This is a genomic window from Pseudomonas sp. BJa3, assembly GCF_026343815.1.
GTDB lineage: Bacteria > Pseudomonadota > Gammaproteobacteria > Pseudomonadales > Pseudomonadaceae > Aquipseudomonas > Aquipseudomonas soli.
In genome coordinates, this window is sequence record NZ_JAOXMC010000026.1 from 1 (window position 1) to 57,671 (window position 57,671).

A 57,671-nucleotide genomic window follows, 5' to 3' on the forward strand; every position below is an offset into this window, starting at 1 on the left:
GTCACCTCCCTCCGCAAGACCTGCGTTCGGCCTCCTGAAGTCGCAATTTGTGTCGCCTGAACTATCGCGCACTTAGAAGCAAAAGCAGAGCAGAGCAAGAGCAAGAGCAAGAGCAAGAGCAAGAGCAAGAGCAAGAGCAAGAGCAAAACTTGGAGAATTATCGATTGAAAATAAGACAATACACCGACGCACCGAAATACAACCTGAATTCGCATGCAACTTCAAACCGACACTAACTACCACTCGCGAATCAACAAGAACATCAAACTTAAGTCAAGACAACAACTCCCCCTCAACCCGATCCCTCCCCCCCTGCTTGGCCGCATATACACCAGCATCCGCCCGCAACAACAATGCATCCGCCCCCTCCCCAGCGCGCCACCCCGCTACCCCGAAACTCGCGGTGACCCGCCCGACGCCTTCCACCGGCACACTGCGCACCCCCCGCCACAACTCCTGTGCCAGCACCCGCGCCTGCTCGGCACTGCTCCCGGGACACAACACCATGAACTCCTCCCCACCCAATCGGCAGAACACATCGGTCCGCCGCAGCCGATGCGCGATCCGCTGGCACAAGCTGCGCAGCACATGATCCCCGACCGCGTGCCCGAACTGATCGTTGATACGCTTGAAATGGTCGATGTCCAGCATGATCACCGCCAGGTCCAGACCTTCGCGCTGCGCCCGATCCAGCTCGTTGCGCAACCGCTCCTGGAAATAGCGCCGGTTGTAAATGCCGGTCAGGGCGTCGGTCACCGACAATGCGCGCAACTCTTCCTCGACCCGCTTGAGATCCGAGATATCCGTCAGGTAGCCATGCCAAAGCGTGCTGCCGTGCTCGCCGATCTCCGGCGTCGCCTCCCCGCGCACCCAGCGCAGCCCCGCTTGCGGCAGGCACACCCGGTATTCCTCCCGCCATGGCGTCAGGTGCTCGGCGGAATAGCGCACCGAACGCCGTACCCGCTCCAGGTCGTCCGGGTGAATTCGCTCGAACACCGCCGTGGCATCCTCGCGCAACACCGCCAGGTCCACTTCATAGATCTCGTGCAGCCCCTGGCTGGCGTAGGGGAAACAGGAATGTCCATCAGCATCCAGGCGATACTGGTAGATTCCGCCAGGTACCTCGGCACTGAGTTTCTCCAGCAAGCGGTCGCGGGCCGCCAGGGCCTCGTGTACCCGACGCCGCTCGGTGACATCGATGCAGATTGCCAGGTAACCCACCCACAACCCCTGCTCATCCAGCACCGCCGTCACCAGCATGTTGGCCAGCAGATGGCTGCCGTCCTTGCGCACCAGTGTCCAGTCCGCTGGCTGTGCACCACCTTCCTGCGCAGTCTCGGCAAACATCGCCTGGCCGGCGCCGACCTCGCGACCAAAACGCTGACTCAGGGCATGGGCGCGCTGGTGCAGCTCATCAGCCAGTACCAGGTCCTCCAGACGCAGCTGGCCCAGGGCTTCACTGGCCGAATAGCCCAGCATGCGTTCGGCACCCGCATTGAAAGTGCCGATCACCCCGCGCAAGCTGGTGGCGATAATCGCAACCTGAGTCGCAGCATCAAGCACGCTGCGCAACTGATTGTGAGTCTCGCGCAACGACTGCTCGCTGACACGTAGCTCGGCAGTACGCCGTGCGACCAGGCCCAGGGCACGTTGGCGCTGGCTGAACAGGCTGTAGAGCAACAGCGCCAGCAATACGCTCAACAGGCCGCCGAGCAATGCCACCACCGGTACCGCCGACGACTGGTTGGCCAATAGAAAGTCCTGGCTTGGGCGAATGTCGAGCTGGTAGTGATGGTCAGCCAGGTGCAGCAGGTGACTGCTGGCAAGGCCCATGCGCGCAGGCGGCCCGCCAGAATCGAACAGCACCTCGTGACCACCCTCGTTGGACAGGTCGAGAATGCGCACCACCAGGTTGTCGTCGGCTACGGTGGGCAGGCTCTCGGCAATCAACTGGTGCAGGCTCAGCAAGGCCATCACATAACCTCGGGGCAACCCATTCGCAGACGCCTCATCGCCAAAGACGGGAGCGACCATCAGCAGGCCACGGGTGTAGGTCGGCTGGACATTGATCATGTCCAGCGGCGCGGACACCGCCATGCTGCCGCGTGCCTGGGCCCGGGCAAGTGGCGCGGCGCGCGGCGCCTGCCCGCCCAGGTCGAAACCATAGGGCTGGGCCTCATGGCTTGCCGCCTGGGTATACAGGATCGGGTAATAGTGATCGCGCATCGCAGCCGGCTGTAATCGGCCCTGGGCGTCCAGGTCACGGATCTGGTAAGGCTGACCCAGCAAGGCGCTGGAGCGCTGCTCGAACGCGGTACGCTGCCCCGACGCTACCCGCGGTGCCCAGGAGTAGGCCTGGGTGCGATGCAGCAATGGGCGTGCGTAACCATCGAACGCGTAGGGCGTGACTTCACTGGAGTATGTGATAAAGCGGCGCAGGCCATCCAGGCGCAGCTCCTGCTCCTCGAATCGTTCAACGATACGGCTGTAGCGCTCACTGGCCAACAGCTCGAAACGCTGGCGCAGTTGCTGCTTGAAGAAGGTCTGCGTGGCAATGGCCAGCGCGGCCGTGAGCAGCGCCCCGGCGACCAGCGCCGCCAGGGCCACGCCCCAGGCCGACAGCTCGTCACCGAACAGGCCAAGCGGCTTCGCAGGTACGCCTGGGTTCGACATAGAGGACTCTCAGCAACGTCAGCGTCCTGCGTATTGTCCCGCCCTGTCCTGCTTTATAGCCGCTGGCCAGTGGCCACGCCATGTACCTCGTCGGCTCAGCGCAAACGCAGCTGCCAGGCGCGATGGATGCGGTTGTTGCGAGCGAAGTCAGGATCCAGGGTCTGGGCGCTGATTTCCTCCACCGCATACCGCGTCGCCAGGTGCTCGTCGAGCTGGAACTTGCGGAAGTTGTTGGAGAAGTACAGCACACCACCCGGCGCCAGGCGCGCCATGGCCAGGTCGAGCAGCTGCACATGGTCGCGCTGCACGTCGAACACCCCTTCCATGCGCTTGGAGTTGGAGAAGGTCGGCGGGTCGATGAAGATCAGGTCGTAGCTGTCCTGGGCGTTCTCCAACCAGGCCATGACGTCGCCCTGCTCCAGGCGGTTGCGCTCGGAGAAACCGTTGAGCGACAGGTTGCGCCGTGCCCAGTCCAGGTAAGTCTTCGACAGGTCGACGCTGGTGGTGCTGCGCGCGCCACCCTTGGCTGCGTGCACGCTGGCCGTGGCGGTGTAGCAGAACAGGTTGAGGAAGCGCTTGCCCGCCGCCTCGCGCTGGATACGCAGGCGCATCGGGCGATGGTCGAGGAACAGGCCGGTGTCCAGGTAGTCGGTGAGGTTGACCAGCAGCTTGACGCCGCCTTCGCTGACTTCCTGGAAGCGTCCTTCGGTGGCCTGGCGTTCGTACTGGCGAGTGCCGGTCTGGCGTTCCCGGCGCTTGAGCACCACGCGCTGCGGATCGACGCCCAGGGCTTGGGGAATCGCGCTGAGCGCGTCGAGCAGGCGCGCCTGGGCCTTGTCCGGATCGATCGAGCGGGGCGCGGCGTATTCCTGCACGTGTACCCAGTCGTGATACAGGTCGACTGCCAGCGCGTACTCGGGCATGTCGGCATCGTACACGCGGTAGCAATCGACTTTCTCGCGACGGGCCCACTTGCCCAGCTGCTTGAAGTTCTTCTGCAGGCGATTGGCGAACATCTGCGCGCCTTCCGACAGGCGCGCCGGCTCGCTGGCCACCGCTGCCTGGCGGCGCGGCTCGTCCTCGCCCGCCTCGGGCTGGGCCTGGCGACGATCGCCGGTGACGAACTGGTCCGGCTGGACCTTGAACAGCAGCAACTTGCACGGCAATGCGCCGTTCCAGAAAGCGTATTGCTTGTGGCTGCGGATGCCCATGCGCTTGCCCAGCTCCGGCGCACCGGTGAACACCGCCGCGTCCCAGCCCATACACGCCTGGCGCAGGCGCTCGCCGAGGTTCTGGTAGAGGTACAGCAGGCTGGCTTCATCACCCAGGCGCTCGCCATAGGGCGGGTTGCTGATCACCAAGCCCTTCTGGTTCTGGTCCGGGCGCGGTTCGAAGCTCGCTACCTCGCCCTGGTAGATCTTCACCCAGTCGCCCAGGCCTGCGCGCTCGACGTTGTTGCGCCCCGGCTGGATCAGCCGCGGGTCGGCCTCGTAGCCACGAATCCACAGCGGTGGCTTGGCCAGGCCCACCTGGGCACGGGCCTGGGCCTCGTCGTGCAGCTTGCGCCACAGCGCCGGCACATGCCCGAGCCAGGCCGTGAAGCCCCAGCGCTCGCGCTTGAGGTTGGGGGCGATGTCGGCGGCGATCATCGCCGCCTCGACCAGGAAGGTGCCCACACCGCACATCGGGTCAGCCAGGGCGCCGCCCTCGGCTGCAATACGTGGCCAGCCCGAACGGATCAGCACCGCCGCTGCCAGGTTTTCCTTCAATGGCGCCGCGCCCTGCTGCAGGCGATAACCGCGCTGGTGCAGGCTGTGGCCGGACAGGTCGAGGGACAGGATGGCCTCGCCACGATCCAGGCGCAGGTGTACGCGCACATCCGGGTCGACCTTCTCCACCGACGGGCGCAGGCCTTCGCGGTTGCGCAGCTTGTCGACGATGGCGTCCTTCACTTTCAGGGCGCCGAAGTGGGTGTTGTCGATACCCGAACCATGGCCGCTGAACTCCACCGCCAGCGTACCGTCGGCCGCCAGGTGATCAGCCCAATCGAGGGCATGCACACCGTCATAGAGGTCATCGGCGTTCTTCATGGAAAAACGCTTGAGCACCAGCAGCACCCGGTTGGCCAGGCGCGACCACAGGCACAGGCGATAGGCGGTTTCCATATCGGCGTCGCCGCGAATGGCCGAGGTGTGTTCACGCACCTCGCTCAGGCCCAATTGGCGGGCCTCCTCGGCGAGCAGGCCTTCAAGACCCTTGGGGCAGGTGAGATAAAGTTCGAAACGGTCCGACATGTGCAATCCAGAGCCTTTGGCTAGGTAGATGGCAAACCGACGCATCGGCTGCCGCTGTTTGCCCGGGCACCTTTCCAGCAGGCGCCCGGGTGGCCTTGCGAAGCGCTCGCAAGACCTGGCCGCCCGGCAGACCAACGCCTCGCGCAGAAGCGAAAGAGGCTTTGATCGTCGGGCAGTGTGAAAATTTCGTGGACCCAGGATTCAGATGTGACCCTTCGTCGCATTACCAATTATTACTGTCATCAGCGAGCAACGCTGGCCATTTGACGTCAACGCTGACTAAACCCTGATCATAGCGGGCTCAACGGCAAACAAGGTTGAGTCGCATTTATTTACTTATCCCCTCACCCTCGGAAAGGTTACGTCCTTATGACAAATCGATCATTCACACTGTGACTCGCATTCGTTAGAACTGATCTCAGGCCGCACCGCAACGGGGCGGCACTTTCAGCCCGCGACGCCGGCAGCGGGCGCAAACCGGCAGAACGATTCTGCCCGGCCTCGGAGAGGCCGACGGGACATTACAGTCAACAAGTGAGGGCAACACCCTATGAGAAGACTTAAGCGTGATCCGTTGGAAAGAGCATATTCACGTGGCTACCAGTATGGAGTCACCGGCAAATCCCGCGAACTTTGCCCCTTCAATCTACCCTCTGTACGCCAAGCCTGGATCAACGGCTGGCGCGAAGGTCGCGGCGATAACTGGGATGGCATGACCGGCACCGCTGGCATTCATAGACTCAACGAAAATCACGCCGTTGGCTGAACGAGGACACTGAATTCGAGTCACCATGCGCGCCCTATCCGGGCGGCGGGCTGCGGCCCAGGGGGTCCCTTGAGGGACCCCTTTTTTATGCTTCGAATCTTTCAACCATCGCTGCTGGCGCGGGCTTTTACTCAGTCATTGGCGCGGCATCGCCGCAATCGCATCCACCGCTTCACGAATCAACGCCGGGCCTTTGTAGATGAAGCCCGAATAGATTTGCACCAGGCTAGCCCCAGCGGCGATCTTCTCAGCCGCGTGACGCCCCTCGGTAATGCCGCCAGCGGCGATGATCGGCAGCTTGCCGCCCAGCTCGCCCGCCAGCACCTTCACCGTGTGCGTGCTCTTTTGCAGCACCGGGGCGCCCGACAGGCCGCCCGCCTCGCCCCCGAACGGCAGCCCTTCGACACCTTCGCGGCCCAGGGTGGTGTTGGTGGCGATCACCGCATCCATGCCCGACTCGCGCAGCGCCGCGGCAACCAGCGCGGTCTCTTCGTCGCTCATGTCCGGTGCGATCTTGATCGCCACCGGCACGCGCTTGCCGTTGGCCGTGGCCAGCTGTTCACGTCGTTCGGCCAGGGCATCGAGCAGTTGCTTGAGCGAGTCGCCGAACTGCAGCGAACGCAGGCCCGGGGTATTCGGCGAGCTGACGTTGACGGTGATGTAGCTGGCGTCGTTGTAGACCTTTTCCAGGCAGATCAGGTAGTCGTCCTGGGCCCGCTCGACCGGAGTGTCGAAGTTCTTGCCGATGTTGATGCCCAGTACCCCGGTGTATTTCGAGGCGCGCACACGTGCCAGCAAGTGGTCCACACCCAGGTTGTTGAAGCCCATGCGGTTGATGATGGCCGTGGCTTCAGGCAGGCGGAACAGCCGTGGCTTGGGGTTGCCCGGCTGCGGGCGCGGCGTCACGGTGCCGATCTCGACGAAACCGAAACCCAGCTGGGCGAAACCGTCGATGGCTGCGCCGTTCTTGTCCAGGCCTGCGGCCAGGCCGACCGGGTTGGCGAAGTTCAAGCCCATCACCGTCACCGGCAACGCCGCCGGCTGCTTGCACAGCAGACCGTTGAGCCCGAGGCGGCCACCGGCGCCGATCAGGTCCAGCGAGAGGTCGTGGGAGGTTTCCGGGGAGAGCTTGAACAGCAGCTGGCGGGCCAGGGTATACATGGGCGGGCGGACTCGCGGTGTGTGAGGGGGCGATTATAGCCAGCGCGCCGCCAGGGCGACAGGCCCATGGCACATGGGTTGCTATGTCAGTTGCAGGCAGCCCATTGCGAACGCTCGAGGAACTCCGTGAACACAGCCCTCCCGACAACGCCCCTGGCCTGGGTCAACGGCAGCGACGCGCCGGAAAAACCCAGCCTGGACATCGGTTTCATGGCCCTCACCGACTCCGCCTCGGTAGTGGTCGCCGCCACCCAGGGTTTCGCCCAGCCATTTGGCCTGACTCTCAACCTGCGCCGCCAGGCCTCCTGGGCCGGACTGCGCGACAAGCTGGTCAGCGGCGAGCTCGACGCCGCCCACTGCCTCTATGGCCTGGTGTACGCGGTGTACCTCGGTATCGGCGGCGTGCCCGCCAGCCCCCTGGCCGTGCTTATGGGCCTGAACCAGAACGCCCAGGCCATCAACCTCTCTCCCGCACTGCAGCGCAAGGGCGTGACCAACCCCGAGGCACTGGCGCGGCTGGTGCACCAGCAAGGCGCACGGCTGACCTTCGCCCAGACCTTTCCCACCGGCACCCATGCCCTGTGGCTGTACTACTGGCTGGCCAGCCAGGGTATCCACCCATTGCGTGACGTCAGCAGCGTCGTGGTGCCCCCGGCACAGATGGCCGCCCACCTGCAGGCCGGGCGTATCGACGGCTTCTGCGTCGGCGAACCCTGGTCGGCGGAAGCGCTCGCCAAGGGCCAGGGCTTCACCCTGGCCACCAGCCAGTCGATCTGGCCCGATCACCCCGAAAAGGTCCTGGCCTGCGCGCGCGGTTTCGTCGAGCAGTACCCCAACAGCGCCCGCGCGCTTATCCAGTCGGTACTCGCCGCCGCGCGTTTCATCGAGCAGAGCCAGGAAAACCGCCGCAGTACCGCGCAACTGCTCAGCGGCAGCGCCTACCTTGACACCCCCGTCGACAGCATCGAGCCGCGCCTGCTCGGCGACTACCAGGATGGCCTCGGCCATCGCTGGCACGACCCCCATGGCCTGCGCCTGTTCGACCAGGGCCGGGCCAACCTGCCCTACCTGTCCGACGGCATGTGGTTCATGACCCAGTTCCGCCGCTGGGGCCTGCTGCGTGACGACCCGGACTACCTCGGGGTCGCCCGCCAGGTGCAACAGCTGGCCCTCTACCGCGAGGCCGCCTCGGCACTGGGCGTGCCCTGCGCCGACCTGCCCATGCGCAGCAGCCTGCTGCTCGACGGCCGCCGCTGGGACGGCAGCGACCCCCATGGCTATGCGCGCAGCTTCCCCCTGCACGCCCTGGACGCGGCGCCTGATGTCCGCGCCAGTCACTGAGGGGGGGCGAACATGCTGCGTATTCTGCTGATCGACGACACCGAAAAGAAAGTCGGTCGTCTCAAGGCGGCCCTGATCGAGGCCGGCTTCGAAGTGATCGAGGCCGGCAACCTGAGCATCGACCTGCCCGCCTGTGTCGAAACGGTGCACCCGGACGTGGTGCTGATCGATACCGAGTCACCTGGCCGCGATGTGATGGAACAGGTAGTGCTGGTCAGCCGCGATCGCCCCCGCCCGATCGTGCTGTTCACCGACGAGCACGACCCCGACGTGATGCGCCAGGCGATCCAGGCTGGAGTCAGCGCCTACATCGTCGAGGGGATCCAGGCCACGCGCCTGCAGCCGATCCTCGACGTGGCCATGGCCCGCTTCGAAAGCGACCAGGCGCTGAAGGCGCAATTGCTGGCCCGCGACCAGCAACTGGCCGAGCGCAAGCGCATCGAACAAGCCAAGGGCCTGCTGATGAAAATGAAGGACTGCAACGAGGAAGCGGCCTACACCCTGATGCGCCGCCAGGCCATGAGCCGCCAGCAGAAGCTGATCCAGGTAGCGGAACAGATCATCGCCATGTCGGAGCTGCTGGGGTAGGCAAGACCTTGGCCCGCCTCTTGCTCATGCAACCCCGGGTAGCCAACGGCGGTTGCCCCCCAGACCCCGACAAAGACGTCGCTTCCCCGCCACTCATCCGTGGACCGGGCAGCGGCGTCTTTTCGTTTCCACCCTGTGTTGTGCGCCCCACGAGGTGTCCGATGAATACGAGCTTCTGGAAATCCGGGCATGTGCCCACCCTGTTCGCCGCCTTCCTGTATTTCGACCTGAGCTTCATGGTCTGGTACCTGCTCGGGCCGATGGCGGTGCAGATTGCCGCCGACCTGCAACTGACCGCACAGCAACGCGGCCTGATGGTGGCCACGCCGATCCTGGCCGGTGCGCTGCTGCGCTTTGCCATGGGCGTACTGGTCGATCGCCTGTCGCCCAAGACCGCCGGGCTGATCGGCCAGGTGGCGGTGATCGTCGCCCTGGCCTGTGCCTGGCAGCTGGGCGTGCACAGCTACGAACAAGCCTTGCTGCTGGGTGTGTTCCTTGGCTTTGCCGGCGCCTCGTTCGCCGTATCCCTGCCGCTGGCCTCGCAGTGGTACCCGCCGCAACACCAGGGCAAGGCCATGGGCATCGCCGGTGCCGGCAACTCCGGCACGGTGTTCGCCGCGTTGCTGGCGCCGGCGCTGGCCGCCGCCTTCGGCTGGAACAATGTGTTCGGCTTTGCCCTGCTGCCGCTGCTGCTGACCCTGGTGCTGTTCGCCTGGCTGGCCCGCAATGCCCCGCAACGGCCCAAGCCCAAGGCCACCGCCGACTACCTCAAGGCCCTCGGCGACCGCGACAGCTGGTGGTTCATGTTCTTCTACAGTGTCACCTTCGGCGGCTTCATCGGCCTGGCCAGCGCCCTGCCTGGCTATTTCAGCGACCAGTATGGCCTGAGCCCGGTGACTGCCGGCTACTACACCGCCGCCTGCGTGTTCGCCGGCAGCCTCATGCGCCCGCTCGGCGGCGCCCTGGCCGACCGCTTCGGTGGCATCCGCACCTTGCTGGCAATGTACAGCGTGGCCGCCGTATGCATCGCGGCGGTGGGCTTCAACCTGCCCAGCGCGACGGCGGCCCTGGCGCTGTTCGTCAGCGCGATGCTCGGTCTGGGCGCTGGCAATGGCGCGGTATTCCAGTTGGTGCCACAGCGCTTCCGCCAGGAAATCGGCGTGATGACCGGGCTGATCGGCATGGCCGGCGGTATCGGTGGCTTCCTGCTCGCCGCAGGCCTGGGCAGCATCAAGCAACATACCGGCGACTATCAACTGGGCCTGTGGCTGTTCGCCAGCCTCGGCCTGCTGGCCTGGTTCGGCCTGCATGGCGTCAAGCAGCGCTGGCGCACAACCTGGGGATCGGCCGCAGTCACCGCGGCCCGAGTCTGAGGGCACGCGATGAGCCTGCAATTGAGCTTCGCTCATGCCAGTGCCACCGGGCCACGCCCGGATAACCAGGACGCCCTGCGCCTGGTCACCCCGGTGCCGGAACTCGCGGCCAGCAAAGGCTACCTGTGCGCGCTGGCCGATGGCGTCAGCCAGTGCGCCGACGGCGGCCTGGCAGCGCGCGCCAGCCTGCAGGCCCTGGCCCTGGACTACTACGCCACGCCCGCCACCTGGAGCGTGGCGCAGGCCATCGACCGCCTGCTGGTGGCGCAAAACCGCTGGTTGCGCGCCCAGGGCAATGGCCAGCCGCTGCTCACCACCCTCAGCGCCTTGGTACTGCGTGGGCGACGCTTCACCCTCGCGCATATCGGTGACTGCCGGGTATATCGCTGGCAAAACGGGCAATTGCAATGCATGAGCGAAGACCATGTGTGGGAACAGCCCGGCATGCAACATGTGCTCAAGCGGGCCCTGGGCCTGGACCAGCAGTTGCTGGTGGACTACCTGGAAGGCGACCTTCTTGAAGGCGAGTGCTTCGTGCTACTCAGCGATGGCGTGTGGGCCTGCCTGGGCGACGCGCACATCCAGTCGATCCTGCGCGAACAACCTGACCTGCAGCAAGCCGCCGACACCCTCGTGGCCAGCGCGCATCATCGTGGCAGCCAGGACAACGCCAGTGCCCTGCTGGTGCGGGTCGACCGGCTGGGCGCGACCAACCTCGGCGACACCCTGGCGCAGCTCCAGCAGTGGCCCCTGCCCGGCGCGCTGCGTGACGACCAATTGATCGACGGTTGGCAAGTCGACAGTTTGCTCGCCCAGAGCCGGCAGTCGCTGCTCTATCGCGTTTGTGATCCACAAGGTCAGGCTTGGTTGCTCAAGACCTTGCCGCAGACCCGTCAGGACCCAGGGGCGGCCCAAGCCCTGCTATTGGAAGAGTGGTTCCTGCGCCGGGTCGCCGGCCGGCACTTCCCCGAAGTACACCCGGCCCGCCATCGACAGCACCTGTATTACCTGATGCGCGAATACCCAGGCACGACCCTTGCCGACCTGTTCAAGGCGGGCGGTCCCCTACCGCTGGCGCAATGGCTGGAGATAGCCCGCCAATTGCTGCAGGCCGTCGGCGCGCTGCATCGACGTAACCTGCTGCACCGCGACATCAAACCGGAAAACCTGCATTACGGCAGCGATGGCCAACTGCGCCTGCTGGACTTCGGGCTGGCGTACTGCCCAGGGCTTTCCGAGGACCCGCCCCATACCTTGCCGGGCACCCCCACGTTCCTTGCCCCGGAAGCCTTCGACGGCCTGCCCCCCCGGCCGCGCCAGGACCTCTATGCGGTGGGCGTGACACTTTACCACCTGCTTACCGGCCACTACCCCTACGGCGAGGTCGAGGCGTTCCAACGGCCACGCTTCGGGGCACCCGTGAACCCCGCGCGCTACCGCCCAGATATACCGGAATGGTTGCAGCGCAACCTGTTGCAGGCGGTGGCGCCAGACCCGGCGCAGCGGTTCGAGACCGCTGAACAATGGTTGCTGCTGCTGGAGCGAGGAGATCGTCAGGAGCTGGACGAGCGGCCACGGCCGCTGCTGGAGCGTGAGCCGTTGAAGGTATGGCGAGCGCTAGGGCTGCTGTCGATGTTGCTGAACATGCTGTTACTGCTGGTGCTGCTCAAACGCTGAACACGACCTAGAAATCGCGGACAAAGAAAAACCCGGCCAAGGCCGGGTTTTCCGTGAAGCATCAAACCAATTACTTGGCCTGGGCTTCTACCTGAGCTTCTACGCGACGGTTCACGGCGCGGCCAGCTTCGGTGGCGTTGTCGGCGACCGGACGGGTCTCACCGTAGCCAACCGAATCAACACGGCTCGATTCAACACCGTACTGCTGGGTCAGGACCTGCTTGACAGCATTGGCACGACGCTCGGACAGCTTCTGGTTGTAAGCGTCTGGGCCGACGGAGTCAGTGTGACCTTCCACGGTGGTGGTGGTCTGTGGGTACTGCTTCATGAAGTCAGCCAGGTTCTTGATGTCGCCGTAGCTGTTTGGCTTGACGACCGACTTGTCGAAGTCGAACTTGACGTCCAGCTCAACGCGAACGACTTCGGCAACAGCCGGGCAGCCATCAGCGTCAACGGTAACGTTGGCTGGGGTGTCAGGGCACTTGTCGACGTTGTCGCAGACGCCGTCGTTGTCGCTGTCGGAGCAGACTTCGGCAACTGGAGCCGGCGCAGGAGCGGCTTTCTGGCCACCGCTGCCACCGAAGTTCAGACCCAGACCAACGGTCGGACCCCACTCGGTGTTGCCGTTATCGATGTTGTACATGGCTTCGACGCCGGCACGGGCGAAGAACATGTCGGTGATGTACCACTTGGCGCCAGCGCCAACGTTGGCGAAGGTGGAGTGGTCACGGCCGCTACGGGTAGCCTGGCCCAGGCTCTCGTGAGCGAAACCGGCGGAAACGTACGGACGCAGCGCGTCGCCTACGGTACCGAAGTGGTAGGTAGCGTCGAGCTTGGTCTTGGAGCCTTTGATGTCTTTGTTGAAGACTTCACCACGAGCGTTGTGAGTCTCGTTGTAGCCCAGGTCCAGGGAGACGTCGTCGGTCAGGAAGTAGCCGAGACGAACGCCAGGGTTGGTGCCGTCGTTCTTGAAGTTACGCTCGCTGTCGTAGAACTGCTTGGTAACGTTACCTTCGATTTCGACCGCGCCTTGGCCTTGAGCCAGAGCGCCGAGCGAAGTCACGGCTACGAGAGAGCCAATGGCCAAGCCCAAGGTGTTTTTCAATTTCATCCGTTAAATCCCCATCTGGTGATAGTTAAGCAGTCCCACCAACATCCGGGGGACAACTCGACGGCAAGTCTAGCAGAACTTGCCGGTTGGTTAGAGGTATTTGCAGACCACTAAGTTTCAGCCACGCCTGCAAATTTCTCTCTAAGCTTGTCGAGCGCACGCTTGTAACGCATTTTCGTGGCGCTCAGGCCCATGTGCATGATGTCAGCGATCTCCTGGAACTCCAGTTCCGCGACAAAACGCAGCACCAGGATTTCCCGATCGATCGGGTTCACATGCACCAGCCATTTATCCAGCCCGCCTTTTTCTTCCGGCTTTGGTGCCTTGTCCTCGGACGCCTCTTCCACAGGGTCCAGGCTCAACGCATCCATCAGCCGACGCTTGCGACGCTCCTTGCGGTACTGGGTGATACATTCGTTGTACGTGATGCTGTATAGCCAGGTCTTGAACTTGGACTTGCCCTCGAAATTCTTCAACCCGTACAGCACCTTGAGCATCACCTCCTGACAGACATCGTCGGCATCCCGATCGTTCCCCAGGTAACGCGCACAAACGTTGAACAGCGTGCGCTGGTAGCGCCGCATGAGCTCCTCATAGGCGCGGGTGACGTGAAACAGCTCCTCATGCGAACGCGCCACCAACTCCTCGTCGGTGAGCTCGCGGGGGTCATAGCGCATGGGCGGCGAATGAACTTTATTCAAAACGGATCTGGCCGACAGTCAGGTCAATGTCGCCGCTCGGCCCCGTGGGCCGATTTTTGCGGCGGCATACATTAACAGCTTTTGTTCGGTTAGCGGCTATTCACGCGCTGCTCGAGCAGCTCGCGATTAGACAACGACACCAGTTCGCCATCATCGGTCAGCAGGGTCGTCTTGACCGTGCCGATCTCCTCGATGTGCCCTTCGACCTCGCCAATGCGCACGTGCTGGCCGACCTGATAGAGCTCACGCACATAGATGCCGGCCAGGATCTGCCCGGCAATTTCACGGCTGCCCAGGCCCATCGCCAGGGCAATTGCCAGACCAACGGTAATCAGCCCGATGACGATCACGTGGTTGAGCAGGTCGGTCTTGACCTCCAGCTGGCTGATGGCCACCGAAATACTGATGATGATCACCAGGCCCTGGACGATACGCCCGACGCCAGCGGCGTATTCCAGGCCGATGCCCTCGGCGGCGCCGCGCACAAGGCCGTTGGCCAGTTGCGCCAATAGCACGCCGGCCAGCATCACCAGCGCCGCTCCGAATACCTTGGGCAGGTACAGCGCCAGCATATCCAGAGTCGCAGAGACCCGCTCCAGGCCCAGCGATTCAGCCGCCGAAACCAGGAATATCAGCAGCACGAACCAATAGACGATCTTGCCGATCAGCGTCGAAATCGGTACCTGGATACCAATCCGGGCGAGCATCTTGGTCAGGCCGGTACCGCTCATCAGGCGGTCCAGGCCGAACTTGGCCAGCACCTTCGACAGCAAGGTGTCAAGCAGCTTGGCCACGACGAAACCAAGCAGCACCACGACCAGCGCGCCGAACAGGTTGGGGATGAAGTTCGCCACCTTGGTCCAAAGGGCAGTCATGGCGGTGACCAGGCTCTGGGTCCAGAGATCGAGTTCCATATTCAATCGGCCTTATCTGCAGGGCTGCCTGCGGCAGGGTTGCGGGTAGAGTTGCGGCGCACCGGCGCGACATGCGCCGAGCCATTGTTCACGGCGATCAGCAGCGCCTGGCTCCAACGGCCAAGCAGGCTGAACAGATCGCCCGCGCCAACCTGGCGGTTGGCGGTCTTGAGCACGCGCCCCAGGCACGCGGCGTCGTCACGGTCCTGGCCGGACGGCGACGCCTTGAGCAGGTCGCGCAGGGATTCTTCAAACGGATCGTGCATGGGCACCTCGCGCAATGTCAGTCAAAGACGTGGGTGCCGGGCGGTGGGTCACACAGCGATGTGGCACGAATGTTTCAAAATGAGTGCCCGAGCCCATCGCGGGGCAAGCCCGCTCCCACGAAACCACGCTGAGACCGTGGGAGCGGGCTTGCCCCGCGACAGGACACATCACACCCACCGCAAACGCCGGAACAGCAGCCATTGCCCTGCCGCCAGCCCCAGCACGATCAAGCTGGCGAACAGGAATCCATAGGGGCTGTCGGAGCCCGGAATTCCGCCAACATTGATCCCGAGCAATCCGGTGATAAAGCTCATGGGCAAGAAGATGCAGGTGATGATGCCAAACCGGTACATAGTCCGGTTCATCCGTTCGCTGCGGCGCCGATCCTCGCTTTCCAGCACCAGGGCGGCTCTCTCGCGGGCCAGCTCCAACTCTTCGAGGTAGCGGATCAGGCTGTTGTTCAGCTCGTTCCAGTAGTCCCCGTCGGCATCGGCGAACCAGCTGCATTTATTGCGCGAAAGCTGGGCATAGATATCGCGCTGGGGAGCGAGGAAACGGCGCAGGCCGGCGGCACGACGGCGGATCTGCTGCAGGCTGCCCTGGGCCGGGGAATACCGTTCGTCGGATTCTGCCTTTTCCTCTTCCAGATCGACCGCTTCGGACAGGTCGCTGACCAGTGCCTGGACCTTTTCGGTCAGCAGTTCGCCCATCAGCAACAACAGTTCGGAGGCCGTTTTCGGCCCCCTGCCCTCGTCCAGTTGCTGAAGCACCTCGTCGCTGGCGCGCAGCGGTCGCAAACGCAGCGAGATGACCCGCCGCCCTTCGGCGAAGATACGCACCGACACCATGTCCTCGGGTTCGGCACCCGGGTTGAGGTTGACACCGCGCAAGAACAGCAGCATCTGCTCGCCGGCCATCTGCAACAAGCGCGGGCGGGTATTTTCTTCAAGCAGCAGGTCGCAGGCGAACTCGCTCAGACCGCTGTCGTGCAGCAGCCAGGTGCGGGTCTGCGGATGGCTGCGATCCCAATGCAGCCACAGGCTCTCCTGCGACTGCAACTGCAGGTCGTCCAGCTCGGTGCGGGCGATCGAACGCGCGCCACCCTTGCCATCGAGCACCAGGGCATGCACCAGGCCCCATTGCGCGTTGTCTTCCTCGAACATCAAAGCTCCATGGGTGTGCGGCGGATCACTCGGGCATCTTCAGCGGGCTTGGCGAGACCAGCACGCCGTTGTTGTCGGCGTACACGTATTCGCCCGGGCGGAAGGTCACGCCGGCAAAGGTCACCGCGACGTTGAGGTCGCCAATGCCGCGTTTGTCGGTTTTCATTGGGTGGCTGGCCAGGGCCTGGATACCGACATCGGTCTGCGCCAGCACGTCCACGTCACGCACGCAGCCATAGATAAGCAGGCCTTCCCAGCCATTCTTCGCGGCCTTCTCGGCAAGCATGTCGCCCAGCAGCGCCCGGCGCAGCGAGCCGCCGCCATCAACCACAAGCACCTTGCCCTTGCCATCAAGCTCGACCTGCTCCTTGACCAGGGAGTTGTCTTCGAAGCACTTGATGGTGACGATCTGGCCGCCGAACGAGTCGTGGCCGCCAAAGTTGCTGAACATGGGTTCGAGCACCTGGACCAGGTCCGGGTAGGCGTCGCACAGGTCGGGCGTTACGTAATGCTGCATGGGAAACTCCTGTCAGTCACAACGAAGCGGATGTCGAGCAAGGCTACACCTTAGGAGGGCTGGCAGTCATCCGGGACCGAGCAGTCAGTTGAACGTCACCGCACCGGCTTCATCGTCGGCAAGCCGGCGATGGAGCCAGATACAGCAACTACGTTTTCAACTGGCAGCCACAGCCTCCTCCATCACCACCGTCGAGGCGTGCACCGGCACCAGGGGATCGCGCAACCAGCTCTCCACCAACGGCCATACCTGCGCCTGCGCCGGCTTACTGACCAGCATGTCGACATGCCCGAAGGCCTCGAAGCCCTCCTCACGCCCCAGGCGCAGGAACTGCTTGCTGTCACCACCCCACTGGCCGAAAAGCTTGCGGCAAGCCCAGACCGGATCCTGGAAATCCCCTGCACCGGCCACCGCCAGCAGTGGCACCTCGACCTCGGCCAGGCCCGCCCACCAGTCGCGGTCCTTGTCGCCAAAGCGCCCGAACAGACCATTCCAGCGCAGGCTCTCCAAAGCCAGGCCTATGGGTTCGTCTTCCGGGCCACGCTTGAGGCGCGAACCGGAAATCTGCGCGAACCGCTTGAGCAGCATCCGCGCGCCCCACTCGACGGGTGGCACTTTCAGTGGCCAGTAAACCCGGCTGACCTGGGTCCCGAACAACGCCACGCTGGCGACAAGGCCCGGGGCCAGGTAACCGCTGCCCAGCGCCGCCGCCAACGTCGTACCACCCAACGAGTGGCCAATCCAGCGTGGGGCCTGCCCAGCCTTTTCATGAACGAAGGCGCCGATCACCGGAAGGTCGTAGCGCGCATAATCGGCCACCCGATTCTGCCGCCAATCGCGGTTGCGCGGCGACAAGCCGTGGCCGCGCATCTCCGGGATCCACACATCGAAGCCAGCACGCGCCAGATAAGCGCCCAGGCCTATGCCCTTGGGCGAATACCAGAAACGCCGGTTGGAGAAGCTGCCGTGCAGGAGAATGACCGGCACACCTTGGACACCGTGCTGATCAGCCAGGCCCAGACGGGTGACGGCCAGCTCGACGCTATGGTCGGGACTGTTGCCAGCCTTGATCCGGTAGACGTCTTCACTAAGGTCGCCGCGGCGCTCGGCACTGAGCAACGCGACGGGAAATTGGGTGGAGCTGCTTTGCATGGGTTCACAGATTCAGTGGACATGAAACGTGGGAGCGGGCTTGCCCCGCGAGAGCGTCAGAGCAGACTACAGATGTGTCTTCGCTGACGCTATCGCGGGGCAAGCCCGCTCCCACGCATTAACATCAGGGCGCAAGCACCCTGCTCACAGCATCAGGCCGCGCCCTGGCCCTCGGCCAGGAAGAACCAGGTCTCGAGCACCGAGTCCGGGTTCAGCGACACGCTTTCAATGCCCTGTTCCATCAGCCACTTGGCCAGGTCCGGGTGGTCCGACGGGCCCTGGCCACAAATGCCGATGTACTTGCCGGCCTTGTTACACGCGGCGATGGCGTTGGCCAGCAGTTTCTTCACGGCCGGATTTCGCTCATCGAACAGGTGAGCGATGATCCCCGAGTCTCGGTCCAGGCCCAGCGTGAGCTGGGTCAGGTCGTTGGAACCGATGGAGAAGCCATCGAAGTACTCGAGGAACTCTTCGGCCAGGATGGCGTTGGACGGCAACTCGCACATCATGATCACGCGAAGGCCGTTGTCACCGCGGGCCAGGCCGTTTTCGGCGAGCAGGTCGACAACCTGGCTGGCCTCGCCCAGGGTACGCACGAACGGCACCATGATCTCGACGTTGGTCAGGCCCATCTCGTTACGCACGCGTTTGAGGGCGCGGCATTCAAGCTCGAAGCAGTCACGGAACGACTCGCTGATGTAACGCGAAGCGCCGCGGAAGCCCAGCATCGGGTTTTCCTCTTCCGGCTCATACAGCTTGCCGCCGATCAGGTTGGCGTACTCGTTAGACTTGAAGTCCGATAGGCGCACGATGACCTTTTTCGGGTAGAAGGCTGCGGCCAGGGTGCTGATGCCCTCGACCAGCTTCTCGACATAGAAGCCGACCGGGTCGTTATAGCCGGCAATGCGCTTGTCGACGCTCTCTTTCAGTTCCGGCGGCAGGCCGGCGTAATTCAGCAGCGCCTTGGGGTGTACGCCGATCATGCGGTTGATGATGAACTCCAGGCGCGCCAGGCCGACACCGGCATTGGGCAACTGGGCGAAGTCGAAGGCGCGATCCGGGTTGCCCACGTTCATCATGATCTTGAACGGCAGCTCCGGCATGGCATCGACAGAGTTCTGCTTGACGTCGAAGCCCAGCTCACCTTCGAAGATGAATCCGGTGTCGCCTTCGGCGCAGGAGACGGTCACGCCTTGGCCATCCTTCAGAACCTGGGTGGCGTTGCCGCAGCCGACGACGGCCGGGATGCCCAGCTCACGGGCGATGATCGCCGCGTGGCAGGTACGCCCGCCACGGTTGGTGACGATGGCGCTGGCGCGCTTCATCACCGGCTCCCAGTCCGGGTCGGTCATGTCCGAGACCAGTACATCGCCTGGCTGGACCTTGTCCATCTCGGACACGTCGTTGATCACGCGGACCTTGCCGGCGCCGATGCGCTGGCCGATGGCACGGCCTTCGACCAGTACGGTGCCCTTCTCTTTCAGCAGGTAGCGTTCCATGACATTGGCGCTGGCGCGGCTCTTCACGGTCTCGGGACGGGCCTGGACGATGTACAGCTTGCCGTCGTCACCGTCCTTGGCCCACTCGATGTCCATCGGGCGCTGGTAGTGCTGTTCGATGATCATGGCCTGCTTGGCCAGTTCATTGACTTCGTCGTCGCTCAGGCAGAAGCGCGCACGCTCGGCGCGGTCGACCTCGACGGTCTTGACCGAACGACCGGCCTTGGCTTCGTCGCCATAGACCATCTTGATCGCCTTGCTGCCCAGGTTGCGGCGCAGGATCGCCGGGCGACCGGCCTGCAAGGTGTTCTTGTGAACGTAGAATTCGTCCGGGTTGACCGCCCCCTGCACCACGGTTTCACCCAGGCCATAGGCACCGGTGATGAATACCACGTCGCGGAAGCCCGACTCGGTGTCCAGGGTGAACATCACACCCGCGGTGCCGGTTTCGGAACGCACCATGCGCTGCACGCCGGCGGACAGGGCGACCAGCTTGTGGTCGAAGCCCTGGTGTACACGGTAGGAAATGGCCCGATCGTTGAACAGCGAGGCGAACACTTCCTTGGCCGCGCGGATCACGTTGTCGACGCCACGGATGTTGAGGAAAGTCTCCTGCTGGCCAGCGAAGGAGGCGTCTGGCAGGTCTTCGGCCGTGGCCGAGGAACGCACGGCCACCGCCATGTTGTCGTTGCCCTGGGACATTTCGGCGAAAGCGGTTCGGATTTCCGAATCAAGGCGGGCCGGGAAATCGGCTTCCATCACCCACTGGCGAATTTGCGCACCGGTCTTGGCCAAGGCGTTGACATCGTCGACATCCAGCGCGTCGAGCGCCGCATGAATGCGGTCGTTCAGGCCACTTTGCTCGAGAAAATCGCGGTACGCCTGAGCCGTAGTGGCAAAGCCGCCCGGCACCGAGACACCAGCACCTGCGAGGTTACTGATCATCTCGCCCAGGGATGCGTTCTTGCCCCCCACATGCTCCACATCATGGACGCCGAGCTTATCGAGGGAAACTACGTACTCTACCAAGGTGATCTCTCCACTAACTGTATTGGAAAAGCTCAAGGGCGCCCGCCTGCCTGACTGACTGGGCCGGACGCTTGTGGCCTGGACCTGGAAAATAAGTGAGAATGCCGTGCAACCGCGTTCGGCAAACCGAACCTATCATATCCAGAAATCTTCGGCAGCTTAAGGCCCCCAGGTGCAAATGAAACGAACCGCGTTCTTCATCTCCGACGGTACCGGCATCACTGCAGAAACGCTGGGCCAGAGCCTGCTCGCACAATTCGAGAGCATTCCGTTCAATAAATTCACGCGACCCTACATCGACACGCTGGAAAAGGCCCGGGCCATGGTCCAGCAAATCAACGCCGCGGCCGAGCGCGACGGGGTGCGTCCGATCATATTCGACACCATCGTCAACCAGGACATCCGTGAGGTCATGGCCACGTCCAATGGCTTCATGATCGACATCTTCTCGACGTTTTTATCCCCGCTCGAGCAGGAATTGACTGCCCATTCGTCGTATTCCGTGGGCAAGTCCCACTCGATCGGTGGCAATTCCAACTATATGGAGCGGATCGAGGCGGTCAACTTCGCCCTGGACAACGACGATGGCGCGCGTACCCACTACTACGACAAGGCCGACCTGATCCTGGTGGGCGTATCACGCTGCGGCAAGACCCCAACCTGCCTGTACATGGCCATGCAGTTCGGTATTCGTGCCGCGAACTACCCGCTGACCGAGGACGACATGGAACGCCTGCAGCTGCCGCCAGTGCTCAAGAAGCACCACAACAAGCTGTTCGGCCTGACCATCGACCCCGACCGACTGACCGCGATCCGCCACGAACGCAAGCCCAACAGCCGCTATTCGAGCTTCGCGCAGTGCGAATTCGAAGTGCGCGAAGTGGAAAACCTGTTCCGTCGGGAAAACATTCCCAACATCAACTCCACGCATTTTTCGGTGGAAGAGATTTCGGCGAAGATTCTGGTGGAGAAAGGGGTGGAGCGGCGGTTCAAGTAACGCGAGGGGCTCGTCACAAGATTTTCATCGCCAGTGAGACCGAGCGCGGCGCGGGCGGCGCTCGATTCGCGCACCACCACAAACTCCGCGCGCGCCCCATGAAAAAGCCCCGGCATCACTGCCGGGGCTTTCTTTTACCTCAACGCAAGGCTCAGGACGGCATCACCGTCGCCTGCCCGCTCAGCGCCAGGTCGACCAGCTCGCGGTTGGCCACCGCGTACATCGCATAGTCGGTGCCGGTGGCGTTGCGCAGGTCGTCGAGCATGGCGCGCCAGCGCTCGACCATCACCCGGTGCTGCTCGCACCACAGGGCCACGCGGGCGTCCATGTCTTCCGGCGCGTCGGCCATCTGCAGTACGGAGATGGTGATCGCCCGCTGCTGCAGGTCGATGTCGTCGCGGAACGCCTCGCGGGCCAGGGCCTGCCAGTTGTTCTCCACCGGCAGGTTGCTGATCTCCTGCAGGTACCAGGTCAGGTCCAGCGAGCTGCCCACGGCGAAGAACGCCTTGGCCACCTGCGCCGGATCGTGCCCGGTGACGTCCGAAGCCTCGATGATCGGCAACAGGGTGTACAGGTGGGTGGTACCGGCGACCATGCGTGCCAGCAATTCTGGTACACCCGCATTGACGAAGCCCTGGTAACGGTTCATCCAGCGCTCACGGGTTGGTCCCTCCAGCAGTTCGTCGAGTTTCAGCCCCAGCTGGGCGATCTTCGGCCCGAAGTGCGCCACGTCACGCCCGGCGTCCTGCTCGTTGCGGCGGCTACGCAGGAACCAGCGGGTGGCCCGACGCCCCAGACGCATGAGCTCGTCCATCAAGGTCAGCTGGATCTCGGCCGGAACTTGGTAGTCCAGGGCCTCGATCTGGCGGAACCAATGCGGCAGGTGGAAGATATCGCGCACAATCACATAGGCACCGGCCACGTTGGCCGGGCTCATGCCGGTGGACTCCTTCAGGCGCTGCACGAAGGTGATGCCCATGTTGTTGACCAGGTCATTGGCGATCTGGGTGCTGACGATCTCGCGCTTCAGGCGGTGGCGGCGCATCGAGTCGGCGAACTTGCTGACCAGCGACGGCGGGAACGCGGTCTCCATGTCGCGGGTCAGGTAGTCGTCGTCCGGCACCAGCGACTTGAGCAGTTGCTCCTTGAGGTCGATCTTGCTGTATGAGATCAGCACCGAGAGCTCGGCGCGGGTCAGGCCCTGCCCCGCCGCCAGGCGCTCGGCCAGCTGCTCTTCGCTGGGCAGGAACTCGATGGCGCGGTCCAGCTTGCCACGTGCCTCCAGGTCGGCCATCAGGCGCTTGTACTCGGCGATGCGCTCGCGGGCACGGCGGGCCGCCAGCGACAGCGCTTGCGTCTGCTTATAGTTGTTGCCCAGCACCAGCCCGGCGACTTCGTCGGTCATGCTGCCCAGCAGCTGGTTGCGCTGCTTCTCGGTCATGTCGCCACCCTGCACCACTTCGTTGAGCAGGATCTTGATGTTGACCTCGTGGTCGGAGCAGTCGACGCCACCAGCGTTATCGATGAAGTCGGTGTTGGTGGCGCCGCCGTTCAGGCCGAACTCGACACGGCCGAGCTGGGTCATGCCCAGGTTGCCGCCCTCGCCCACTACCTTGCAACGCAGCTCGTTGCCGTTGACGCGCAGGGCGTCGTTGGCCTTGTCGCCGACATCGGCGTGGCTTTCGCTGCTGGCCTTGACGTAGGTGCCGATACCACCGTTCCACAGCAGGTCCACCGGTGCCTGCAGCAGTGCATGCAGCAGTTCGGTCGGGGTCAGGCGGTCGGCTTCGATGGCGAAGCGTTCCTTCATCTGCGGGCTGATGGCGATGCTCTTGGCGCTACGTGGGAAGATCCCGCCGCCTTCGGACATGATGCCGGTGTCGTAGTCGCTCCAGGCCGAGCGCGGCAGGTCGAACAGGCGCTTGCGTTCGGCGAAACTGGTGGCCGGGTCCGGGTTCGGGTCGATGAAGATGTGCAGGTGGTTGAACGCCGCCACCAGTTGCAGTTTGTCGGACATCAGCAGGCCGTTGCCGAACACGTCGCCGGCCATGTCGCCGACACCAACCACGGTGATCGGGTCTTCCTGCACGTTGATGCCGCGCTCGCGGAAGTGGCGCTGCACACCAACCCAGGCGCCACGCGCGGTGATGCCCATCTTCTTGTGGTCATAGCCGGCCGAGCCGCCCGAGGCGAACGCGTCGCCCAGCCAGAAGCCGTAGTCGATGGCGATGCCGTTGGCGATGTCGGAGAAGGTCGCGGTGCCTTTGTCGGCCGCCACCACCAGGTACGGATCGTCGTCATCGTGGCGCACCACGTTGGCCGGCGGCACTACGCCACCGTCCTTCAGGTTGTCGGTGATGTCGAGCAGGCCAGAAATGAAGATGCGGTAGCACGCCACGCCTTCGGCGGCGATCTCGTCACGGCTGCCGCCCAGCGGCAGGCGGCGCGGCAGGAAGCCGCCCTTGGCGCCGACCGGGACGATCACCGAGTTCTTCACCTGCTGGGCCTTGACCAGGCCGAGCACCTCGGTGCGGAAGTCTTCCTCGCGGTCCGACCAGCGCAGGCCGCCGCGGGCGACGTTGCCAAAGCGCAGGTGCACGCCCTCGACCCGGGGCGAATAGACGAAGATCTCGAACTTCGGCACCGGCTTGGGCAGCTCGGGGATCAGCTTGGGGTTGAACTTGAAGCTGAAGTACGACTTGTTCTGGCCGTTGGCGTCCGGCTGGTAGAAGTTGGTGCGCAGGGTGGCCTTGATCAGGTCCAGGTAGCGCCGCAGGATGCGGTCCTCGTTGAGCACCTGGACATCGTCCAGGGCGGTGAGGATCGCCTGCTCCAGGCGTTGCTGCTTGTCGTCGAGGTCTTCGTTGGTGAGCTTGCGCGCCAAGTAGAAGCGGGTCTTGAACAACCGGGTCAGCTCGCGGGCGATATCGGTGTGGTTGTTCAGGGTGCTGGCGATGTAGCCCAGGTCGAAGCCCAGGCGGATCTGCTTGAGGTAACGGGCGTAGGCACGCAGCAACGCGACGTCGCGCCATGGCAGGCCGGCGGTCAGCACCAGGCGGTTGAACGCGTCGTTCTCGGCGTCGCCCTTGACGATATGGACAAAGGCGTCCTGGAAGGTGTCGTTGAGCTGCTGGATGTCGAGGTTGAGGCCTTCGCTGTAGGTGAAAGCGAAGTCGTGGATCCAGAACTCGCGGCCGCTGGCGTGGCGCAGGCGGTAAGGGAACTCACCGAGCACGCGCAGGCCGAGGTTTTCCAGGATCGGCAGCACGTCCGACAGTGCCAGCGGCGTATCGGCGTGGTAGAGCTTGCAGTGCAGCGTGCGCTCACCGAGCTGCGTCAGCGGCTGGTAGAAGCTCATGGCCAGCGGCTTGGCCTCGGACAGGTTGAGCACATGTTGCATGTCGACCACCGCCGAATGCGCGGCGAAGCGCTCGCGGTAGCCGGCCGGGAAGCCTTTCGGGAAGTCGGCGAGGATGTTGGTGCCGTGGGCTTCGCCGAAGTTTTCCACCACCAGCGCCGAGAAGTCGTCCTGCCACGAACGGCAGGCCTGGATCACTTCGTTCTCCAGCTGCTGCGGATCGATCTCGATGCGATTCTTCGGGTCGACCCGCAGGATCAGTTGCACGCGGGCCAGCACCGACTCGGAGAAGAAGGTCCAGAATTCGCAGTCGGTGGCTTTCAGGCGCTCCATGAGCACCTGCTGGATCTTCTGCCGCACCTCGGTGGAGTAGATCTCGCGCGGCACGTAGGCCAGGCAGTAGCAGAAGCGGCCGTACGGGTCCTTGCGCAGGAACACGCGGATCTTGTTGCGTTCCTGGATCTGCACGATCGACATGGCGGTGCTGAACAGCTCGTCCACCGGGGTCTGGAACAGGTCGTCGCGGGGCAGCACTTCCAGGACCTGGGCCAATTCCTTGCCCAGGTGCGCCTTCGGGTCGAAATGCGAGCGGCGCTCGACTTCGGCGACCTTGCCGCGGATGTAGGGGATGGTGTGCACGCTCTCGCCGTACACCGACGAGGTGTACAGGCCCATGAAGCGGCATTCCTTGACCACCTTGCCGTCCTGGTCGATCTGGCGGATCGACACGTAGTCCGGGTAGGCCGGGCGGTGCACGCGGCTTGGCTGCGAAGCCTTGGCGAAGGACAGCAGGCGCGGTTCGCGCAGGTAGGCGACGGCGTAGTCCTCGATGCGCAGGTCATCGGCGCCCAGGCCTGCGCGCAGCAGGCGGGCCAGGCCCAGGAACGAGGCGTCGTCGTAGACCAGGTGGCCGCCGTCGGCGTCGGACTCGACGGTGAACTCCTCGTAGCCGAGGAAGGTGAAATGGTTGTCCAGCAGCCACGACAAGAAGCTCTTCACCTCGGCCTTGTCGTTCTGCGCGGGGCCGAAGGCGTTCTGCTCCACCAGGTCCAGCAGCTCGCGGATCTTGGCCTTCATCGGCTCGAAGTCGGCTACCACGCCCCGCACCTCGGCCAGCACCTGCTCCAGCTCCATGGCCAGGGTGTTGAGCTCGCCGGTGTTGGAGCAGCGGTCGATCTCCAGGTACATCAGCGATTCATGGCTGACGCCCTCGCCCAGGGTGCCCTTGGGCAGCAGCTCGACCAGCTCGCCCTTGGCGCCGCGGCGCACGCTGAGCACGGTGGTTTGCAGGGTGTGGATGCTGTAGCCGCGGCGGTTGAGCTCGGTGCGCACAGAGTCGACCAGGAATGGCAGGTCGTGGTGCAGCACCTCGACCACGGTGTGCGTGGATTGCCAGCCGTGGCGTTCGTAATCGGGGTTGTAGACCCGCACCTGCGGGTGCGCGGCGTCGAAGCGCTCGATGATGCGCCAGGCGGACAGCGTGCAGCCGGCCAGGTCCGACAGCCTGCGCTGAGTGAGTTCGTCCAGAGAGATGATGCCGAAGAACTGTTCAGCGAACAGTGCCACTTGTGGCAGGGACTGTTCGTTGATGTGCTGCGCCAGGGCCGCTTGCAGTTGATGCTGGAAGTCGGCTTTGCTGGCTGCGGTGAAGAACGCCATCTGTGGTACTCCGCTTGGGCTTTGTTATAGGTGAAGCGTCGCGTACATGCGCCTTGTACGGATCAACCATAGCCAACCCGTGGCAAGACAGAAGCGTTGGGTGCCTGCAAAAGCGACTGCCAGGTGGCTGTGCCTTTACGGGAACCCATCGACAGGGCAGCTTAACGACTGAACGGTCACTTGGGCTTGCAGCGCTGCGACAATTTCGGTCAATGCGCGGTAACTTTACGTTTATCAGTGTGCGCAAGGCTGTCAGAATTCCTTTTCATCTCCATTGATCCGAGTGCGCCATGCAATTGAAAACCGCCCTGCTCTTCGCCACCGCCTGCGACGACGAGGAAGACAACATGGCGACCCTGTGCTGCCACAGCGAAAAGGGCCAGATGTTCCTGCTGACCCGCTACCCGGACGAGGACACCGTCGACCTGACCCTGGACGACGAGCCGTCGACGCTGGACGGGCTGAAGGTGACCTTGAGCGCCACCCGCCTGCTGATCGAAGTGGCGGCCGGGGATCGCGATGCGCTGAAGGGCGACGAAGAACTGGAGATCATCCTGACTACCTCGGGCAGCGACCTGGAGGAAGTGGCGCTGACCTTGCGCAACATCCTCGACGGCACCGGGACCTTCGTGTCCGAGATCTGAGCCCGGCGCATCGCCACGCTCATGAACAAAACGCAGTTCGACCAGGACAGCATGGGAGTTGGCTTGACCCGCGATCACCGGCAAAGCCGGTGCCATACGCCCCATCGCGGGGCAAGCCCGCTCCCACGCCGGATACTTGCAGCGCTGCTCCGATCCCCAGCAGAAACAACGACAGCGTTGACAGCTGACCACAGGGGCAGGCATTGTCTGACAACCTGACCAATAGGCACCCGCACGTCCATGCTAGAGCTCCAGCGCCCCGACACCCTCGTTGAACGCGTCGTCAGCGCCATCCGCGCCGAGATAGATGCCGGCCGCCTGGCCGCCGAGTCGCGCCTGCCCACCGAACAGCAACTGGCCGACCAGCTCAATGTCAGCCGCTCGGTGGTGCGCGAGGCCGTGGCGCAGCTCAAGGCCGACGGCGTGCTGATCGCTCGCCGTGGGCTCGGTTCGTACATCTCGCAGACCCCAAACGGCACGGTGTTCCGCTTCCCTGGCAGCAACGGGCGCAAGCCGGACCTGGTGCAGATGTTCGAGATGCGCCTGTGGATCGAGACCCAGGCCGCCGCCATCGCCGCCCGCCGCCGCGATACCGATGACCTGCAGCGCATGGCCGCGGCCCTGGGCACCATGGAACACCCGCGCAGCGACTTTGCCACCGCCGCGGCCGCCGACGTGGCCTTTCACCGTGCCATCGCCGACGCCGGCAAGAACGACTACTTCGTCGCCTTCCACGATTTCCTCGGTGGCCAGCTGGCCGCCGCGCGCCGCACCGCCTGGGAAAACTCCGCCACTCCGGCGGTAGGCGGCTCGGCTGACGCCCTGCGTGAGCACCGGGCCTTGTACCAGGCCATTGCCGACGGTGACCGTCATGCGGCCGCCGCCTGCGCCGAAGCCCACCTGCGCGCCTCGGCCAAGCGCTTGAAACTCGACCTCCCCGACCTCGACTGACCCCGGAGAACCCTATCGCAACCTGGCGAGGTTTTTACGCGCACCACTTAGTCTGACAACCTGATAAGCAGATTCACCGACAAGAATTCCAAGGTACCCTGCATGACCTACGACTATTGCATCATCGGCGGCGGCATCGTCGGCCTCGCCACCGCGATGGCCCTGCTCACCCATCGCCCCGGCGCCTCGCTGCTGATCCTGGAAAAGGAGGCCAGCCTCGGCCGCCACCAGACCGGCCACAACAGCGGCGTGATCCATGCTGGTATTTACTATGCACCCGGCAGCCTCAAGGCCGACCTGTGCAAGCGCGGCGCCCAGGCCACCAAGGACTTCTGCGCCGAGCACGGCATCGCCTTCGAGGTCTGCGGCAAGCTGCTGGTGGCCTCCAACGACCTGGAGGTGCAGCGCATGCAGGCGCTGTACGAGCGTTCGCAACAGAACGGCCTGAAGGTCGAGCGCCTGGACGCCGACGCCCTGCGTGAACGCGAGCCGAACATCGTCGGCAAGGGCGCGCTGTTCCTCGATGCCACCGGTATCGTCGACTACCAGCAGGTATGCGACGCCATGGCCAAGGTGATTCGCCAGGCCGGGGGTGAAGTGCGCCTGTCCACCGCCGTGCGCGCCATCCAGGAACATGCCGATCATGTCGCGGTCAGCACCGACGACAACACCTGGCGCGCCCGCCAGCTGGTGGCCTGCGCCGGCCTGCAATCCGACCGCCTGGCGCGCCTGGCCGGGGTGAAGATCGACCACCAGATCATCCCCTTCCGCGGCGAGTACTACCGCCTGCCGGCGAGCAAGAACCAGATCGTCAACCACCTCATCTACCCGATCCCCGATCCGGAGCTGCCGTTCCTTGGCGTGCACCTGACGCGAATGATCGACGGCAGCGTCACCGTCGGCCCCAACGCGGTGCTCGGCTTTGGCCGGGAGAACTACCGCAAGTTCTCGGTGAACTGGCGCGATGTCGCCGAGTACGCACGCTTCCCCGGTTTCTGGAAAACCATCTGGAACAACCTCGGTTCCGGCACCGCCGAGATGAAGAACTCGCTGTTCAAGCGCGGCTACCTGGAGCAGTGCCGCAAGTACTGCCCGTCGCTCCAAGTCGAGGACCTGCTGCCCTATGAGGCCGGCATCCGCGCCCAGGCGGTGATGCGCGACGGCACCCTGGTGCACGACTTCCTGTTCGCCGAGACGCCGCGAATGGTGCACGTGTGCAACGCACCGTCGCCGGCCGCCACTTCGGCCATCCCCATCGGCCAGATGATCGCCGAAAAGATCCTCGAGGCCCGCTGAAGCACCTGCTGCATCCACAACTACAAAGACAACAAGGAAACCTCAGATGTCGGTATACGAGACGGCCCCGGCCGCGCCGGAAACCCCCGAACAGCAACGCAAGCGCCTGCGCAAGGTGGCGGCGGCGACCATCTTCGGCTCAATGCTGGAGTGGTATGACTTCTATCTCTACGCGACCATGGCCGCGATCGTCTTCTCGAAGATCTTCTTCGACCCGAGCAACCCGGCGGTGGCCTCGCTGCTGGCGTTTTCCACCTTCGCCATCGGTTTCATCGCCCGGCCGTTCGGCGGTGTGCTGTTCGGCTACCTGGGTGACCGTTTCGGGCGCAAGCATGTGCTGGTGATCACCTTTTGCATGATGGGCCTGTGCACCATGCTGATCGGCCTGATCCCCGGCTACGCGACCATTGGTATCTGGGCGCCGATCCTGCTGGTGATCATCCGCATCATCCAGGGCCTGGGCGCCGGTGCCGAGCTGTCCGGCGCGGCAGTGACCTCCTACGAGCATGCCAGCGAAGGCAAGCGCGGCAGCCAGGGTGCCTGGCCGGCGCTGGGGCTGAACCTGGGCCTGCTGCTGTCGTCGCTGACCGTGTACCTGCTGACCATGAACGGCAACGAATTCCTGCTGGCCGGCGGCTGGCGCATCCCGTTCATCGCCAGTATCGCCCTGGTGGCGGTGGGCCTGTGGGTGCGCAAGAGCATCCCCGAGACCCCGGACTTCAAGGAGCTGGACAAGGCCGATGACAAACCGCAGGTGTCGCCGCTGAAGCTGCTGTTCAGGAATGACCTCAAGGGCCTGGCCGTGGTGTTTTTCGTGGCGGTGGGCTACAACGCCCTGAGCTACATCTTCAAGACCTTCTCGCTGGCCTACCTGACCCAGTTCAAGGGCGTCGAGGCGCATGTCACCTCGCTGTCGGTGACCCTGGCCAGCCTGGTGGCGATCTTCGCCGTGCCGTTCTTCGGCTGGCTGTGCGACAAGTGGAGCAGCAAGACCGTGCTGATGCTCGGCGGGCTGCTGTCGGCGCTGTTCGCCTTCCCGTTCCTGCAACTGCTGTCGACTGGCGAGCCGATGATGATCTACCTGGCCATCGCCGTGGGCACCGGGATACTGGCGCCGATGATGTTTGCCCCGCAGGGGTCGTTCCTCAGCCGGCAGTTCCCCACCCAGACGCGCTCGTCCGGGTTCGGCACCGGGCGAGAGGTCGGTACCGCGGTGGCCGGTGGCCTGGCGCCGTTGGGCGGGCTGGCGCTGGTGGCAGGTTCCGCGACTCATTCAACCGATGGCGTGGCGATGATATTGGCGGTGGCCGGGGTGCTGGTGGTGGTGTTTGCGTTCTTTGACCAAGGGTGGAGGCATTCGAAGGCGAAGAACTAAACAAAGCCACGATTGGATCTTGATCTTGATCTTGATCTTGATCTTGATCTTGATCGCAAGATTAACTGCGTAGTCACTAGCGACAGCTGCGTCAGTTCAGGCGCCGCCCGTAACTTCGCGACTTCAGGAGGCCGGAGTGAGGGAACCCGGAGCGAAGCGGAGGGCCGGATGAATGGAGCGAGGATTGTTTGGTTCCTTTTTGATCCTTCAAAAAGGGACCCGCCGGAAGGGCGGAAAGGTGACTGTGCGTCGACATCGCAAATGAATACACTTAAAACTATAAAAAACGGTGCCGATTGACTTCGAATTTGAATTTGAATTCGACAGCGTGGGTTTTGAAAGTTATAGGCGCATTCATTCGCCATGTCGACGCACAGTCACCTTTTCGCCTTTACGGCGACCTTCTTTTGCACGCGGGCAAAAGAAGGCAAAAACCGCTCGCTCCATCATCCGGCCCCTACGCTTCGCTCCGGGGTCCCCTCACTCCGGGCTTGCTCCGGGAGGCCGCGCCGACGGGCCATCCATGGCCTGATCGGCGCTTGACGGGCATCCATGCCCGTCACCTCCCTGCGCAAGCCCTCCGTTCGGCCTCCTGAAGTCGCAATTTTGTGTCGCCTGAACTATTGCGCGCTTAGAAGCAAGAGCAAAGGCAAAGGCAAAGGCAAAGGCAAGAGCGGGACCAGGACAGTCTTGCTCCCCGATCCATCCTTTACACGTTTTTTGCAAACCCCCATTGGTCCCCGCCCCCCCGGATGGATTAAAGTATCCCCCTCGCCCGGCATCCGCTCCCAGCGCGCCAGGGCTCATCCCCAGGAACCGTCAACGATGGAACACCGTGAGGCGCTGATCGCGCTGCGCACCTTTCTCTCTTCCCAGATCCTCGGCCAGGAAAAACTGGTCGAGCGCCTGCTGATCGTGCTCCTGGCCGACGGCCACATGCTGGTCGAGGGGGCCCCGGGCCTGGCCAAGACCAAGGCCATCAAGGAGCTCGCCGAGGGTATCGAGGCCCAGTTCCATCGCATCCAGTTCACCCCCGACCTGCTCCCGGCCGACATCACCGGCACCGAGATCTACCGCCCGGAAACCGGCAGCTTCGTGTTCCAGCAAGGCCCGATCTTCCACAATCTGGTGCTGGCCGACGAAATCAACCGCGCCCCCGCCAAGGTGCAGTCGGCCTTGCTCGAGGCCATGGCCGAGCGTCAGGTCAGCGTCGGACGCAGCACCTACGAGCTGTCGCCCCTGTTCCTGGTGATGGCCACGCAGAACCCGATCGAGCAGGAGGGCACCTACCCGCTGCCCGAAGCCCAGCTCGACCGTTTCCTGATGCACGTGAAGATCGGTTTCCCCGATGCCGCCGTCGAGCGGCGCATCCTCCTGCAAGCGCGGGGCGAGGCCCTGGGCGGCGAGGTCAAGCCCGAGCGACGGGTCAGCCAGCAGGCGATCTTCGCCGCGCGCAAGGAAATCCTCGGCCTGTACATGGCCGATGCGGTGGAGGAATACCTGGTGCAACTGGTGATGGCCACCCGCACCCCGGCCAAGTTCGACAGCGAACTGGCCGACTGGATCGCCTACGGCGCCAGCCCCCGCGGCTCGATCGCTCTCGACCGCTGCGCCCGCGCCCACGCCTGGCTGGCCGGGCGCGACTTCGTCAGCCCCGAGGATATCCAGGCGGTGCTGTTCGACGTGCTACGCCACCGTATCATCCTGTCGTTCGAGGCCGAGGCGGCGGGGGTCGACCAGGACCGCGTGGTCCAGCGCATCCTCGACGTCGTCGCCGTCGCCTGACCCCATGCCCACCACACAGCTGGCCGAACCCGGCATCCGCATCGGCCTGGCCGACCTGATCGACATGCGCCATCGCGTGCGCGAGATCCAGCTGTTCTCCCGGCCCGGCCAACGCAGCCCGCTGGTGGGCCTGCACCACTCCAAGCTGCGTGGCCGCGGAGTGGACTTCGACCAGGTACGGGTCTACCAGGCCGGCGACGATGTGCGAAACATCGACTGGCGTGTCACCGCCCGCACCCAGGAGCCGCACACCAAGCTGTTCCATGAAGAGCGCGAACGGCCGATCTTCATCATGGTCGAGCAGAGCCAGCGGCTGTTCTTCGGCTCCGGGCAGATGTTCAAGTCGGTCCTGGCCGCCCAGGCCGCCGCCCTGTTCGGCTGGGCTGCGCTGGGCCACAACGACCGTATCGGCGGGCTGGTGTTCGGCGACAACGAGCACCATGAAGTCAAGCCCAGGCGCAGCAAGCAGAGCCTGCTGCAACTGCTCAACCGCCTGGCCAAGATCAACCAGGCCCTGCACACCGAGGCCCAGCCCCAGGCCGACAGCCTGGGCCTTGCCCTGCGCCGGGCGCGAGAGGTATTGCGCCCGGGCAGCCTGGCCATCGTCATCTGCGACGAACGCGCCCTCAGCGCCAGCGTCGAGCAGCACCTGGCCATGCTGTCACGGCACTGCGACGTGCTGCTGATGCCGGTCAGCGACCCGCTCGACCACGCCCTGCCCGCCGCCGGCCTGCTGCGCTTCGCCCAGCGCGGCGCGCAGTTGGAACTCGACACCCTCGACGCCAACCTGCGCCAGGCCTACCGCCAGCAGGCCGAAGCGCGCATCGAGCGCTGGGAGTTGCTGGCACAGAAACTGCGCGTGGTGCTGATGCCGCTGAGCACCCAGAGCGAGATGATCGAGCAGTTGCGTGAATACCTGAATGCACAGCGCCCTGGAGGCGCGAAATGAACCCGCTGGACCAGCTGCAGCCGCTGATCGCGCCACCCGCCATCGGCCTGTGGCCGCCCGCGCCCGGCTGGTGGCTGCTGCTGGCCATGCTGCCCCTGCTCGGCTGGGGCGCCTGGCGCCTGCGCCACTGGCGCCCGGGCAAGCGCAAGGTGGTGCGCGCCGAACTGCCGCTGGACCCGATCCGCGTCGAGGCCCTGGCGGAACTTGCGCGCCTGCCGCGTCCCTATGACGGCGCGCCCGCCGGGGCCTGGCTGCAGCAGATCAACGCCCTGCTCAAACGCCTGTGCCGTAATCACTACCCGGGGGCCAACAGCCATACCCTCAATGGCCGGCAATGGCTGGCGTTTCTCGATAATCGCTGCCCGGCCGCCGGCCTGACCCGCTGGATGGTGCTGGTCGAAGGCGCCTACAAGCCCGAGTGCAAGCTCGATGACAAGGCCATCGCCGGGCTCGCCCAGGCGGTCGAAACCTGGATCCGCAAGCATGTTTGAACTGGGCTGGCCGTGGATTTTCCTGCTGTTGCCGCTGCCCTGGCTGGCGCGCCTGCTGCTGCCGGCCGCCGACAGCGGCGAACCGGTGCTCAAGGTCGGCTTCCTTGACGAACTCGAGGGCCTGGCCGGGCGCCGTGCCCGCCTGAACCTGCCGACCTGGCGCCAGCAGGCACCGTTCATCCTGATCTGGCTACTGTTGTTGCTGGCCGCCGCCCGCCCGCAATGGCTGGGCGATCCGCTGCCGGTATCGGCCAGTGGCCGCGACCTGCTGGTGGCGGTGGACGTATCAGGTTCCATGGATTTCCCCGACATGCAGTGGAAGGACGACGAGATCAGCCGCCTGGACCTGGTCAAGGCATTGATGGGCGACTTCCTGCAGGACCGCCAGGGCGACCGCGTCGGCCTGATCCTGTTCGGCAGCCAAGCCTACCTGCAGGCCCCGTTGACCTTCGACCGGCGCACCGTGCGCACCTTCCTCGACGAAGCGCAGATCGGCATCGCCGGCAAGAACACCGCCATCGGCGACGCCATTGGCCTGGCCGTCAAACGCCTGCGCCAGCGCCCGGCGCAGAGCCGGGTGCTGATCCTGATCACCGACGGCGCCAACAACGGCGGGCAGATCCACCCGCTGACCGCCGCGCGCCTGGCCGCCCAGGAAGGCGTGCGCATCTACCCCATCGGCATCGGCGCCAACCCCGAGGCCAGCGGCACGCCGGGACTGCTGGGCCTGAATCCGAGCCTGGACCTGGACGAGGCCGCGCTCAAGGAGATCGCCGAAATCACCCATGGCAGCTACTTCCGCGCCCACGACGGCGCCGAGCTCGACGCCATCGGCGACACCCTCGACCAACTGGAACCGGTGGCCCAGCAGCCGACCCAGGCGCGCACCGCCCATGAGCTGTACGCCTGGCCACTGGCACTGGCGCTGTTGCTCAGCGTGCTGCTGGTGGTGGCCGTGCAGTGGCCGGACAACCTGCTGCAACGCCTGCTGCGCAAACCGCGCTTCCTGCAGCCTCACCCGGAATGGCGCCAGCGCCTCAAGCGCCTGCGCCTGAGGAGGCGGCGATGATCGAACTCTGGCCGCAATGGCTGCGCCCGCTCTGGCTGTTGGTACTGCCACTGCTTGGCTGGCTGCTGTTCAAGCTCTGGCACCGACGCAAGCGCGCCGGACGCTGGCAGTTGATCCTGCCGCAACCGTTCCACGCGGTACTGCTCGGTGGCGGCAGCGGCAGCACCAGCAAGCTGCCGTGGATCGCCCTGGGCCTGGCCTGGCTGCTGATCGTCCTGGCCCTGCTCGGCCCCAGCTGGCAACGCCTCGAGGAAACCCGCCAGCGCCCGGCCGACCCGCTGGTGATCCTGCTCGAACTGACGCCGCAGATGCTCGCCGAGGACAGCGCGCCGAACCGCCTGGAGCAGGCCCGACGCAAGGTGCTCGACCTGCTCGAGCATCGTCGCGACAGCCAGACCGCACTGATCGTCTATGCCGGCAGCGCCCACACCCTGGTGCCGCTGTCAGATGACCTGGGCACCACGCGCAACCTGCTCGAGGCCGTCGATCCATCGATCATGCCGCAGCCCGGCCAGCGCGCTGACCTGGCCGTACGCAAGGGCCTCGCGCTGCTAGCGCAAAGCGGTCTGGGCCAGGGCCGCCTGCTGTTGATCGGCTCGTCGCTGAGCGAACTTGAACGCGAAGGCATACGCCAGGCCCTTGGCCGCCAGGGCCCGAGCCTGCTGATGCTGGGTGTCGGCAGCGCCGAGGGCGCTCCGGTGCGCCAGGCCAATGGCGAATACCTCAAGGACGACCAGGGCGGCATCCTTATGCCACGCCTGGACAGCGCTTCGCTGAAGACTTTCATCGGCTCGACCGGCGGGCGCTATCGCCATGCCCGCATCGACGACCTCGACCTGCGCGGCCTGGGCCTGTTCGACAACCCGCGCCTGCTGCACAACGACGGACAGACCCTGCAACTGGACAGCTGGGCCGATCAGGGTTACTGGCTGCTACTGCCCCTGCTGCTGCTCGCCGCCTGCGCCGGCCGGCGTGGCTGGCTGTTCTGCCTCCCCCTGCTGCTGACCCTGCCGCAGCCGAGCCAGGCCTTCGAGTTCAACGACCTGTGGCTGCGCCCCGACCAGCAGGGCCAGCGCCTGCTGGAACGACAACGCCCCGCCGAGGCCGCCCGGCACTTCGCCGACAGCCAATGGCGTGGCATGGCACTTTACCAGGCCGGCGACTTCGAAGGCGCCGCCGCCGCATTCGCCCAAGCCGGCACAGCAGCCGCCCATTACAATCGTGGTAACGCCCTGGCCCGCGCCGGCGAACTGGAAGCGGCGCTGGACGCCTACGAACAGGCACTGGAGCGCCAGCCCGACCTGAAAGCCGCGCTGGACAACCAGGCGCTGGTCCAGCAATTGTTGCAACAGCGCCAGGCCAAGGCCGAGGAACAGCCAAACAACGCCGATGCCCGGGACACGCCCGGCAATGAGACGGAAGGCAATAGCAGCTCGACCAGCAGCCAGGCCCAGGGCGCGCCGGACAGCGAAAACCCGGCACAAGGCCAGCAGAACGGTGACAATCAGGGCAACTCCCAGGCTCCGTCCGGCACTGCCGACGGCGATGACGACAGCATCACCCAGCCGCCCCAGCGGCCGCTCTCCACCAGCCTCGACGCCGAGCAGCGCCAGGCCCTGGAACAGTGGCTGCGGGAGATCCCCGACAATCCGGCGGAACTGCTGCGGCGCAAATTCTGGTATGAACAGCAATTGCATCAGGAAACCCCACGATGAGTCGCTTCGGCGTCTTTCTCCTAGGCCTGTTGTGGAGCCTCGCGGCCCAGGCCGAACCGACCCTGCAGGCCAGTGTCGACCGCACGCGCCTCGAGGCCGGCGAAACCCTGGAACTCACCCTCGAGAGCCAGGACGTGACCCAGTTCGGCAAGCCCGACCTGCGCACCCTCGAGCCGGATTTCGAGGTTCGCGGCACACGCCAGCTCAACAGCCTGCACACCCTCGACGGCGAAACCCGCGCCAGCACCCGCTGGATCATCACCCTGCTGCCCCGGCGCAGCGGCAGCCTGCGCATCCCCGAGCTGCAACTGGGCCAGTCGCGCAGCCAGGCCATCGAGCTGCAGGTGCTGCAGGCCGACAGCCAGCGCCCGGACGCAGCCTCGCAAGTGTTCGTCGAGGCCACCCTGGACAGCAGCGCGGTCTATGTCCAGGCCCAGGCCGTGCTGACCCTGCGCATCTACCATTCGGTCGCGCTATACGACGACAGCAGTCTCAGCCCGTTGCAACTGGAAAACGCCAAGGTTGACCCCCTGGGTGAGTCGCGCACGTACGAGAAAGAGATTAATGGCGTGCGCCATGGGGTGATCGAGACCCGCTACGCCATCTACCCCCAGCAAAGCGGCGACCTTGACGTGCCGCCGCTGCGCTTCACCGCCACCGCCGCCGACAATGGCGAGCAACCCGCCGGCACGCCGAGGGTCGGCCGCCAGGTGCAGGTGAGTTCGCTGCCGTTGCGCCTGACCGTCAAGCCGATCCCGGCCGGCTACCCGGCCGACCGCCCCTGGCTGCCGGCACGCAGCCTGACCCTGGAAGAACACTGGAACCCCGACCCGAACAGCCAGCCGACGCAGATCGGCGACTCGCTGACGCGCAACATCAGTGTGCGCACCGAGGGCCTTTCGAGCACCCAGTTGCCGCCGCTGCCGGCCACCGAGGCCGCCGGCCTGCGCCGTTACCCCGACCAGCCGTTGCTGCGCAATGAGATCGGCGAGCGCGGCATGGTCGCCAACCGTGAGGAACGTGAGGCGCTGGTGCCGACCCACGCCGGCGAGCTGGCCCTGCCGGCGCTGGAGGTGACCTGGTGGAACACCCGCGAGGACCACCTGGAGCACAGCAGCCTGCCGGCACGCACCCTGAACGTGCAGGACAATCCGGCGCTCAGCGCCGACACCCCGGTCGGCGACAGCAACATGGCCCCCAGCCTGCTCTGGCCCTGGCAGTTGGCTACGCTGGTACTGGCGCTGACCACCTTGCTCGGTTTCACCCTGTGGTGGCGGGCCCGTTCGCAACCGGCGGTACTGCGGGCGGCGCAGACTGGCCCAAGTCCACGCACGCTGCTCGACGACCTCAAGCGCGCCTGCCAGGCCAACGATCCGCAGGCCACCCGCCAGGCGCTGGACGCCTGGGCGCGGCAGCAGCCGGAAACCCTGGCCGAGATGGCGGCGCGCTTCGTGCCGTTGTCCGATGCGCTGGATGGGTTGAACGGTGCGTTGTACAGCGAAAGCGGCCAGTACTGGCATGGCGACGAGCTATGGCGGGCCATCGGCGCCATACCGCCGGCCGAGCAGGAGCTGGCGCCGACGGGCGAGGCCAGTAGCCTGCCTCCGCTGTATCCCAAGTAGCCCCATCGCGGGCCAAGCCCGCTCCCACAAGTCCGCGATGAGTTACCATAGCGCCCGAATCCAAACGCCCCCTGCCGCTCACCCTACGGATCTTCCATGCGTCTGTTTCACACCTCCGACTGGCACCTGGGCCAGAGCCTGCATGGCCAGGAACGCGACTTCGAACACGCCTGCTTCCTCGACTGGCTGCTAGGCCAACTGCGCCTGCGCCAGCCCGATGCGCTGCTGATCGCCGGCGACATCTTCGACACCGTCAATCCGCCGGTCAAAGCCCAGGAACGCCTTTACGACTTCATCGTCCAGGCCCACGAGCAACAGCCCAAGCTGGACATCGTGATGATCGCCGGCAACCACGACTCCGGCTCGCGCATCGAGCTGCCGGCGCCACTGATGCGCCGCCTGCGCACCCACGCCCTGGGCCGCGTGCACTGGCTCGACGAGGGCCAGCTGGACGCCGAGCGCCTGCTGATCCCGCTGACCAACGCCCGCGGCAAGGTCGGCGCCTGGTGCCTGGCCCTGCCCTTCCTGCGCCCCGCCGAAGTCACCGGGCCGGCGCTGGGTGACGACTACCTGCAGGGCATCACCCAGGTCCACGAGCAGTTGATCGCGGCAGCGCAGAAGAAACGCAAGAAGGATCAGGCGCTGGTCGCCATCAGCCATGCGCACATGGCCGGCGGCAGCATCTCGGAAGACTCCGAACGCAGCCTGATCATCGGCAATGCCGAGGCGCTGCCGGCGCGGCTGTTCGACAAGGCCATCAGCTATGTCGCCCTGGGTCATCTGCACAAGCCGCAGAAGGTCAACCGCGAGGATCGCATCCGCTACAGCGGCGCGCCGATCCCGCTGTCCTTCGCTGAAATCAACTACCCGCACCAGGTGCTGGAAGTGGAGCTGGAGGGCGCCGAACTGGTCAGCGTCGAGCCGCGCCCGGTGCCGCGTGCCGTGGCCCTGCAGCGGGTCGGCCCGGCACCGCTGGGCGAGTTGCTCGAACAATTGGGCCAATTGCCGGTGATCGACCTGCTCGAAGACCCCAACCGCCAACCCTGGCTGGAGGTGCGGGTACGCCTGGACGAGCCGCAGCCCGACCTGCGCCAGCAGATCGAGACCGCCCTGCAAGGAAAGGCTGTGCGCCTGGTGCGCATCAGCGCCGAGTATGCCGGCGCCGGGCGCCAGGAGGAGGATGAACAAACCTTTGTCGAACTGGCGCAGCTGACCCCGCAGGACCTGTTCGGCCGTGCCTGGCAACAACAGTACGGCAACCCTGCCGACGAGCAGGCCCTGGCCGACTTCGCCGAGCTGCTGCAGGACGTGCTGCAAGAGGAGGAACGACCATGAAGATTCTCGCCATCCGCCTGAAGAACCTGGCTTCCCTTGCCGGCCCCATCGACATCGACTTCACCGCCGAGCCCCTGGCCAGCGCCGGCCTGTTCGCCATCACCGGGCCGACCGGGGCCGGCAAGAGCACACTGCTCGACGCCCTGTGCCTGGCCCTGTTCGGCAGCGTGCCACGCCTGAACGATATCGCCCGGGAAGCCAAGGTGCCGGATGCCGACGGCGAGATCCCCACCTCCGACCCACGCAACCTGCTGCGCCGTGGCACCGGCAGCGGCTTTGCCGAGGTGGATTTCATCGGCATCGACGGCTGCCGCTACCGCGCCCGCTGGGAAGCCAATCGCGCCCGCGAGAAAGCCACCGGCAAGCTGCAGAACAGCCGCCAAAGCCTCTACGACCTGGACAGCGAGCAGTTGCTGGGTAGCGGCAAGAACGAATACAAGCAGCTGGTCGAGGCCCGCCTGGGCCTGAATTTCGAGCAGTTCACCCGCGCGGTGATGCTGGCCCAGAGCGAGTTCGGCGCCTTTCTCAAGGCCGACGACCGTGAGCGCAGCGAATTGCTGGAAAAACTCACCAACACGGCGATCTACACCCGCCTCGGCCAGCGCGCCTTCAGCAAGGCTCGGGAAACCGGCGAGGTACACAACGATCTGAAGAAGCAGGCCGAGCATCTGCTGCCGATGGACGCCGAAGCTCGTGCCGCCCTCGACCAGGAACTTGAACTGGCCCAGCAACAGTTCAAGGCCGGCCAGGCACGCCAGCGCCTGCTCGAACAACAGCGCACCTGGTTCGAAGAACAGCAGCGCCTGCACGCCCAGCACCATGAGGCCGGCACTGCCCTGCAAGCCGCCGAGCAGGCGTGGCAGCAACTGGCCGAACAGCGCGTCGACCTGCAACGCCTGGAGCGCCTGGCGCCCCAGCGCCACCAGTTCCATCGCCAACAGCACCTGGCCGCGCAACTGGCCCCGGTGCAGGCGGATATCGACCAGCAACAACGCCAGCAAAGCGATATGCAGCAACATATCGACGCACTGCAGCAGTCCCTCGAAGCCGCCCGCCAGCACCTGGGCCAACAGCAGGCCCTGCAAGGCGAAAACGCTCCGCGCCTGCGCCAGGCCTTCGCCGCTCAAGGCGACATCGCACGCCTGGAGAAGGACCTGACCGAACAGCGCGAAGCCTGTAACCAGGCCGAGCAGGAGGCCAGCGCGGGCCAGCAGCAGCTGCAACAGCTGGAGGACCATCAGCAACGCAGCCAGCAGCAGTTGTCGCAGATCGATGCCGCCCTGGCCGAAAGCCAGCATCTGGGCGGCCTCGCCGACGCCTGGCAGGCCTATCTGCCACAACTCAAGCAGGTCATGCTGACCGGCGGCCGCCTGGCCAAGGGCCGCGAAGAGCTGCCCGGGCTGCAGGCCCAGGCCAGCCAGGCCAACGCCCAACTGCAAGCGCAACGCGAGCATTTCGAACTGCTGTTCCGCGAAGCCGGTGCCGAACCCCATGCGCTGGCCGAGCAGGTCGATCTGCTCGGCGCCATGCTTCAGGACAACCGCAAGCAACAGCGCGCCGTCGAAGAGCTGGGCCGCCTGCATGGTCGCGAGCAGGAACTGCGCCAGGCCATCGCCGCCCTGCGTGAACGCCAGCAGCAAGCCATGCAGCGGCGCCAGCAACTGATCGGCGAAGGCACCGCGGCCAAGGCCGAGCTGGAAAGCGCAGAGCAAGCGCTGACCCTCACCCGTCAATTGCTCGAGCGCCAGCGCCTGGCGCGCAACACCAGCGTCGAAGAGCTGCGCGCGCAACTGCGCGACGGCGAGCCTTGCCCGGTCTGCGGTAGCGCCGAACACCCGTTCCACCAGCCCGAAGCGCTGCTGCACAGCCTTGGTCGACACGACCAGGCCGAGGAAGAGGCGGCGCACAAGCAAGTCGAGCAGCTCAATGGCAAGCTGGTGGAACTGCGCACCGAACTGGGCGTGGTCAATGCCCAGCTCAAGGATTACCAGCAACAACAACAGCAGCTCGGCGAGCAGTTGCAGCCTGTGACCGAACAGCTCCACGCCCATGCCCTGTGGCCGGCGCTTGCCCCGCAAGACGACGCGGCCCGCGGAAAGTGGCTCGACGGCCAGTTACGCCGCCTCGGCGAGGAGATAGACCGCGACGAGAAGCGTCAGGGCGCCCTGCTCACCCTGCAGAAGGATGCCGCTCGCCTTACCCAGCAGTTGCAGGCCGCAGGCGAGGCCCAGCAACAGGCCCAGCGTCACCTCGACCAGCAGCACCAGGCCCTGGCCGCCGACGCCCAGCAACTGGAACAAAGCCTCGACGACCTGGGCAGCGTGCTGCCCCAGGACATTCTCCAGGCCCTGCGCGACGACCCGGCCAACGCCTTCCTCGGCCTCGACCAGCAGATCGCCCAGCGCCGCCAACAACTCGACCTGCGCAAGGACGAACAGGAAGAGCAACAGGCCCGTCAAGTCCAGCTCGACAAGCTGCGGGACCAGCAACAGACATGCCTGCACGTGCATCAGCAACTGCAACAGAAACTTGCCACGCTGGACGCGCAACACCAGCAGGCCCGCGCCACACTTGGCGAACTGCTCGGTGAACAGCCCAGCGCCGAAGCCTGGCAACAGTACCTGGATACCCAGCTGGAGCAGGCGCGCAGCGCCGAGGCCGACTGCGTCCAGAAGCTGCAAGCGCTGCACACCCAAAGCGTGCAACTGGCCGGCGACCTCAAGGCCAACCAGCAGCGTCAGCAGGCCCTGGAACAGGAGCATCAGCAGTTGCAGGGCGAAATCGCCAATTGGCGCAGCGCGCACCCTGAGCTGGACGATGCCGGCCTTGACCGCCTGCTGGCCGTCGACGATGCCCAGCTCGGTGAATTGCGTCAGCGCCTGCAAACTGCAGAGAAGGCCATCGAGCAAGGCCGGGTGCTGCTTCAGGAGCGTGAACAACGCCTGCAGCAACATGCCAGCCAGGCCCACGGCGAATTGCCGGCGGAAGAACTGGAGCAAGCACTCAGCGAGCTCCAGCAGCAACTGGCCGCTCAAGAACAAGGCTGCGCCGAACTACGCGCGCGCCAGGCCGACGACCAGCGCCGTCAGCAGGCCAGCCAGGCCCTGGCCGAGCAGATCGAGCAGGCCTACCAGCAATGGCAACGCTGGGCGCGCCTGAATGCGCTGATCGGCTCGGCCTCGGGCGATGTGTTCCGCAAGATCGCCCAGGGCTACAACCTCGACCTGCTGCTGCACCACGCCAACAGCCAGTTGCGCCAGTTGGCCAAACGCTACCGCCTCAAGCGCGGCGGCAGCGCGCTGGGCCTGCTGGTGCTGGACACCGAGATGGGCGACGAGCTGCGCTCTGTGCACTCGCTGTCGGGCGGCGAAACCTTCCTGGTCTCCCTGGCGCTGGCCCTGGGCCTGGCGTCGATGGCCTCCAGCACCCTGCGCATCGAATCGCTGTTCATCGACGAAGGCTTCGGCAGCCTCGACCCCGAGTCGCTGCAACTGGCCATGGACGCCCTCGACGGTCTGCAGGCCCAGGGTCGCAAGGTAGCGGTGATCTCCCACGTGCAGGAGATGCACGAACGCATCCCGGTGCAGATCCAGGTGCGCCGTCAGGGCAATGGGCTGAGCGATGTCGAGGTGTGCGGGTGATTCTCTACTCGTTCCGCCGCTGCCCCTGGGCCATGCGCGCGCGCCTGGCGCTGCGCTACGCCGGGTGCGACGTGCAGGTGGTCGAGGTAAAGATGAAGGAAAAGCCCGCCGAACTGCTGGCACTGTCGCCCAAGGGCACGGTGCCGGTGCTCGATACCGGGAATGGCGTACTGGAGGAAAGCCTCGACATCATGCGCTGGGCGCTCGACCGGCACGACCCCGAAGACTGGCGCCTGCTGGCTGACCCAGCGGCCGCGCGCCAGGCCGACGCGCTGATAGCCCGCAACGACAGCGCGTTCAAGGCGCAGGTGAACCTGTACAAGTATGCCGAGCGCTATCCGGAGTATTCCCGGGCCCACTACCGCGCCCAGGCCGAGCCCTGGCTGGCAGAGCTGGAAAGCCTTCTCGAAGGCAGGCCCTGGCTACTCGCCGAGCACCCTAGCCTGGCCGACGCCGCCTTGCTGCCCTTGATGCGCCAGTTTGCCGGGGTCGAACCGCAATGGTTCGCCGAGGCTGCTTATCCGCGGCTACGGAGCTGGCTTCAGGGCTGGCTGGGGTCATCCCTGTTCGAGGCCGTCATGGCGAAGCCATAGTGCCCCACGCGACACACTGCAGGCCGCAGGAAAAAGCGTCGTTCGTCCTGTGTTTTTTCCTGCGGCCCGCTACTCACAACGCCAGAATCGGCGCGGACATCAGCAACAGCACTACCGCCGTGATACGCCACATCATGCTCTGCCCCTTTGGCGAGTCAAAAATTTAGCGTCAAATTAAATCATATGGCTTTGTGCTATTACCAATGGCTTTACACACTCAGTTGGAGTGCTTGCTCAAGGCGGCATGGAAATGCGCGCTCTGTTGCAGGTATTTCTGGGTGTAGCTGTGGGTGCTCGAGGCCTTGGTACCCTGCTCCGCCTGGGCGTGGGCTGGCAAAACGACGGAGGCAGAGATGGCGGAGGCGGCGATGAGTGGGAAGAGATTGAAGTTCATGCTGGCAGACCTCGACTGCGGTGGTTGACGTTGGCCCGTCGTGGGCCTTGGGTCAAAACTTACGCCGATGGATCTGCCTGTAAAAATTCATTGCGGCAGTAGCCATTATCATGGCCATTGATAATTGCCGATGCCGCTCCCACGCCAACTCAGTGCCCGCCATTATTCGAGGAACTTGAGGTCCGAAGGCGCCTGCTGCGCCAACTTCTGCAGGGTGTCCCCCAGCTTGCCGCTGCGCGGATCTCGGCGCATGACCACGATCTGGTTGCTCTTCTGGTTCGCCACCAGCAGGTAGTTGCCACTGGGGTCCAGGGCAAACTCGCGGGGATGGTCGCCCTCGACCGAGCGGCGCTGCACCAATCTCAGTTGGCCGTCATCCTTGCCTACCGCATACACCACGATCTCGTTGGCAGTGCCGCGATTGCTGACATAGAGGAAGCGGCCATCGGCCGACAGGTGCAGCCCGCCCGCGGCCCTGGCCGCTGCATCCTTGCTGTCGGTCAGCGGCAAGTGCTGGCGCTCGGTCAGAGCACCGTCCTGCACATCGAATACCACCACCTCGGCGCTCATCTCCAGGGTCAGGTAGGCGTGCCGACCCTTGGCGTCGAACAGCAGATGACGCGGGCCACTGCCCGGTGGCAACGCCACTGACGGCGGAATCGCCGGGCTCAGCGGATGCTCGGGGCTGGCGCCGTCATAGCGGTAGATGAACACCTTGTCCGCGCCCAGGTCGCTGGCATACAGGTGACGGCCATCGGGCGACAGCACCAGCGAATGCACATGGGCACCGGCCTGGCGCTCGGGGTTGACCTTGCTTGGCGTGTGCCTAGCCTGCTGCACCACCGGTTTGAGCTTGCCGTCCCTGGCCACCGGGATCACCACCAGGCTGCCACCGGGGTCGGGAGCGACGGCGTAGTTGGCGACGAACAGGTAGCGCTGGTCATGGCTCAGGCTGGCGTGGGTCGGCTCGTCGCCCTGGCTGGGCACCTGGTTCAGCAGCTTGATCTCGCCCTTGCTGCTTAGCGAGAAGCTGCTGACGTTGCCCTTGGGCGTTTCATTGACCGCGAACAGCTGGCGCTGGTCGGCAGACAGCACCAGCCACGAGGGGCTGACACTCTTGACCACCTGCCGGGGCTTGGCGTCGATCTGGCCAGTGCGAGCGTTGAAGTCGTAGCGGTAGATCCCTTCGCTGCCGTTGTCGGTGTAGCTGCCCACCAGCAACGTGGCGGCCTGGGCGTTGACTGACAAAGCCATCAGGCTAGCGGTCAGCAGGCGTGTCCATTTCCTGTTCATCGTCTTCTTCATCCGGGGCACGAAAAGCACTCATACAGACTAGACGATGCTCGCCTTCATCAGTGGCCAGGCTCCAGTCGTCGCCCGCGCCAGTGGCGGCAGCGATCTGCTCGGGGGTGAAGGACCAGCGGCGCAGTTGGCGGCCGTCCATGCATTCGATGGTGAGGCCAGATTCGTCGAGGGTGAAGTCGAAGGCGTGCAGGCCGTCGATCAGGAGCATGTCGCAGGCTGCGAGGGCGGTGGCGAGGGTGGTCATGGTAATACCATTTCAGACAAAGGCCGCCATTATACGCAATCGCGGGTCAAGTCGCGGCGGTGCGCCGATGCGACTTGACCCGCGATCATGGCGTCACTCAATGGGCGAAGATCGAGCCGCCCTCCTTGCCCGCCAATTTCTCTGGCTTGATCAGGAACCGCGCCAGCGCCGGCAGCAGCCACAGGGCGCCGAACATGTTCCACAGCAGCATGAAGGTCAGCATCAGGCCCATGTCGGCCTGGAACTTGATCGCCGAGAAGATCCAGGTGCACACGCCGATGGCCAGGCACAGGCCGGTGAACAGTACCGCCTTGCCGGTGGAGCGCAGGGTCTCGTAGTAGGCCTCCTGCAATGGCAGGCCGGCGCGCAGGAAGCTCTCCAGGCGGCTGTAGATGTAGATGCCGTAGTCCACGCCGATGCCCACGCCCAGCGCCACCACCGGCAGCGTGGCGACCTTCACGCCAATGCCCATGAAGGCCATCAGCGCGTTGCCCAGTACCGAGGTCAGCACCAGCGGCAGGACAATGCACAGGGTCGCGGCGAACGAGCGGAAGGTGATCATGCACATCACCGCCACGCAGATGTACACGAGGATCAGGATGGTCAGCTCGGCCGACTTGATCACTTCGTTGGTGGCCGCCTCGATGCCGGCATTACCCGCCGCCAGGAGGAACTGCAGGCCTTCCTTGCTGTGGCTGTCGGCGAAAGCCTTGGCCGCTGCGGTGACCCGCTCCAGGGTCTCGGCCTTGTGGTCGTTGAGGAACACCAGCACTGGCGCCAGCGAACAGTCGGCGTTGTACAGGCCGTCGGCACGGGCGATGGAGTTATTGAGGATATCCGGGTTGCGCGACAGGGTTTCCCATTTCAGGCTGCCCTCGTTCATGCCCTTGATGACCTGCTTGGACACGGTCACCAGGGAGATGGTCGACTGCACCCCGGGGGTGTTGTCCATGGTCCACATCAGCTCGTCGATCGGCGCCATGGTCGAGTGGATCGAGCAGCTCTCGGCCGGGGTCTTGACCATGATCACCAGCACATCGGAACTGGTCGAGTAATTGCTGATGATGAAGCTGTTGTCCTGGTTGTAGCGCGAGTCCGGGCGCAGCTCCGGCGCGCCCTGGTCGAGGTCGCCGATCTTCAGGTTCTGGCTGTACCAGAGGCCGCCACCGAAGGCCAGCAGCGCCAGCACCACCGATACCGGCGCCACCTTGGGGCTGGCGAAGTTGGACAGCAGGCGCCAGAACGGATGCTCGCGGGTCGCGTCCTTCTTGCTGCGGGCGATGGCCTTCTGGCTGATGCCGACATAGCTGATCGCCACCGGCAGCAGGATCAGGTTGGTGAACACGATCACCGCCACGCCGATCGAGGCGCCGATGGCCAGCTCGCGGATTACGCCGATGTCGATGATCAGCAGGGTGATGAAGCCCACGGCGTCGGCGAGGATGGCGATCATCCCCGGCAGGAACAGCTGGCGGAAGGTGCGCCGGGCCGCGGTCAGGGCGTTGTCGGCGTCACTGGATTGCAGGGCGATGCCGTTGATCTTCTGCACCCCGTGGGAAATGCCGATGGCAAAGATCAGGAACGGCACCAGCATCGAGTACGGGTCCAGGCCGAAGCCCACCGCATGCATCAGCCCCAACTGCCAGACCACCGCTACCAGGGTGGTGATGAGCACGGCGATGGTGCTGCGAATGCACCAGGTGAACCAGTACAGCAGCGCCCAGGTGATCACCAGCGCCACGCCGAAGAACATCGCGACCATCACCAGGCCGTCGATCAGGTCACCGACCTTCTTGGCGAAACCGACGATGTGAATCTTCACGTTCGGGTTCTGCGCCTGGAACTTGTCGCGAATCTTCTCTTCCAGCTGGTGGGAGAACTGCTGGTAGTCGAGCTTGACCTGGCGCCCCGGATCCTGCGGGTCGGGATGGTTCTCCAGCAGCGGGATATCGATGATGCTGGACTTGAAGTTGTTGGCCACCAGGCGCCCCACCTGGCCCGACTTGAGCACGTTGTCGCGCAGGGTGTCGAGGCTGTCCTGGGAGCCATTGTAGGTATTGGGGATCACTTCGCCGCCGGAGAAGCCCTCTTCGGTGACCTCGCTCCAGCGCACGCTCGGGCTCCACAGCGATTTCAGCCCGGCGCGGTCGACACCGGGGATGTAGAACACCTCGTCATGGATCTGGCGCAGGGTCTCCATGTAGTCCTTGTCGAAGATGTCACCATTGACAGCCTCCACCGAGACGCGGACGGTGTTGCCGAGGTTGGCCAGGTCGTTGCGGTGCTCCATCATCTGCTCGATGAACGGATGCTGCAGCGGGATCATCTTCTCGAAGCTGGTGGACGGGCGGATCTGCGTGGCCTGCCAGAACAGGAACACGCTCACCAGCAGGCAGATGCCGATGACCACGGGGCGGTTGTTGAAGATCAGGCGTTCCAGCAGGGTGGCCTTGTCCTTGTGCTGCATGTCGAAGCTCTCCCGGCTGGTCATGGACGCGCCTCCTGGGTACCGTCGGCCGAGGCCAGGTGCACGCCCCCTTGCCCGACCAGCAACAGGCCGCCACCGCCCAGGCCGCTGACACCCGACAGGGCGATACGGTCGGCGCGGTTGCGCACGCTGAAGGTCTGCCCGTCGTCATGGCTGCGCAGCACGCTGCCGCCATTGCCGACCAGCACCAGGCTGCCGTCCTCGAGAAGCGTAGCGCTTGCCAGGCCGAATTCGAGCGGGCCGCGTTCGGCCTTGAGCTCGATCGGCTGCCAGCTGTCGCCGAAATCGGTGGAGCGGAACAGGTTGCCGCGCAGGCCGTAGGCCAACAGGGTGTTGGGCTGGGCGGTGCCGATCACACCGAACAGCGAACCCTCGTAGGGGCCTTGCACCGTCGTCCAGCTCTGGCCAGCATCGCTGGAGCGGAACATGCTGCCCTGCTCGCCGACGATGAACAGGCCGGCGTCCTTCACTTGGGTGATGGCGTTGAGGTGGAGCTGGTCGGGGTTGTCCAGGCGCTCGGCGACGTCCTGCCAGTGCTGGCCGCCATCGGTGCTCTCCAGCAGCGCGCCATAGGCGCCGACGGCAAAGCCATGTTGTGCATCGACGAAACGCACATCGAGCAAGGGTGCTTCGCGGGACAGGTCTTCGAACTGCTTGCTCCAGGTCGCGCCGCCGTCGTTGCTGGCGAGGATCTGAGCATCATGGCCGACCGCCCAGCCGCGCTTGTCGTCGAGGAAGAACACTGCGGTGAGCAGTTGCCGGGTGGGCACCCGGGCCTGGGTCCAGGTCTTGCCCTGGTCGTCGGAGAACAGGATATGGCCGCGATCGCCGACCACCACCAGGCGCTGGCCTGCGTGGGTGACGCCGATCAACAGACTCTGGCTGGCCTTGGCCGACTCCACCGAGTATTCCTCGGCGGCCACCGCCGCCTCGGCATTGCCGGCGCCGATGCCCAGCACCAGTGCCAGCATCGCGCCTGCCGCCAGCCTGCGGCGTGGCGTAATCCGCTCTCTCATGACTGCCCCCTGTTGTGTTCTTGTGGTGGGTCAATCTATTGCCAGGCACTGCCGAAACCCCTGGTCCAGAGGCCTGGAATAGCTTCTGGCCATCGTATCGGGCTTGTCCGACAGAAAACAACGAGCGGGACGTTATGTTTTGTTAACCATAGAAAATGACTGGGGCCGCAAAGCGGCCCCAAACTTCGCCCGACTTACGCCAGGCTCTTGCTCACCACCTCGTACACATCGCTGGACAGCGCACCGGAAGCGAGGATCCGCTCCAGCTCGCCCTTCATCAGCGCCTGACGCTGGTCGTCATACTTGCGCCAGCGGGTCAGCGGGGCGAGTTGACGCGAGGCGATCTGCGGGTTCAACGCATTGAGCTCGATCACCAGGTCTGCCAGGAAGCGATACCCCGAACCGTCAGCGGCATGGAAGTTGACCAGGTTCTGCCCGGCGAAACCACCGATCAGCGCGCGCACCTTGTTCGGGTTCTTCAGGGTGAAGGCCGGGTGCTGCATCAATGCCTTGACCCGCGCCAGGCCGCCCGGCAGGGTGCTGGCCGCCTGCACGCTGAACCACTGGTCCATTACCAGCGGGTTGTCCTTGAAGTGCTCGGCGAAGGCTTCCAGGGCCTTGGCGCGCTCGGCCCCGAACGGCGAGTTGACCAGCACCGCCAGGGCGGTGAGACGCTCGGTCATGTTGTCGCAGTGCTCGTACTGCTCCAGGGTCGCCTCGAGCACCTGCGGCTTGCCGCTGAGCATCAGGTACGACAGCGCGATGTTCTGCAGGCTACGACGGGCAAAGTGCTCGGCCGAGGCCACGTAGGCGGTCTTGCGCGAGACCTCGCGGTTGGCCTGGTAACGCGCCCACAGCGCATCGAACAGCTGCTCGGCGATCTGCCGGCGGGCGAACTCACGGGCGGCGTGGATGGCATCCACGTCGGCCACCTGGCTGATCTCGGTGAGGTAGGCCTCGCCCGGCAGCGAGAGCATCTCGGCGACCATGGCCGGGTCCAACGACTCATTGCCAACCACAGTGCCCAGTGCAGTGATCAGGCGCTGGTCGAGGGCCAGTGCTTCGCCACGCTGGTGCTGGCCGATCAGCTCCTGGAGCACCTGCACGGCCAACTGCTGCCCTGCTTCCCAGCGGTTGAAGCCGTCGCTGTCGTGTTGCATGAGGAACATCAACTGGTCGCGGTCGTAGGGGAAGCTCAGCTTGACCGGTGCGCTGAAGCCGCGCAGCAGCGACGGCAGCGGCTGACTGGCAATACCTTCGAAGGTGAAGGTCTGCTCGGCTTCGGTCACCGACAGGACGCGGCTGGTGCCAGTGGCGGCGCTTTCGCCGGCCAGGCGCAACGGCAGGTCGTTGCCTTGGGCATCCAGCAGGCCCAGCGCCACCGGGATCACGAACGGCAGTTTCTCAACCTGCCCCGGTGTCGGCGGGCAGCTCTGGCGGAAGGTCAGGCTGTAGCGCTGCGCGGCAGCGTCATAGGCCTCGCTGACCTCCAGGCGCGGGGTGCCGGCCTGGGTGTACCAGCGCTTGAACTGGGCCAGGTCGACGCCGTTGGCGTCTTCCATGGCCTTGATGAAGTCGTCGGTGGTAACGGCCTGGCCATCATGGCGCTCGAAGTACAGGTCGCTACCCTTGCGGAAGCCCTCGGCCCCCAGCAGGGTGTGGACCATGCCGACCACCTCGGCGCCCTTCTCGTACACCGTCAGGGTGTAGAAGTTGGAGATCTCGATGAAGCTGTCCGGGCGGATCGGGTGGGCCATGGGGCCGGCGTCTTCGGCGAACTGATGGGTACGCAGGTAGGCGACGTCCTCGATGCGCTTGACCGTGCGCGAGTTCATGTCGGCGCTGAACTCGGCATCGCGGAACACCGTGAAGCCTTCCTTGAGCGACAGCTGGAACCAGTCGCGGCAGGTCACGCGGTTGCCCGACCAGTTGTGGAAGTACTCGTGGGCCACCACGCCCTCGACCCGCTGGTGGGCGGCGTCGGTGGCGGTCTCGGCGCGGGCCAGCACGCAGCTGGAGTTGAAGATGTTCAGGCCCTTGTTTTCCATGGCGCCCATGTTGAAGTCGTTGACCGCGACGATCATGAAGATGTCCAGGTCGTACTCACGGCCATAGACTTCCTCGTCCCAGCGCATGGACTTCTTCAGGCTGACCATGGCGTGGTCGCACTTGTCGAGGTTTTCTTCCTCGACATAGATACGCAGGGTCACGTCGCGGCCGGACTGGCGGGTGAACTCGCTCTCGACGCACCACAGGTCACCGGCTACCAGGGCAAACAGGTAGGCCGGCTTCTTGAACGGGTCTTCCCAGGTCGCCCAGTGGCGGCCGTCTTCGGCCGGCCCGCTGCCGATCGGGTTGCCGTTGGACAGCAGCACCGGGTAGCGATGCTGCTCGGCGATCACCGTGGTGGTGAAGACGCTCATCACATCCGGGCGGTCGAGGTAGTAGGTGATCTTGCGGAAGCCCTCGGCCTCGCACTGGGTGCAGAACATCTTGCCGGACTTGTACAGGCCTTCCAGCGCGGTGTTGTTCTCCGGGTGGATCTTCACGCTGGTATCCAGGGTGAAGCGTTCGGCCTTGGGATGCACGGTGAGGCTGTCGTCATCGAGCTGGTAGTCGCCGGCAGCAAGCGCCTGGTCGTCCAGCTGCACGCTCAGCAGCTCCAGGTGCTGGCCATCGAGCACCAGCGGCGGCAGGCCGGCGCCGCGCTCGGGGTTGCGGCGCATGACCAGCTGCGCATGGACCAGGCTGTGGTCCTCGAACAGTTCGAAGGTCAGGTGGGTCTCGTCGATCAGGTACTCGGGGGCCTGATAGTCCTTGAGGTAGATCACTTGCGGTTGTTCGGTACGCATGGTGACGATCCTTTTACTGGAGCACGGCCAGCTGGTAGGCCGTGTACTTGCGAATATTGATCACGCCGGTGTCGAAGATCAGGTACTGGCCCTTGATGCCCAGCAGCGTGCCTTCCACGACGGGATCCTTGTCGAGGTTGAAGCTGACGATCTTTTTCGGGTAGGCCCCGACCGGGTAGCGCATCTGCACCACTTCGGCGTCGGGCAGCGGCTGGATGGCCTGCAGGCCGAAGCGCTCCTGCAAGGCGCGGATGCCGTCGGCGCAGGCGTCGAAGATCTGCTCGCGGATGGCCGGCAGGTCGAGTACCTCGGCGTCACCCTTGAGCAGCGCGCGCCAGTTGGTGCGGTCCGGCACCTGGCTGCGCAGCACGTCTTCGACCAGCCCGGATTGCTGACGGGTGGCCACGCGCATGATCGGCAGCGCCTGGCTGGCGCCCTGGTCGAGCCAACGGGTGGGCAACTGGGTGGCGCGGGTGATGCCGACCTTGATGCCCGACGAGTTGGCCAGGTACACCACGTGATCGGTCATGCAGAACTGCTCGCCCCACGACGGCTCGCGGCAGGTGCCGGCGTCGTAGTGGCAGCGTTCCGGGGCCATGATGCACACGTCGCACTGGGCCAGCTTGGTCATGCACGGGTAGCAGTAGCCCTGGCTGAAGCTGGTCTTGGTGCGTTTGCCGCAATGGCTGCAGTGGATCGCGCCGAGGTACTCGAGGCGGATCGACTGGCCGATCAGCGGATTGACCGGCACCTCGGTGTCATCCAGGCGGAAACTGTATTGAACGACCGGTGCGTCCAGGCGCACCGCCATCTTGCTCAAAGAGCCACGAGCGAGTTCGATCAATGTACCGAGTCCGATTTGAACAGAATGTTGGCGATCGGCGCCGACTTCGAGGCGCACTCCTGCGGGCCCATGTAGCCGGTACGCTGCTCTTCGGGGAGGTTCTTGATTTCCCAGGCGATCACCGCCTGCAGCGACAGTTCTTTCTGTTCGGCAGTCAGTTTGCGGCCATCGGACCATTTGCCGATTTCAACGGCTGTCTTCAGGCTCTCGTAGATCTCGGGGGTGATGTTTTCGATCATTTGCGCGAATGTGGACATGCTGGCTCCTCAGTCAGGCCGTCAGTTTACGCCTCGCCAGCGCGCCACCCAAGAGCCCCGTCAGGCATCCGATGAGCAACCCACCGACATGGGCGGCGTTGGCGATCTGGCCGAAGCCGAGCTGGCCGACCACGCCGCTCAGGCAGATCACCAGCCAGATCAGCATCATCACCAGCACGCCCTTGGGTAGGTTGAACTGCGGGTTCGGCGCCAGCCACTGGTACAGCCAGACATGCCCGAGCAAGCCGTAGAGCACGCCGGACAGCCCGCCGAACAGGCTCGGCCCGCTGGTGAAATGCTGGGCCAGGTTGGATACCAGGCTGAACAACAGCGTCAGCCCCAGCAACATCCACGGCCCCTGGCGCAGCTCAATGCGCTTGCCCAGCTCCCAATACCACAGGCCGTTCATGGCCAGGTGCAGCACGCCGAAGTGCAGCAGCATCGGCGACACCAGGCGCCACCACTGGCCTTCGGCGAGGCCCTGGAGCAAGGGGGTGAAGTACAGGTAGTCGCCCTGCACCTTGAACGACAGGAAGGTGAACCAGCCGATGGTCGAGAGGTTGTCACCCAGGCCGGTCACCCCGGCGACCACCAGGCTCAGGATCAGTACCGCGGCGGTGACCTTGCAGGCCAGGGCCTGCTCCTTCAGCGAAGGCGCCGCCGGGGCGGTCGGCATGCCAGCGTCCACAGGTTCGGGCATCGCTTCTAGGTCGGCATTGCCCTCAGGGAAGCGCCGATAGAGTTCCAGTACGTCGTGGGCCATGGCCGGCGGCGCCCACAGCACCTGCTCCTCGCCCTCCTCCACCACCCGGTGCGGCACCTGCAGACGGCGCAGCAGGACGACGAAACCGCTGAGATCGACCGCCAGCGGCAGGCGCAGCACTTCGATCACGTTCATTGGCTAGCCTGCGGGCGGTCGACATCGACCCAGACGAACTTGTGCGGGTCGATGCGGGTCTCGTCGTCCAGGCGGTAGGCCGCGAGCTTGCCATAGAGCACGGCGCTGTAGTCCAGGCAGGCCAGGTTGTCGCGGATCGGCGCCGGCCGGCCACTGCGCCAGTAATGGCCGACGAACAGCAACGGTTCGTCCTCGGCATAGCGCAGCAGGGCGTTCTTCTGGCTGTGGCTGAGCGGCGTGCGGGCCACTTCATCGGGCAGTGCGTCGGGCTGGAAGACGATGTCGCCGTAGGTCTGCGGGTCCTCCTCCCAGAACTTGGTGCGGAAGAAGGCGCGGGTCAAACCGTCGCCACCGGTCAAGGTCAGGCCGTCCGGCAGGCGCATGTCAGTGCCGCGCAGCAAGCGGTTGCACACTGTCGAGGCGAAGCTGCCGGACACTGCCGAGGCCTGCACGAAGTGCTCGTCGATGCAGCCCGTGGGGTACTGCAGGCGCAACGGCTCGATCAGCCGTGGGTCCCAGCAGGCATGCACCAGGCGGAAGCGCCCGGCGTCGATGAACAGCGGCAGCTGGTAGAACCACTGGATGAAATCGTGCCAGTCGCCGGGGTGCTGGGCGAACTGGGTGAGGGTCTCGTCGATCAGCCGGGCATGGCGTGGGGTGTGCTCGCGCACGAAGGCCTTGCCACTGCCCGGCAACGCCGGGGTGACCCAGCCCAGGGCGTTGTACTCATGGTTGCCCATGATGCAGAACGCCTGGCCGGCCTCGACCATGTCATGAACGATGTGCAGCGCCTCGCGGATGCGCGGGCCGCGGTCGACGATGTCGCCCAGGAACAACGCCTGGCGCCGCGGGTGCCGCCAGACCCCGCCGATGCGCTTGTAGCCGAGGGCGTCGAGCAAGCGTTCGAGGGTGAGCGCGCAACCGTGCACGTCACCGATTATGTCGAAACTGCGCGCCGGATCGAGCATCAGTCGTCCCTGCCGCCCAGGCGGCTGCCCCAGCCGAGCTTGGTGCGGCAGACCTCGTAGTAGTTATGATCCAGCGGATGGATCAGGCGCAGTTTCTGCGGCTTTTTGCTCACCGTGATGGTATCGCCCGGAGCGCAGGTGAAGTGGTTCTGGCCGTCGCAGGAGACCTGCGGGTAGATCTGCAGGTCCTTCGACACGACGATCTTCAGCTCGCTGTTGCCGTCGACCACGATCGGCCGGCCGGACAAGGTATGCGGGTACATCGGCACGATGACGATAGCGTCCAGCTTGGGGTGCATGATCGGGCCACCGGCGGACAGCGCGTAGGCGGTGGAGCCGGTCGGAGTGGCGACGATCAGGCCGTCGGCCTTCTGGCTGCAGACGAACTGGCCGTCGATGTAGATCTCGAACTCGATCATCCGCGTCGACTTGCCCGGGTGCAGCACCACGTCGTTGAGCGCATCGCCCTGGCCGATGGCCTCATGGTGACGGCGCACCTCGGCCTGCAGCAGGAACCGGTTCTCCACCAGGTAATGACCGTCGAGTACCTCGGCAACCTTCTCCTCCAGCTCGTCGGGGCGGATATCGGTGAGAAAGCCCAGGTTGCCACGGTTGATTCCCAGCACCGGGATATTGTGCCTGGCTAGAGCGCGGGCGGCGCCAAGCAGGCTGCCGTCGCCGCCGACGACGATGACCAGGTCGCAAACTTCGCCCAACAATTTGCGTGTCGAGGTCTGCAGGCCATGACCGGGCAGGACTTCGGCGATAGTATCCTCGAGAATCACGTGCAGGTGGCGCTCGAGGAGGAATTTTTTCAGTCGGCGAATGGTGTCAAGCACCTGGGAGCTGCCAAGGCGGCCGATGATACCGATATTGCGAAATTGCTCCATGGTGCTCCTGCGAGGCTCTGCGGCGGGGTGACAATGCCGGGATTATGGGCGAAAGGACCGGCCAGCAGCAAACCGGCTATGCTGGCAGGATGATGCCCTTCGCCGAACTTGAGCACCTGCCCCGCCAACTGCATCACCCCGCCGTGCGCGATCTGGCCTGGGCGCTGCTGTCCCCCCCACTGCTGGCGCAGGCCGGCTGCCCTCAGCGCCATCCGCTGAAGGGTAGCGCCTGGGCCACTGATCCACAGCACTTGGACCACTGGCTCGCGGTGCTCGATCAAGCGCCTGCGCCGCTGTCGAGCTGGCTGGAACGCCTGAACAGCCGGCGGCTGGGCATGTACTACGAAAGCCTATGGCAGTTCGCCCTGCACCAGGCACCGGGCGTCGAGCTACTGGCGGCCAATCTGGCAATTCGCAATGGCGGACGTACATTGGGCGAGTTGGACATACTGCTGCGCGACTACGAAGGCGATCATCATCTGGAGCTGGCCATCAAGCTCTACCTTGGTCCGCCTTCTGGCGATGGCCAAGACCCAGCGCGCTGGCTCGGCCCCGGCTGCCACGACCGCCTCGGGACCAAGCTGGCACACCTGGCTGGGCACCAACTGCCCATCTCCGGCCAGCCCCATAGCCGCGCCGCGCTGGCCGCGCTGGGAATCGCCGAAGTTGAAGCCCGGTTGTGGCTCGGCGGCTATCTGTTCTACCCCTGGCCTGGGTATGCCGAGGCACCCGCTGGCGCCCATCCGGCGCATTCACGCGGGCACTGGTTGCATCGGCGGGATTGGGCGGACTACCTAGAGCGCTGTCCTGCCGGACGCTGGCAGCCACTGCCCCGGCATGGGTGGCTGGCGCCGGCACGGGTCGAAGCAGGCAGTTGCTGGACAGTTGAGCAGTTTGATCGTTGGTTGCAAGGACTGGATCAGGTGGCCCCGGCACAATTGCTCGTCAGGCTTGAGGAGGATGCGCACGGCGCTTGGCAAGAAGCCGAGCGGGTGTTTCTGGTGGCAGACAGATGGCCACATCTTCCCCGGGCTGGTTGAGTAGAACATCCTGTAAGGGGCCATCTTGCCTATCCATATCAACACAATTTTTACACAGCACCCGTACGATGACAGCCAGGCGCCAACAAGAGCGCCCTCTCCGACCTGATGACGAGGACTCCCCCATGGTTTCATCCACTCCCGCGACCCATTACGCGCGGCTGTCGATCGCCCTGCACTGGTTGATGCTGGTGCTGCTGGCCGCCGTCTACGCCTGCATCGAACTGCGCGGCCTGTTCCCCAAGGGCAGTGCCGAACGTGACTTGATGAAGGACCTGCACTTCATGCTCGGCCTGACAGTGTTCGTACTGGTGTGGCTACGTCTGGCCATGCGCCTGTCGCGCCCCACTCCGGCGATCGTGCCCAAGCCTCCGGCCTGGCAGACGGGCCTGTCGCACCTGGTGCATCTGCTGCTGTACCTGATGATGATCGGCCTGCCGCTGGCCGGTTGGGCAATACTCAGTGCCGCCGACAAGCCGATCCCGTTCTATGGCCTGGAGCTGCCAGCGATCGTCGCCCCCGACCCGGACCTGAGCAAGTTCATCAAGGGCTGGCATGAACGCATCGGCAGCTGGGGCTACTGGCTGATTGGCCTGCACGCGCTGGCCGGGCTCTATCACCACTATGTGCGGCGCGACAACACGCTGTTGCGCATGCTGCCCTACAAGTAACCGCGTCGGCCCTGCAGGCCTCCGGTGTGCAGGAACACCAGGCGGGTGCCGGGGGCAAAACGCCCGGCCTCGACCTGGTCACGCAGGGACAGCAGGGC

At 64.8% G+C, this 57,671-nt stretch carries 45 protein-coding genes (1 of these 45 running past the window's edge); 21 read left to right on the forward strand and 24 right to left on the reverse strand.

The window, feature by feature from the left end; all coding sequences use genetic code 11:
• Positions 1-273: 273 nt before the first annotated feature.
• Both OH705_RS24420 and rlmKL read right to left on the reverse strand, forming a co-directional pair.
• The gene (locus OH705_RS24420) at positions 274-2,673 is read right to left on the reverse strand and encodes a diguanylate cyclase (protein ID WP_267303153.1); all 2,400 of its coding nucleotides are present in this window, start codon (positions 2,671-2,673) and stop codon (positions 274-276) included.
• A gap of 95 nt (positions 2,674-2,768) precedes the next feature.
• Positions 2,769-4,967 (reverse strand): bifunctional 23S rRNA (guanine(2069)-N(7))-methyltransferase RlmK/23S rRNA (guanine(2445)-N(2))-methyltransferase RlmL, encoded by a 2,199-nt coding sequence (gene rlmKL, locus OH705_RS24425; RefSeq protein WP_094012044.1) that lies wholly within the window; start codon positions 4,965-4,967, stop codon positions 2,769-2,771.
• A 550-nt stretch (positions 4,968-5,517) separates the two neighbouring features.
• Between rlmKL and rmf the strand changes: the two genes are divergently transcribed.
• Positions 5,518-5,733, forward strand: coding sequence for a ribosome modulation factor (rmf, locus tag OH705_RS24430; RefSeq protein ID WP_003248687.1), 216 nt, complete (start codon positions 5,518-5,520; stop codon positions 5,731-5,733).
• A gap of 135 nt (positions 5,734-5,868) precedes the next feature.
• Here the strand turns inward: rmf and OH705_RS24435 are convergent, their stop codons facing one another.
• The gene (locus OH705_RS24435) at positions 5,869-6,894 is read right to left on the reverse strand and encodes a quinone-dependent dihydroorotate dehydrogenase (protein WP_110605772.1); all 1,026 of its coding nucleotides are present in this window, start codon (positions 6,892-6,894) and stop codon (positions 5,869-5,871) included.
• Between the two features lie 126 nt (positions 6,895-7,020).
• Here OH705_RS24435 and OH705_RS24440 point away from each other — a divergent pair, with 126 nt between their 5' ends.
• The 4 genes from OH705_RS24440 to OH705_RS24455 all read left to right on the forward strand — a co-directional run bounded on the left by OH705_RS24440 (position 7,021) and on the right by OH705_RS24455 (position 11,873).
• Positions 7,021-8,235: a CmpA/NrtA family ABC transporter substrate-binding protein gene (locus OH705_RS24440; RefSeq protein ID WP_267303154.1), complete on the forward strand. Its 1,215-nt coding sequence runs from the start codon at positions 7,021-7,023 to the stop codon at positions 8,233-8,235.
• A 12-nt stretch (positions 8,236-8,247) separates the two neighbouring features.
• Positions 8,248-8,823 (forward strand): ANTAR domain-containing response regulator, encoded by a 576-nt coding sequence (locus tag OH705_RS24445; protein WP_023631803.1) that lies wholly within the window; start codon positions 8,248-8,250, stop codon positions 8,821-8,823.
• A gap of 161 nt (positions 8,824-8,984) precedes the next feature.
• Positions 8,985-10,196 carry a nitrate/nitrite transporter gene (locus OH705_RS24450; RefSeq protein ID WP_267303155.1) on the forward strand — a complete coding sequence of 404 codons (1,212 nt, stop codon included), beginning with the start codon at positions 8,985-8,987 and terminating at the stop codon, positions 10,194-10,196.
• Positions 10,197-10,205: 9 nt separating this feature from the next.
• The gene (locus tag OH705_RS24455) at positions 10,206-11,873 is read left to right on the forward strand and encodes a protein kinase domain-containing protein (protein WP_267303156.1); all 1,668 of its coding nucleotides are present in this window, start codon (positions 10,206-10,208) and stop codon (positions 11,871-11,873) included.
• A gap of 70 nt (positions 11,874-11,943) precedes the next feature.
• Here OH705_RS24455 and OH705_RS24460 read toward each other — a convergent pair whose 3' ends face one another.
• The 8 genes from OH705_RS24460 to ppsA all read right to left on the reverse strand — a co-directional run bounded on the left by OH705_RS24460 (position 11,944) and on the right by ppsA (position 20,226).
• A complete protein-coding gene (locus OH705_RS24460; protein ID WP_023632142.1) occupies positions 11,944-12,984 on the reverse strand; it encodes an OmpA family protein in 1,041 nt (346 codons plus the stop codon).
• Positions 12,985-13,094: 110 nt separating this feature from the next.
• Positions 13,095-13,661 carry an RNA polymerase sigma factor SigX gene (gene sigX / locus OH705_RS24465; RefSeq protein WP_046854750.1) on the reverse strand — a complete coding sequence of 189 codons (567 nt, stop codon included), beginning with the start codon at positions 13,659-13,661 and terminating at the stop codon, positions 13,095-13,097.
• Between the two features lie 113 nt (positions 13,662-13,774).
• On the reverse strand, positions 13,775-14,599 hold the full coding sequence (locus OH705_RS24470; RefSeq protein ID WP_023632140.1) for a mechanosensitive ion channel family protein: 825 nt from the start codon (positions 14,597-14,599) through the stop codon (positions 13,775-13,777).
• Between the two features lie 2 nt (positions 14,600-14,601).
• Entirely contained in the window at positions 14,602-14,865 is a 264-nt protein-coding gene (locus OH705_RS24475) for a hypothetical protein (protein WP_038706516.1), read from the reverse strand.
• Between the two features lie 168 nt (positions 14,866-15,033).
• The gene (locus OH705_RS24480) at positions 15,034-16,029 is read right to left on the reverse strand and encodes a zinc transporter ZntB (RefSeq protein WP_267303157.1); all 996 of its coding nucleotides are present in this window, start codon (positions 16,027-16,029) and stop codon (positions 15,034-15,036) included.
• A 25-nt stretch (positions 16,030-16,054) separates the two neighbouring features.
• On the reverse strand, positions 16,055-16,546 hold the full coding sequence (gene rraA, locus OH705_RS24485; protein ID WP_023630330.1) for a ribonuclease E activity regulator RraA: 492 nt from the start codon (positions 16,544-16,546) through the stop codon (positions 16,055-16,057).
• 156 nt (positions 16,547-16,702) lie between these two features.
• Positions 16,703-17,698 (reverse strand): alpha/beta fold hydrolase, encoded by a 996-nt coding sequence (locus OH705_RS24490; protein WP_023630329.1) that lies wholly within the window; start codon positions 17,696-17,698, stop codon positions 16,703-16,705.
• Positions 17,699-17,850: 152 nt separating this feature from the next.
• Positions 17,851-20,226: a phosphoenolpyruvate synthase gene (gene ppsA / locus OH705_RS24495; protein ID WP_023630328.1), complete on the reverse strand. Its 2,376-nt coding sequence runs from the start codon at positions 20,224-20,226 to the stop codon at positions 17,851-17,853.
• Positions 20,227-20,404: 178 nt separating this feature from the next.
• Here ppsA and OH705_RS24500 point away from each other — a divergent pair, with 178 nt between their 5' ends.
• Positions 20,405-21,223: a pyruvate, water dikinase regulatory protein gene (locus tag OH705_RS24500; protein ID WP_023630327.1), complete on the forward strand. Its 819-nt coding sequence runs from the start codon at positions 20,405-20,407 to the stop codon at positions 21,221-21,223.
• Between the two features lie 151 nt (positions 21,224-21,374).
• Here OH705_RS24500 and OH705_RS24505 read toward each other — a convergent pair whose 3' ends face one another.
• On the reverse strand, positions 21,375-26,240 hold the full coding sequence (locus OH705_RS24505) for an NAD-glutamate dehydrogenase (RefSeq protein ID WP_094012041.1): 4,866 nt from the start codon (positions 26,238-26,240) through the stop codon (positions 21,375-21,377).
• A gap of 290 nt (positions 26,241-26,530) precedes the next feature.
• On the opposite strand from OH705_RS24505, the gene OH705_RS24510 reads away from it, so the two are divergent.
• The 13 genes from OH705_RS24510 (at position 26,531) to OH705_RS24570 (ending at position 43,706) form a co-directional block, all read left to right on the forward strand.
• Positions 26,531-26,884, forward strand: a complete 354-nt coding sequence (locus OH705_RS24510; protein WP_094012040.1) for a hypothetical protein — start codon at positions 26,531-26,533, stop codon at positions 26,882-26,884.
• 240 nt (positions 26,885-27,124) lie between these two features.
• A complete protein-coding gene (locus OH705_RS24515; protein WP_267303160.1) occupies positions 27,125-27,835 on the forward strand; it encodes a FadR/GntR family transcriptional regulator in 711 nt (236 codons plus the stop codon).
• 102 nt (positions 27,836-27,937) lie between these two features.
• On the forward strand, positions 27,938-29,131 hold the full coding sequence (gene lhgO, locus OH705_RS24520) for an L-2-hydroxyglutarate oxidase (protein WP_267303161.1): 1,194 nt from the start codon (positions 27,938-27,940) through the stop codon (positions 29,129-29,131).
• Positions 29,132-29,177: 46 nt separating this feature from the next.
• Complete coding sequence (locus OH705_RS24525) at positions 29,178-30,506, forward strand: MFS transporter (RefSeq protein WP_023632061.1); 1,329 nt, start codon at positions 29,178-29,180, stop codon at positions 30,504-30,506.
• An 825-nt stretch (positions 30,507-31,331) separates the two neighbouring features.
• The gene (locus OH705_RS24530) at positions 31,332-32,291 is read left to right on the forward strand and encodes an AAA family ATPase (protein ID WP_011532987.1); all 960 of its coding nucleotides are present in this window, start codon (positions 31,332-31,334) and stop codon (positions 32,289-32,291) included.
• 4 nt (positions 32,292-32,295) lie between these two features.
• Positions 32,296-33,240: a DUF58 domain-containing protein gene (locus OH705_RS24535; RefSeq protein ID WP_038706519.1), complete on the forward strand. Its 945-nt coding sequence runs from the start codon at positions 32,296-32,298 to the stop codon at positions 33,238-33,240.
• Positions 33,237-33,731 (forward strand): DUF4381 domain-containing protein, encoded by a 495-nt coding sequence (locus OH705_RS24540; RefSeq protein WP_046854739.1) that lies wholly within the window; start codon positions 33,237-33,239, stop codon positions 33,729-33,731. The genes OH705_RS24535 and OH705_RS24540 overlap by 4 nt, the downstream gene beginning before the upstream one ends.
• The gene (locus OH705_RS24545; RefSeq protein WP_038706521.1) at positions 33,724-34,800 is read left to right on the forward strand and encodes a vWA domain-containing protein; all 1,077 of its coding nucleotides are present in this window, start codon (positions 33,724-33,726) and stop codon (positions 34,798-34,800) included. The genes OH705_RS24540 and OH705_RS24545 overlap by 8 nt, the downstream gene beginning before the upstream one ends.
• On the forward strand, positions 34,797-36,515 hold the full coding sequence (locus OH705_RS24550; protein WP_267303162.1) for a vWA domain-containing protein: 1,719 nt from the start codon (positions 34,797-34,799) through the stop codon (positions 36,513-36,515). Before OH705_RS24545 ends, OH705_RS24550 begins: the two co-directional genes overlap by 4 nt.
• Positions 36,512-38,137, forward strand: coding sequence for a BatD family protein (locus tag OH705_RS24555; protein ID WP_267303163.1), 1,626 nt, complete (start codon positions 36,512-36,514; stop codon positions 38,135-38,137). Before OH705_RS24550 ends, OH705_RS24555 begins: the two co-directional genes overlap by 4 nt.
• A 96-nt stretch (positions 38,138-38,233) precedes the next feature.
• Positions 38,234-39,472, forward strand: coding sequence for an exonuclease SbcCD subunit D C-terminal domain-containing protein (locus tag OH705_RS24560; protein ID WP_094012589.1), 1,239 nt, complete (start codon positions 38,234-38,236; stop codon positions 39,470-39,472).
• Complete coding sequence (locus OH705_RS24565; RefSeq protein WP_267303164.1) at positions 39,469-43,113, forward strand: AAA family ATPase; 3,645 nt, start codon at positions 39,469-39,471, stop codon at positions 43,111-43,113. The genes OH705_RS24560 and OH705_RS24565 overlap by 4 nt, the downstream gene beginning before the upstream one ends.
• The gene (locus OH705_RS24570) at positions 43,110-43,706 is read left to right on the forward strand and encodes a glutathione S-transferase (RefSeq protein ID WP_267303165.1); all 597 of its coding nucleotides are present in this window, start codon (positions 43,110-43,112) and stop codon (positions 43,704-43,706) included. The genes OH705_RS24565 and OH705_RS24570 overlap by 4 nt, the downstream gene beginning before the upstream one ends.
• A 217-nt stretch (positions 43,707-43,923) precedes the next feature.
• Here OH705_RS24570 and OH705_RS24575 read toward each other — a convergent pair whose 3' ends face one another.
• The 11 genes from OH705_RS24575 to OH705_RS24625 form a co-directional block, all read right to left on the reverse strand.
• Positions 43,924-44,100 carry a hypothetical protein gene (locus OH705_RS24575; RefSeq protein WP_023631376.1) on the reverse strand — a complete coding sequence of 59 codons (177 nt, stop codon included), beginning with the start codon at positions 44,098-44,100 and terminating at the stop codon, positions 43,924-43,926.
• A gap of 162 nt (positions 44,101-44,262) precedes the next feature.
• Positions 44,263-45,393, reverse strand: coding sequence for a lactonase family protein (locus OH705_RS24580; protein WP_031315541.1), 1,131 nt, complete (start codon positions 45,391-45,393; stop codon positions 44,263-44,265).
• Positions 45,359-45,649 carry a DUF5629 family protein gene (locus OH705_RS24585; RefSeq protein WP_023631373.1) on the reverse strand — a complete coding sequence of 97 codons (291 nt, stop codon included), beginning with the start codon at positions 45,647-45,649 and terminating at the stop codon, positions 45,359-45,361. The genes OH705_RS24580 and OH705_RS24585 overlap by 35 nt, the downstream gene beginning before the upstream one ends.
• A 97-nt stretch (positions 45,650-45,746) precedes the next feature.
• Positions 45,747-48,140 (reverse strand): efflux RND transporter permease subunit, encoded by a 2,394-nt coding sequence (locus OH705_RS24590; RefSeq protein ID WP_094012586.1) that lies wholly within the window; start codon positions 48,138-48,140, stop codon positions 45,747-45,749.
• Positions 48,137-49,153 (reverse strand): WD40/YVTN/BNR-like repeat-containing protein, encoded by a 1,017-nt coding sequence (locus OH705_RS24595; RefSeq protein ID WP_267303166.1) that lies wholly within the window; start codon positions 49,151-49,153, stop codon positions 48,137-48,139. Before OH705_RS24595 ends, OH705_RS24590 begins: the two co-directional genes overlap by 4 nt.
• A 194-nt stretch (positions 49,154-49,347) precedes the next feature.
• Positions 49,348-52,005, reverse strand: a complete 2,658-nt coding sequence (pepN, locus tag OH705_RS24600) for an aminopeptidase N (RefSeq protein WP_267303167.1) — start codon at positions 52,003-52,005, stop codon at positions 49,348-49,350.
• Positions 52,006-52,018: 13 nt separating this feature from the next.
• Positions 52,019-52,849 (reverse strand): DUF2797 domain-containing protein, encoded by an 831-nt coding sequence (locus OH705_RS24605; protein ID WP_038706528.1) that lies wholly within the window; start codon positions 52,847-52,849, stop codon positions 52,019-52,021.
• Complete coding sequence (locus OH705_RS24610) at positions 52,846-53,106, reverse strand: YeaC family protein (protein WP_023630887.1); 261 nt, start codon at positions 53,104-53,106, stop codon at positions 52,846-52,848. The genes OH705_RS24605 and OH705_RS24610 overlap by 4 nt, the downstream gene beginning before the upstream one ends.
• A gap of 13 nt (positions 53,107-53,119) precedes the next feature.
• Entirely contained in the window at positions 53,120-54,004 is an 885-nt protein-coding gene (locus OH705_RS24615) for a rhomboid family intramembrane serine protease (protein WP_267303168.1), read from the reverse strand.
• Entirely contained in the window at positions 54,001-54,972 is a 972-nt protein-coding gene (locus OH705_RS24620) for a metallophosphoesterase (RefSeq protein WP_038706529.1), read from the reverse strand. Before OH705_RS24620 ends, OH705_RS24615 begins: the two co-directional genes overlap by 4 nt.
• Positions 54,972-55,862, reverse strand: coding sequence for an NAD(+) kinase (locus tag OH705_RS24625; RefSeq protein WP_023632574.1), 891 nt, complete (start codon positions 55,860-55,862; stop codon positions 54,972-54,974). Before OH705_RS24625 ends, OH705_RS24620 begins: the two co-directional genes overlap by 1 nt.
• 44 nt (positions 55,863-55,906) lie before the next feature.
• On the opposite strand from OH705_RS24625, the gene OH705_RS24630 reads away from it, so the two are divergent.
• Entirely contained in the window at positions 55,907-56,902 is a 996-nt protein-coding gene (locus tag OH705_RS24630; RefSeq protein ID WP_267303169.1) for a DUF1853 family protein, read from the forward strand.
• A gap of 125 nt (positions 56,903-57,027) precedes the next feature.
• The gene (locus OH705_RS24635) at positions 57,028-57,573 is read left to right on the forward strand and encodes a cytochrome b (RefSeq protein WP_023631611.1); all 546 of its coding nucleotides are present in this window, start codon (positions 57,028-57,030) and stop codon (positions 57,571-57,573) included.
• Here OH705_RS24635 and OH705_RS24640 read toward each other — a convergent pair.
• On the reverse strand, positions 57,564-57,671 hold the final stretch of the coding sequence (locus OH705_RS24640) for a 1-aminocyclopropane-1-carboxylate deaminase/D-cysteine desulfhydrase (protein WP_267303170.1). 786 nt of this gene lie beyond the right edge of the window; 108 of the gene's 894 nt are visible here — the last part of the coding sequence; its start codon lies off the right edge, out of view — the gene reads right to left on this strand; the stop codon is at positions 57,564-57,566. The two genes, OH705_RS24635 and OH705_RS24640, sit on opposite strands and share 10 nt — an antisense overlap.

Coding starts and splice junctions, on each gene's coding strand:
- OH705_RS24420 (WP_267303153.1), bottom strand. CDS start 2,673: ATGTCGAACCCAGGCGTACCTGCGAAGCCGCTTGGCCTGTTCGGTGAC.
- rlmKL (WP_094012044.1), bottom strand. CDS start 4,967: ATGTCGGACCGTTTCGAACTTTATCTCACCTGCCCCAAGGGTCTTGAA.
- rmf (WP_003248687.1), top strand. CDS start 5,518: ATGAGAAGACTTAAGCGTGATCCGTTGGAAAGAGCATATTCACGTGGC.
- OH705_RS24435 (WP_110605772.1), bottom strand. CDS start 6,894: ATGTATACCCTGGCCCGCCAGCTGCTGTTCAAGCTCTCCCCGGAAACC.
- OH705_RS24445 (WP_023631803.1), top strand. CDS start 8,248: ATGCTGCGTATTCTGCTGATCGACGACACCGAAAAGAAAGTCGGTCGT.
- OH705_RS24450 (WP_267303155.1), top strand. CDS start 8,985: ATGAATACGAGCTTCTGGAAATCCGGGCATGTGCCCACCCTGTTCGCC.
- OH705_RS24455 (WP_267303156.1), top strand. CDS start 10,206: ATGAGCCTGCAATTGAGCTTCGCTCATGCCAGTGCCACCGGGCCACGC.
- OH705_RS24460 (WP_023632142.1), bottom strand. CDS start 12,984: ATGAAATTGAAAAACACCTTGGGCTTGGCCATTGGCTCTCTCGTAGCC.
- sigX (WP_046854750.1), bottom strand. CDS start 13,661: ATGCGCTATGACCCCCGCGAGCTCACCGACGAGGAGTTGGTGGCGCGT.
- OH705_RS24470 (WP_023632140.1), bottom strand. CDS start 14,599: ATGGAACTCGATCTCTGGACCCAGAGCCTGGTCACCGCCATGACTGCC.
- OH705_RS24475 (WP_038706516.1), bottom strand. CDS start 14,865: ATGCACGATCCGTTTGAAGAATCCCTGCGCGACCTGCTCAAGGCGTCG.
- OH705_RS24480 (WP_267303157.1), bottom strand. CDS start 16,029: ATGTTCGAGGAAGACAACGCGCAATGGGGCCTGGTGCATGCCCTGGTG.
- rraA (WP_023630330.1), bottom strand. CDS start 16,546: ATGCAGCATTACGTAACGCCCGACCTGTGCGACGCCTACCCGGACCTG.
- OH705_RS24490 (WP_023630329.1), bottom strand. CDS start 17,698: ATGCAAAGCAGCTCCACCCAATTTCCCGTCGCGTTGCTCAGTGCCGAG.
- OH705_RS24500 (WP_023630327.1), top strand. CDS start 20,405: ATGAAACGAACCGCGTTCTTCATCTCCGACGGTACCGGCATCACTGCA.
- OH705_RS24505 (WP_094012041.1), bottom strand. CDS start 26,240: ATGGCGTTCTTCACCGCAGCCAGCAAAGCCGACTTCCAGCATCAACTG.
- OH705_RS24510 (WP_094012040.1), top strand. CDS start 26,531: ATGCAATTGAAAACCGCCCTGCTCTTCGCCACCGCCTGCGACGACGAG.
- OH705_RS24515 (WP_267303160.1), top strand. CDS start 27,125: ATGCTAGAGCTCCAGCGCCCCGACACCCTCGTTGAACGCGTCGTCAGC.
- lhgO (WP_267303161.1), top strand. CDS start 27,938: ATGACCTACGACTATTGCATCATCGGCGGCGGCATCGTCGGCCTCGCC.
- OH705_RS24525 (WP_023632061.1), top strand. CDS start 29,178: ATGTCGGTATACGAGACGGCCCCGGCCGCGCCGGAAACCCCCGAACAG.
- OH705_RS24530 (WP_011532987.1), top strand. CDS start 31,332: ATGGAACACCGTGAGGCGCTGATCGCGCTGCGCACCTTTCTCTCTTCC.
- OH705_RS24535 (WP_038706519.1), top strand. CDS start 32,296: ATGCCCACCACACAGCTGGCCGAACCCGGCATCCGCATCGGCCTGGCC.
- OH705_RS24540 (WP_046854739.1), top strand. CDS start 33,237: ATGAACCCGCTGGACCAGCTGCAGCCGCTGATCGCGCCACCCGCCATC.
- OH705_RS24545 (WP_038706521.1), top strand. CDS start 33,724: ATGTTTGAACTGGGCTGGCCGTGGATTTTCCTGCTGTTGCCGCTGCCC.
- OH705_RS24550 (WP_267303162.1), top strand. CDS start 34,797: ATGATCGAACTCTGGCCGCAATGGCTGCGCCCGCTCTGGCTGTTGGTA.
- OH705_RS24555 (WP_267303163.1), top strand. CDS start 36,512: ATGAGTCGCTTCGGCGTCTTTCTCCTAGGCCTGTTGTGGAGCCTCGCG.
- OH705_RS24560 (WP_094012589.1), top strand. CDS start 38,234: ATGCGTCTGTTTCACACCTCCGACTGGCACCTGGGCCAGAGCCTGCAT.
- OH705_RS24565 (WP_267303164.1), top strand. CDS start 39,469: ATGAAGATTCTCGCCATCCGCCTGAAGAACCTGGCTTCCCTTGCCGGC.
- OH705_RS24575 (WP_023631376.1), bottom strand. CDS start 44,100: ATGAACTTCAATCTCTTCCCACTCATCGCCGCCTCCGCCATCTCTGCC.
- OH705_RS24580 (WP_031315541.1), bottom strand. CDS start 45,393: ATGAACAGGAAATGGACACGCCTGCTGACCGCTAGCCTGATGGCTTTG.
- OH705_RS24585 (WP_023631373.1), bottom strand. CDS start 45,649: ATGACCACCCTCGCCACCGCCCTCGCAGCCTGCGACATGCTCCTGATC.
- OH705_RS24590 (WP_094012586.1), bottom strand. CDS start 48,140: ATGACCAGCCGGGAGAGCTTCGACATGCAGCACAAGGACAAGGCCACC.
- OH705_RS24595 (WP_267303166.1), bottom strand. CDS start 49,153: ATGAGAGAGCGGATTACGCCACGCCGCAGGCTGGCGGCAGGCGCGATG.
- pepN (WP_267303167.1), bottom strand. CDS start 52,005: ATGCGTACCGAACAACCGCAAGTGATCTACCTCAAGGACTATCAGGCC.
- OH705_RS24610 (WP_023630887.1), bottom strand. CDS start 53,106: ATGTCCACATTCGCGCAAATGATCGAAAACATCACCCCCGAGATCTAC.
- OH705_RS24615 (WP_267303168.1), bottom strand. CDS start 54,004: ATGAACGTGATCGAAGTGCTGCGCCTGCCGCTGGCGGTCGATCTCAGC.
- OH705_RS24620 (WP_038706529.1), bottom strand. CDS start 54,972: ATGCTCGATCCGGCGCGCAGTTTCGACATAATCGGTGACGTGCACGGT.
- OH705_RS24625 (WP_023632574.1), bottom strand. CDS start 55,862: ATGGAGCAATTTCGCAATATCGGTATCATCGGCCGCCTTGGCAGCTCC.
- OH705_RS24630 (WP_267303169.1), top strand. CDS start 55,907: ATGGGCGAAAGGACCGGCCAGCAGCAAACCGGCTATGCTGGCAGGATG.
- OH705_RS24635 (WP_023631611.1), top strand. CDS start 57,028: ATGGTTTCATCCACTCCCGCGACCCATTACGCGCGGCTGTCGATCGCC.